We start from the raw sequence: 56,669 nt of genomic DNA on the forward strand, positions 1-56,669 counted from the left end.
GAGCGCGGCTCCATCGAGAGGAACGTGAACGTGCCCGCGTCGTAGTTCGGCGTGATCTGCGCCGGGGCGGACTCCGAGACCGACGCCAGGCGCAGCTCGTCCCCGTTCGGGTCGGTGTCGTTGCGCAGCGGCTCGACCGTCACCGGCTGCCCCGCCGGGACCACCACGTGGTCGCTCACCGCGACCGGCGGCTGCGGACCGGGCACCACGTCGACCAGCAGCTTGCCCTCGAACACGCCGCCCTGGCCGTCCGCCACGGTGACCGCGACGATCTTCCGGCCCGTCGAGCCGCCGCCGTCACGCAGCTCGACCGTGCCGTCGGGGCGCGAGCGCACGTCGTCGCCCGCGACCGTCGCGGCCGCCGACGCGAGGTACAGGTCGTCGCCGTCCGGGTCCTTGAAGTACGGCAGCACCTTGATCGACGCCGTCCCGCCCTGCTCCACCCGGACCACGGGGTCGCCCGTCTGCTCCGGCGGGGCGTTCTCTCCCCACGGCGAGACGCGCAGCGACACCGACGCCTCCGCGGTCCCGCCACGGCCGTCGGAGACGGCGTAGCGGAAGGAGCCCTCCCCGGTCGCGTCCTCGGGGACCACGGCCTGGAGCGCGGCGCCGCCCATGATGGTCTGCACGGTCGCGTTCGACGGCGAGTCCCCGACGAGCGACGCCGTCATCACGTCCCCGTCCGGGTCCACGTCGTTGCCCAGCACCGGCAGGATCGTCGTGCGCCCCGGACGTACCCCGAACGCGTCGTCCTTCGGCTGCGGCGGCCGGTTCGGCTGGGACCGGTCCGCGATGAACTGGTCCACCTGCTCGGGGTTCGTCAGCTCCGCGTCGGCCTCCTCGCCCTCGGCCTCCTCGGGCATCTGGACGTCCCAGTCGTCGACCTTCTGGTACTCGTCCGCCGCCATCCACAACGTCCCCGCCGACAGGTCGTTGAGCACGATCACCTGCCGGTTCACCCGGTACTCCAGGCGAGCCTGCGGGTCGATCCCCTCCAGGCGGGTGTCCAGGTCGCGGTCGGTGCCCTCGCAGTCGCGGATCACCTGGCCGGTCGAGGCCCACGCCCCGTACGTGCACGACCCGAGCTGCACGGGCGCCGCCGGGCGGCCCTCGGCGGCGCGGCGGACCGCGTCGCCGCCGGCGAGCGGCTGCGTGACGAGACCGCGCGACGTCGCGACCACCACGTCGTCGGACGCCGCCGAGGGCTGCTGCAACCGCGCCTCCGCGCCGTCCTCGAGCGCCACCGTGCGTCCGCCGGGCAGGACGAGTTGCGACGCGGAGCGGTCCAGCACGACCGGCTCGTCGCCGACCGCGGTCACCTCGACCTCGGCACCCGACCCCACGGGCAGCGTGGTGGACGCGGGCTCCCCCGAGACCGCGCCGCGCGCCGTCGTGCGGACCGTCCAGAGCGTCCCGGTCGACGGGACCGCGACGAACACCGTGCCGTCCTGCGCGACGACGACGTCCCCGTCGCCCTCGACCTCGACCGTCGGGTCGAGCTTCTCGGCGTCGAACGAGGTGGCGCCGTCGAACGGCAGGACCCACAGCAGGCCCTCCTCGCCGTCGAGGATCGCGGTCGTCGCGCCGCCGGAGGCGACCTGCGCCCCGGCCGGCAGGCGGATCTGCCCGTCGAGCTTGAGGTGGGCGACGTCCACGGGCGAGGCGGTCCCGGTGCCCGCGTCCTCGAGGAGCACGCGGCCCTCGTCCTGCTGCACGTCGAACGACGCGCTGCCCGCGTTGAGCGTGCCGTCCATCGCCTGGGACTCGTAGTTGAACCGCCCCACCAGGCCGGCCGACGTCTTCGTCACCCACACGCCCGAGTCGTTGAGGTCCACGTCCGCCGTGGCCTCGCCCTCGGTGAACAGCGCGAGTCCCACCAGCACCGTGGAGAACACCGAGACGGTGCTCACGGACGCGACGGTACGGCGGTGCTCACGCAGGCGCGCCAGGAAACCCACAAGTCCTCCGAGGTGCCGGATCGGGAGGCGACCGGTCCCCTTCGCCGGCCCCCTCGATCTCGCACTTGCCAGGCGGCCCCACCGATCGCGCAACCGAGGATAACGGGAGGGCGAGTGAGATCCGACACCCGTCCCATGGGGAGAACTCCCCTCTCGGTCCGCGCGCCCCGGGCCCCCGGCGCGGACCGCCGTCGGGTGTGCCGCTACCGGCCGGGCCGGACGGGTGTCCCGGGCAACCGGCCCGGGCACCGGGACGGCCTCGCGCCCACGACACCCGGGACCGGAAAGTTCACCCTCTCGGCGCGTCAGGCGGCGCGGTCCGCCAGGGCCTCCGCGAAGGAGCGCAGCGCGTCGCTCACCGGCCCGGGGGGCAGCGTGTCGAGCTCGTCGACGGCGGAGCGGGCCCACCGGACGGCGAGGGCGCGCGTCTCGGCGAGCACCTCGTGGCGGCGCAGCGCCGCGACGGCCGCCGCGAGCGCGGCGTCGTCGGTCAGGTCGGAGTCGAGCAGCTCGACGAGCGCCGCGTCGTCCTCCGTCGCGGTCCCCTGCGCGATGCGCGCGCGCAGCAGGAGGACCGGCATCGTGGGGACCTTCTCGCGCAGGTCGGTGCCGGGCGTCTTGCCCGACTCGTCGCCGGAGGACGCCAGGTCCAGGACGTCGTCGGCGAGCTGGAAGGCGACCCCCAGCCGCTCGCCGTACGCCGCGACCGTCTCGACGACGTCAGCCGGGCAGCCGGCGAACATCGCGCCGAGCCGTGCGGACGTCGACAGGAGCGACGCCGTCTTGTCCGCGAGGACCTCGAGGTAGTGCTCGACGGGGTCGTCGCCCTCGCCCGGCCCCGTGGTCTCGTGGAGCTGGCCGAGGCAGAGCCGCTCGAACGTCCGCGCCTGGATGAGCACGGCCTCCGGGCCGAGCGCCGCCACGGTCGACGCGGCGCGCGCGAAGAGCAGGTCGCCGACCATGATCGCGACGGAGTTGCCCCACACCGCGTGCGCGGACGGAGCCCCGCGCCGCACGGGCGCGGAGTCCATGACGTCGTCGTGGTAGAGCGACGCGAGGTGCGTGAGCTCGACGACGACGGCCGCCTCCGCGACCTCGGGCCGTGCCCCGTCCCCGAGCTCGGCCGCGAGCAGCGTGAGCAGGGGGCGCAGGCGCTTGCCCCCGGCGTTCACGAGGTGCCGCGACGCCGAGTCCGCGAGCGGGTCGGCGTGCGCGACGGCGGCCCGGAGCCGGGTCTCGACCTCCGCCAGGCGCTCGGTGAGGGCGGCCGCGAGCTCGGGGTCCGAGATCGGGATCGCGGTGGTCGTCACGGGAGCGGTCCGCTCGCGCGGGCCGCGGGGCCCGGCGGGCGCGGAGGGGACGGGAGGCACGGAGGTCACGGGACGAACTTAACCGCCTCGGCCGCCAGATCGAGAACCGGGGAGGGGAACACACCGAGGAGGAGCACCCCGATCGCGCACACGGCGATCGCCACGGTCGTCGGTCCGGTCGACCGCACGACGGTCACGCCGGTGCCCTCGGAGGCCTCCGCGCCGCCGTCCGCGCCGTCGCGCACGCCGCCGGACGGCGCCGTGAAGAACATGAGCACGATGAGGCGGACGTAGAAGAACACCGCCACGGCCGAGGCGAGCACACCGACCACCGCGAGCACCCACGTGGAGCCGCCGCCCTGCCCGTCGGGGCCGGCGATCGCCGCGCCGAACGCGGTGAACTTCGCCACGAACCCGGCGGTCAGCGGGATGCCCGCCATGGAGAGCAGGAAGAGCGAGAAGACGCCGGCGAGCCACGGGCTGCGGCGCCCCAGACCCGCCCACTGGGCGAGGTGGGTGGCCTCGCCGAGCACGGCGACGGGCTCCCGGGACGAGCCGTCCGTGACGTTGTCCGCCGCGTCCGAGCCGTCGGCTCCCCCGGCGCCCGCCCCGACGGTGGCGGGCACCCGCTCGCGGACGGGGGCCGTCTCGCGGACGAGCGTGACGACCGCGAAGGCGCCGACCGTCGCGAGGCCGTAGACGAGGAGGTAGAACACCGTCGCCCGCAGCGAGAGCTGGGAGAACCCCAGGACGCCGACGAGGATGAACCCCGCGTGGGCGATCGACGAGTACGCGAGGAGCCGCTTGACGTCGGTCTGGACGGCACCGACGACGGTCCCGACGACCATGGTGAGCAGCGTGACGATCCACAGGGCGACGAACAGGTCCTCGCGCGTGGCCGGCGACGACTGCGCGAGGCCGAGGCTCACGACGTACAGCACGCGCAGGAGCGCGCCGAACGCCGCGGCCTTGGTGCACGCCGCCATGAAGCCGGTGATCGGCGTCGGGGCCCCCTGGTAGACGTCGGGGGTCCACGAGTGGAACGGGGCGGCACCGATCTTGAACAGCAGTCCCGCGAGGATGAGCAGGGCACCGACGACGACCAGCCCGGGCATGCTCGCGAGCGGGCCCTCGGGCGTCGCGAGCGACCGGTACACCTCGACGAGGTCCACCGAGCCGGCGAACCCGTAGACGAGGGCGACGCCGAACACGAACAGCGCGGACGCGAACGCGCCGAGCAGGAAGTACTTGAACGACGCCTCCTGCGACAGCAGACGGCGGCGCCGGGACATCGCGGACAGCACGTACAGCGGGAGCGAGAGCACCTCGAGCGCGACGAACATCACGAGGAGGTTGCCCGTGGCGGGGAAGATCATCATGCCGCCGACGGCGAACAGCACGAGCGGGTAGACCTCGGTCTGCTCCAGCCCCTTGCGCCGCGTGAGGTCCTCGTACGGCGAGCCGGGGACGGCGGCCGCGGACGGCGCGAACGCGTCCTGGCCGGTCGACGTCCGGTCGGCGATCACGAGGATCGCCAGGAACGCGAGCAGCACGACGATCCCCTGGATCGCGAGCCCGAAGGGGTCGATGACCATCGACCCGCCGAGCACCCGCACGCCGTAGGCGGCGCCGTCGGTGCCCTGGACGGCGGGGTCGCGCCACAGCACGACGACGAGCGCGAGCGCCGCGGCGGTCGCGAGCAGGGCCAGGACGACCTGCACCGTGCGCCGGACGCGCGCCGGGACGAACGCCTCGACGAGCACGCCGACGACGCCGGCGCCGAGCACGACGAGGACCGGGGCGAGATACAGCCAGTCGACCGTGGGGGCCACGAAGGAGTCGTTCACGACTCGCTCCCTTCGTCGGAGCTACGAGTGACGGACGTGCCCTGGCTCGAGGAGGCGACCTGCTCGGTCCCCGCGGCGAACGGGTCGGAGCGCGGCGGGTCCTCGACGCCCGCGACCGCGAGGTCGGAGAGCGTCACCTCGGCGGGCTCGCGCACGAGGTCGAGCGCGGGCGCCGGGTAGAACCCGAGGACGAGGAGGGCGACGATCAGCGGCGCGACGACCCACTTCTCGCGCGCGCCCAGGTCGGGGAGCCGGTCGAGCCCCTCGCGCGTGCCGCCCGTGAAGATCCGCTGGTAGGTCAGCAGCACGTAGAGCGCGGCGAGCACGACGCCGAGCACCGCGACGAGCGCGGCCCACGGGCTGCGCGCGAACGTCCCGACGAGGACCATGATCTCGCTGACGAACGTCGACAGGCCGGGCAGCGACAGCGCGGACAGGCCCGCCACGAGGAACGTGCCCGCGAGCACCGGGACGACCTTCTGCAGGCCGCCGTAGTCCGCGATGCGCTGCGAGCGCTCGGGGTGCCGCGCGACGAGGAAGCCCGCCAGGAGGAACAGCGCCCCGGTCGAGATCCCGTGGTTGACCATGTAGAGCGACGAGCCGGACACGCTGAGCGACGTGAACGCGAAGATGCCGAGCACGATGAACCCGAAGTGCGACACCGACGTGTAGGCGATGAGCCGCATGAGGTCGCTCTGCCCGATCGCCATGAGCGCGCCGTACAGGATCGACACGACGGCGAGCACGACGACGACGGGCGCCGCCCACCTGCTCGCGTTCGGGAACAGCGGCAGGCACAGCGTGAGCATCCCGAACGTGCCCACCTTGTCCAGGACGCCGACGAGCAGCGTGGACGTGCCTGCGGGCGCGTGCTGCGCGGCGTCGGGCAGCCAGGTGTGCACAGGGAAGAGCGGCGCCTTGATGGCGAACGCGAGGAAGAAGCCGAGGAACAGCAGCCGCTCGATCGTGACCGGCATCGGGTTCTCCGCGAAGTACCCCACGAGGTTCGTCGTGAGGAACGCGTCCTCGGGCCGCGCGCCCGTGGCCGGGTCGATCGGCACCTGGACGTAGAGCGCGATGACGGCCGCGAGCATGATGAGGCCGCCCGCGAGCGAGAACAGCAGGAACTTCACCGCGGCGTAGCGCCGCCGCGCACCGACGCCGAACCCGCCGATCATGAAGTAGACCGGGATGAGCATGGCCTCGAACAGCACGTAGAAGAGGAACACGTCGCGCGCGACGAACACCGCGACCATGAACGCCTCGAGGAGCAGCACGAGCGCGAGGTAGTGGCGCAGGCGGCGGACGTCGCCGTCCTGCTCCTTCCACGCGGCGAGCACGACGAGCGGGACCAGCAGCACCGACAGCGCGACGAGCGCGAGCGCGACGCCGTCGGCGCCGACCGCGTAGCTCGCCCCGATCTGCGGGATCCAGCGGTACGTCTCGGCGAGCTGGTGGGTACCGGCCGCGGACGTGTCGAACGCGGTGAACGCGCCGACGAGCAGGCCGAGCTCGACGAGCGCCGCGCCGAGCGCGATGCCGCGCACGGCACGCAGCGCGCCCGCGCCGACGCCGCGTGTGCGGGCCGCGGCCGTGAACCACACCGCCGCGGCACCCACCAGGGGCCAGGCGATGAGCAGGGACAACCAGGGGACGGAGGTGGTCATGGGTGTCTCCCTCTCAGCTCGCGGAGCCGGTGGTCAGGGCGAGGACGACGGCGACGACGACCACGAGGCCGCCGAGCATCGTCGCGCCGTACGAGCGCACGTAGCCGTTCTGCCACCCGCGGAGCCACTCCCCCACCTTGCCGACGAGGCCCGCCAGGCCCATCCAGCCGCCGTCGACCATCTCCTTGTCGGCGTAGACGAGCGAGCGCGTGAGGTACTGGCCGGGACGCATGAACACGGTCTCGTTGACGTCGTCCTGGTACAGGTCGCGGCGGGCCGCGCGCGTGAGCACGGAGCCGCGCGGGGCGCGGACCGGGACGCTCGACATCGCGTACTGGCGCCACGCGAGGGCGGCGCCCGCGAGGACGAGCAGGAGCGTCAGGGCGATGAGCGACCAGACGGGCAGCACGGGCTCGTGGTGCTCGGCGTGCCCCGTGACGGGCTCGAGCCACGTGACGAAGCGCGAGCCCGCGGCGAGGATGCCGCCCAGGGCCACCGACCCGACGGCGAGGACGATCATCGGCCACGTCATGAGGCGCGGGGACTCGTGCGGGTGCTGGACGGGACCGTCCTGCGGGCCGAGGCCGTCCACGGAGCCGCCGCCGTCGTTCCAGCGGCGGCGACCGGAGAACGTCATGAAGAACAGGCGCGACATGTAGAACGCCGTGATCCCCGCGCCGAGCAGCGCCACGCCGCCGAAGACCCACGCCCGCCACGGCTCGCCGTCGACGGGGACGAACGCGGCCTCGATGATCTTGTCCTTGCTCCAGAAGCCGGAGAACGGCGGGATCCCGAGGATCGCGAGCCAGCCCATCATGAAGGTGATCCACGTGACCTTCATGTACCGCGCGAGGCCGCCGAACCGGCGCATGTCGACCTGGTCGTCCATGCCGTGCATGACGGACCCCGCGCCGAGGAACATCCCGGCCTTGAAGAAGCCGTGCGTCACGAGGTGGAAGATCGCGAACGCGTAGCCGATCGGGCCGAGCCCGGCGGCGAGGATCATGTAGCCGATCTGCGACATGGTCGACGCGGCGAGCGCCTTCTTGATGTCGTCCTTCGCGCAGCCGACGATCGCCCCGAAGAGCAGCGTCACCGCACCCACGATCACCACGACGAGCTGCGCCGTCGGCGCGCCCTCGAAGATCGGCGCGGACCGCACGACGAGGTAGACGCCCGCCGTGACCATGGTCGCGGCGTGGATGAGCGCGGAGACCGGCGTCGGGCCGGCCATCGCGTCCCCGAGCCACGCCTGGAGCGGGAACTGCGCCGACTTGCCGCACGCCGCGAGCAGGAGCGCGAGGCCCGTCGCCGTGAGCAGCGCGGTCGAGGCCTCCGGCACGCGGGCGAACACCGTGCTGAAGTCGAGCGCGCCGAACGTCGCGAACATGAGCATCATCGCGACGATGAGGCCGATGTCGCCCACGCGGTTCATGACGAACGCCTTCTTCGCCGCGACCGCGTACGCCCGGTTGTGGTTCCAGAACCCGATGAGCAGGTACGACGCGAGGCCCACGCCCTCCCAGCCGACGAACAGCAGGAGGAACGAGTCGGCGAGGACGAGGACGAGCATCGCCGCGATGAACAGGTTGAGGTACGCGAAGAACCGGCGCCGGTCGCGGTCGTGCGCCATGTAGGCGACCGCGTACACGTGGATGAGCGTCCCGACGAACGTCACGAGGAGCACGAACGTCAGGGACAGCGGGTCGATCCGCAGCCCGACGGCGAGGTCGAGCCCGCCGGACGCGATCCAGTCGAACAGGCGGTAGTCCACGACGCGCTCGTCGACCGGGAGGCCGAGCATCGACACGAAGAGGACCAGGCCCACGACGAACGCCGCGGCGGACATGAGCACGCCGAACCAGGCGCCCCAGCGGTCGCTACGGCGGCCCGCGAGCAGCAGGACCGCCGCCCCGACGAGCGGGAGCAGCACGAGCAGCGGTGCGGCGAGGAACGCGCCCGGGACCGTCTCGGTCGCGGGCACGACGTCGGTCGCGGTCAGCAGTCCGCCCGCCGACGGCAGGGCGGGAAGGAGCATCGTCATCGGTGCCGGCCCCTCAGCTCTTGAGCAGGTTGACGTCGTCGACCGAGGCGGACCGACGGGTGCGGAAGATGGACACGATGATCGCGAGGCCGACGACGACCTCCGCCGCCGCGACCACCATGACGAAGAACGCGAGGACCTGGCCGGTCACGTCGCCGTGGATGCGGGCGAACGTGACGAACGCGAGGTTGGTCGCGTTGAGCATGAGCTCGATGCCCATGAACACGATGATCGCGTTGCGGCGCAGCAGGACCGTCGCCGCGCCGATCGCGAAGAGGATCGCGGCCAGCACGAGGTAGTGGGTGAGCTCCATCAGTCCTCTCCTCCCGGGGTGGCGCCGGGCACGCGGGACCGGCCCGGGTCGTCGGGACCCCCGACGTCGCCGGCGGGCGGCTCGCCCTCGGGCGGCTCGCCCTCGGGCTGCTCGGCCGTCGCGGCCTGCACCACGCGCTCGTTCGCGTCCTGGGCCCGCAGCGCGGGCAGGGCACGGTGCGGCTCGTGCTCGACGAGCACGTCGCGCTCGGCCTCGAGGATCGTGCCGGCCGAGCGCTCCTGGCCACGGATCCGCAGGATGCGGGACACCGACTCCTCGATGGGCCGCCCCTGCGGGTCGAGGGCCGGCGTGTCCATCGCGTTGTTCTGCGCGTAGACGCCGGGCGCGGCGAGCGGCGTGAGCCGGCCGCCCGAGGGCAGGGCCGCGACCTTCGCGTCCGCCTGCTCGCGCTGGCCGACCTTCGGGGTGAGCCGGCGCCGGTGCGTGAGCACGAGCGCCGAGACCGCGGCGGTGATGAGCAGGACGCCCACGACCTCCATCGCGAACACGTAGTCCGCGAAGAGCACGCGCGCGAGCGCCGTCGGGTTCGTCACCGCGTTCGCGGCCTCGAGGCCGACCGCGGGCGGGAACGCCGCCTGCGACACGACGCCGACCAGCACGGCCCCGAGCCCGAGCCCGAGCAGCACGCCGATCCAGCGCTGGCCGCGGATCGTCTCGACGAGCGAGTCCGACGCGTCGACGCCGACGAGCATGAGCACGAAGAGGAACAGCATCATCACGGCGCCCGTGTAGACGACCACCTGGACGACGCCGAGGAACGGCGCCTCCTGCGCGATGTAGAGGATCGCGAGGTCGACCATGACGAACATGACCGCGATGGCGGCGTGCACCGCCTTGCGCGCGAAGAGCAGCGAGAGCGCCGCGAGCACCATGAGGGGGGCGAGGACCCAGAAGAGGACCGCCTCGCCGCCGCCCCCGATCACCGCGCGCCCTTCCGGGCCGACGGACGGGCGGACCGCCCGGACGGCTGCGTGACCCGTCGGACCTCCGGCTCGCGGCCCGCCGGCTCCGGCGGGAGCGTCGGGTCGTCCGGCCGGTGCTCGCGCACCCACTCCACCTGCTCGGCCACCGGTCCGCTCACCTCTCCGCGGTAGTACTCGGTGTCCGACGTCCCGGGCACCATCGGGTGCGGCGCGGCGAGCATGCCCTCGCGCAGCGGCGCGAGCAGGTCCTGCTTCTCCCAGATCATGCCCTCGCGCGTCGGCCCGGCGAGCTCGTACTCGTTGGTCATCGTCAGCGCGCGCGTCGGGCACGCCTCGATGCACAGGCCGCAGAAGATGCAGCGCAGGTAGTTGATCTGGTAGACGCGGCCGTACCGCTCGCCGGGCGACATGTGGCCGCCGTCGGGCAGGTCGGCGTTGTCCGCGCCCTCGACGTAGATCGCGTCCGCGGGGCACGCCCACGCGCACAGCTCGCACCCGATGCACTTCTCGAGCCCGTCGGGGTATCGGTTGAGCTGGTGCCGGCCGTGGTAGCGAGGCTTGGGCGGCACCTTCTGGCGCGGGTACTGCTCCGTCACGGTCGGCCGGAACATCGAGGAGAAGGTCACGCCGAACCCGGCGACGGGCGCGACGAGCTCGCGAAAGCCCCTCGCCTGCGGCCGGCGGACCTCGTACTCGCCCGGCCGGTCCGGCTTCTGGTCGTCAGCCACGGTCGACCTCCTTGTCGTGCGGTGTGTCGCGGGGGGCACCGGCACCCGGTGCGGACGTCCGGGCCGCGCCCGCGTCGTCGGGCACGAGGGCCCGACGGCGCGGCGAGGGCGGGAGCGACTGGCCGGGCAGCGGCGGCACGGGGAAGCCGCCGGCGAACGCGTCGAACGGCTCGGGCGCGGCTCCCGCGGCGCGCGGAGCGGCGCCGGGTGGCGCCTTCTTCTCGGGCCAGAACCAGACGACGACCACGACGACGAGGGCTATCGCGACCGCGATCCCGATGAACACGCGCAGGTCCACGTCGAGGAACTGGCGCACGGCCTGGGCGACGGCGAGCAGCACGAGCCACGCGAGGGCGAAGGGGATGAGGACCTTCCAGCCGAAGCGCATGAACTGGTCGTAGCGCAGGCGCAGCAGCGTGCCGCGCACCCACACGAAGAAGAACATGACGGCCCAGACCTTGACGAGGAACCAGAGGATGGGCCACCAGCCCTCGTTGAACATCCCGTCGTTGATCGCCGAGAGCGGCCACGGGGCCCGCCACCCGCCGAGGAACAGCGTCGTCGCGACCGCGGAGACGTTGAGCATGTTGATGTACTCCGCGAGGAAGAACCACGCGAACTTCATCGACGAGTACTCGGTCATGTACCCCGACACGAGCTCGCCCTCGGCCTCGGGGAGGTCGAACGGCAGGCGGTTCGTCTCGCCGACCATGGAGATCACGTAGATGACGAACGCCGGCAGGAGCGGGAGGAACCACCACAGCTGCGTCTGCGAGTCGACGATGCGCGAGGTCGACATCGACCCCGCCATGAGGAAGACGGAGACGAGCGACAGGCCCATCGCGAGCTCGTAGCTGATGACCTGGGCCGTCGAGCGGACCGACCCGAGCAGCGGGTACGTCGAGCCGGACGACCAGCCGCCGAGCACGATCCCGTACACGCCGAGCGACGCGCACGCGAGGATGTAGAGCGTCGCGACCGGGAAGTCGGTGAGCTGGGCGGGCGTCACGTAGTCCGTGAACGGGATCTGCACCTCGGGCCCGAACGGGATGACCGCGAACACGAGGAGCGCGCAGAACACGGAGATCATCGGCGCGAGCAGGTAGACGAACTTGTCGGCCGCCTTGACGGTGATGTCCTCCTTGAGCAGGAGCTTCATCGCGTCGGCGAGCGACTGCAGCAGGCCGAACGGGCCGTGCCAGTTCGGGCCGGGCCGCACCTGCATGCGGGCGACGACCTTGCGCTCGAACCAGATCGCGAAGAGCACGCTCGTCAGCAGGAACACGAGGATGAGGACGGCCTTGACGAGGTACGTCCAGCCGTTGTCCTGCGAGAAGTTCGCCGTGATGCCGGGCACCGCCGGCGTCTCGGTGGCCAGCGCGTGGAGCGCGTGCAGGCCGCTCATGCGCCCTCCCCTCCGTCGGTGGTCCCCGGCTCGAGCCGGACGAGGTCGCCCGGCACCGCGCCGAGCGTGGCGTGCACGGACGACCCCGGCGAGCGCAGCGGCAGCCACACCACGTGGTCGACCATGTCGGTCACCACCACGGGGAGCGTGACCGCGCCCCGGTCGGTGACGACCCGCACGAGCTCGCCGTCGAACACGTCGACCGCAGCGGCCGTGGCCGCCGACAGGCGTGCCACGGGGCGCTTGGCCGTGCCGGCGAGGTACCGCTCGCCGTCCTGGCCGCGCGCGTCGTCGAGCAGGAGGCGCCAGCTCGCGAGGACCGCGGTCCCCGGCGCGACGGCGGGCGGCTCGGTCGCGTCGACCGTGGGCGCCGCGGCGCGCGCGCCGTCCCACGCGCCGTCGCCCACGAGCTGCTCGAGCTCGGCGCGCACGGCCTCGAGCGTCGACAGGCCGAGCGGGGCGCCGGCGGCGTCCGCGAGTGCGTCGAGCACGCGGTGGTCGGGCATCGCGGTCGAGGCGAGCGCGGCCGGGAACGGGCGCACGCGCCCCTCCCAGCTGACGAACGCCCCGGCCCGCTCCACGGGCGGCGCGACCGGGAGGACGACGTCGGCGAGGTCCGTCACCGCCGAGCGCCGCACCTCGAGCGAGACGACGACGTCCGCCGCCTCGAGCGCGCGGCGCGCGTGCGCCGGGTCGGGCAGGTCGTCGAGCTCGAGCCCGCCCACGAGGACGCCCGCGAGCTGGCCGACCGAGAGCGCGTCGAGCATCTCCCCCAGGTCGCGGCCCGGCGCGGTGGGCAGCCCCGCGGGGTGGTCCTCGGTGGTCGCCGCGCCCCACACGGTCGCGACGTCCACGCGGGCCGCGGCGTCGGCGACCGGGCGTCCGCCCGGCAGGAGGTTGGGCAGCGTGCCCGCCTCGACGCCGCCGCGCTCGCCCGCTCGGCGCGGGACCCAGGCGAGGCGTGCGCCCGTCGCGGCGACCGCGCGCAGCAGCGCGCTGTACCCGCCGGGCGTCGTGGCGAGCCGCTCGCCCACGAGGACGACCGCCCCCGGCTGGCGGAGCGCGTCGCTCGCGTCGGCGAGGACGTCGTCGGTGCCGCTCGCCTCGTCGAGCGTGCGGACCCGGTCGCCCGCGGCGATGCCGTCGAGCCACTCGGCCTCGGTCCCCGGGGCGGCGGGGAGCAGCGTGCCGTGCATGCGCTGCACGCCGCGCGACGCGAACGGCGCCACGGAGAACACGCGGACCCGGTGCCGCAGCGCGCCCTTGCGCAGGCGCAGGAACGCGACGCCCGCCTCCTCCTCGGCCTCGAGGCCGACGAGCAGGACCGCGGGGGCCTTCTCGAGGTCGGGGAAGGTCACGCCGAGACCCGTGCCGGCGACCGCGTGCGCGAGGAAGTCCGCCTCCTCCGCGCTGTGCGCGCGGGCCCGGTGGTCGACGTCGTTCGTGCGCAGCCACGTGCGCGCGAGCTTGGCGTACGCGTAGGCGTCCTCGACCGTGAGCCGCCCGCCCGGCAGGACGCCGACCCCGCCCGCGTCGCGGGCCCGGGTCAGGGCGTCGGCCGCGACCTCGAGCGCCTCGGCCCACGAGGCCGGGCGCAGCTCGCCGCGCGTGACGGTCCCGTCGGGCGCGACCTCGCGGTCGCGCACGAGCGGGTGCGTGAGACGGTCCGGCGCGGACTGCCACGTGAAGGCGAAGCGGTCCCGGTCGGTGATCCACTCCTCGTTGACCAGCGGGTCCTCCCCCGCGAGGCGGCGCAGCACGACGCCCCGGCGGTGGTCGACGCGGATCGCCGACCCGGACGAGTCGTGCTCGGCGATCGACGGCGTCGAGACCAGGTCGAACGGGCGCGACCGGAAGCGGTACGCCGCCCCCGTGAGCGCGCCGACCGGGCAGATCTGCACGGTGTTGCCGGAGAAGTACGACGCGAACGGGAGGCCCGCCTCGTCCTCCAGGGCCAGGCCCACCGGGCGGTCGCCGGGCGCCTCGCCCGCGGGCGGCGTGAAGTCGAGCACGGCCTCGTCGAAGCGCCCGATCTGCTGCGCGGCGCCGCGCTTCTGCAGGTCGATGAACGCGTCGCCCGCGATCTCCTGGGAGAAGCGCGTGCACCGCTGGCACAGGACGCAGCGCTCGCGGTCGAGCAGGATCGTCGTCGAGACGGCGATCGGCTTGGGGAACGTGCGCTTGACGTCGACGAACCGGCTGGTCGCGCGCCCGTTGCTCATCGCCTGGTTCTGCAGGGGGCACTCGCCGCCCTTGTCGCACACCGGGCAGTCGAGCGGGTGGTTGATGAGCAACAGCTCCATGATCCCGTGCTGCGCCTTGTCGGCGACCGGGCTCGTGCGCTGGGTCTTCACCACCATGCCCGGCGTCGCCTCGAGCGTGCACGACGCCTGCGGCTTCGGCATGGGCCGCACGTTGCCCTCGCGGTCGGGCGCCGCGACCTCGACGAGGCACTGGCGGCACGCCCCGGCGGGCTCGAGCAGCGGGTGGTCGCAGAACCGCGGGATCTGGATCCCGATCTGCTCGGCCGCGCGGATCACGAGCGTGCCCTTGGGCACCGACATCTCGATGTCGTCGATCGTGAACGTCACCTGGTCCGCGGGGGCCGGGGGCTTGGCCGCGCCGCCCGAGGGCGCGACGGCCGAGGAGCCGGTGCCCGGGGCGGGGGTCGTGGTCGTCATCAGTGCACTCCTGCCGTCAGGACGCGGGCCGGGCGGGGCGTGTAGTCGAAGAGTGCCGAGGCCGCCGGGTCGAACGGGCAGCGGTGCTCCGTGATGTGCGCCTCGTACTCGTCGCGGAACAGCGCGATGCTGCTCGTGACGGGCGACGTGGCGCCGTCGCCGAGCGCGCAGAACGCACGGCCCAGGATGTTGTCGCACGTGTCGAGGAGCAGGTCGAGGTCGGCCTCCGTGCCCTGGCCCGCCTCGATGCGCGCCAGCACCTGCTTCATCCAGTACGTGCCCTCGCGGCACGGCGTGCACTTGCCGCACGACTCGTGCGCGTAGAAGTCGGTCCACCGGCTCACGGCCCGCACGACGCACGTCGTCTCGTCGAAGAGCTGGAGCGCGCGCGTGCCGAGCATCGAGCCCGCCGCCGCGACCGACTCGTAGTCGAGCGGGGTGTCGAGGTGCGCGTCGGTGAACAGCGGCGTCGACGAGCCGCCCGGCGTCCAGAACTTCAGCGCCTTGCCCCCGCGCATCCCGCCCGCGAGGTCGAGCAGCTCGCGCAGCGTCGTGCCGAGCGGGGCCTCGTACTGCCCCGGCCGCGTCACGTGCCCGGAGAGCGAGAACAGGCCGACGCCGGCCGAGCGCTCCGTGCCCATCGAGGTGAACCAGTCCGCGCCGCGCGCGACGATCGACGGCACGCTCGCGATCGACTCGACGTTGTTGACGACCGTCGGGCGCGCGTACAGGCCCGCGACCGCGGGGAACGGCGGCTTGAGCCGCGGCTGCCCGCGGCGGCCCTCGAGCGAGTCGAGCAGCGCCGTCTCCTCGCCGCAGATGTACGCGCCGGCCCCGGCGTGGACCGTGACGTCGAGGTCGAAGCCCGACCCGAGCACGTTCTTGCCGAGGTAGCCGGCCTCGTACGCCTCCTCGACCGCGCGCAGCAGGCGGCGGTACACGTGCAGCACCTCGCCGCGCACGTAGATGAAGGCGTGCCGGCACCCGATCGCGTACGACGTGATCGCGACGCCCTCGACGAGCGCCTGCGGGCTCGCGAGCATGAGCGGGATGTCCTTGCACGTGCCCGGCTCGGACTCGTCCGCGTTGACGACGAGGTAGCGCGGGCCGCCGTCGGGCGCGGGCAGGAAGCCCCACTTCATGCCCGTGGGGAACCCGGCGCCGCCACGGCCGCGCAGGCCGGACGCCTTGACCGTCGCGACGACGTCGCCCGGGTCCTGCCCGAGCGCGGCGCGCAGGCCCGCGTAGCCGCCGCGGTCCAGGTAGGACGCGAGCGTCCAGGACCGGTCCGCGTCCCACGTGTCCGACAGGACCGGGGTCAGCGGGTCCGGCGCCGGGCGGGTCTCGGTGCTCTGCTGCTCGCTCATGCGTCCGCTCCCTTCGACGGGTCGGGCTTCGTGCCGGGCGACTCGGCCTTGCCGCCGGGGTCGACGTCGGCGTCGGTCGTCGGCTTCCGCTCGGCGCTCGACTGCGCCTCGCCGGCGTCGGGCGCACCGCCGGCGGGAGCGCCGCCGTCCGGGGCCGCCTCCGCGTCCGTCTCGCCGGTCGGGGCTGTCCAGCCGTGCTCGCGCGCGAGCCGCAGGCCGGCGAGGGTGGGCTCGCCCGCACCGACGCCCTCGTCGGCGCGGCCGTCGGGGAAGCCGGCGAGCACGCGGCTCATCTGCTTGAACGTGCACACGCTCGCCGCGCCGCGCGTCGGGGCGACGGGCTCGCCGGCACGGAGCCGGTCCACGACGTCCGTCGCGCTGCCGGGGGTCTGGTTGTCGAAGAACTCCCAGTTGACCATCATCACGGGCGCGTAGTCGCAGGCCGCGTTGCACTCCACGCGCTCGAGCGTGATCGCGCCGTCCTCGGTGGTCTCGTCGTGCCCGACGCCGAGGTGGTCCGACAGCTCGTCGAAGATCGCGTCGCCGCCCATGATCGCGCACAGCGTGTTCGTGCAGACGCCCACGGTGTAGGTGCCGTTGGGGTGGCGCTTGTACTGGGTGTAGAACGTCGCGACGGCGGAGACCTCCGCGGCGGTGAGCCCGAGCTGCTCCGCGCAGAACAGGATGCCGTCGCGCGACACGTAGCCGTCCTCGGACTGCACGAGGTGCAGCATCGGCAGCAGCGCGGAGCGGGACTCGGGATAGCGCGCGACGATCTGCGCGGCGTCGGCGGCGAGGCGCGCCGTCGTCTCCGCGTCGTACCCGGGGCGGGCACGCCCGGCGGGCGTCCCGTCCGTCGCAGGTCCGGCGTCGATGGTCATCGGTCCACCCCTCCCAGCACCGGGTCCAGGGACGCGACCGCGACCACGACGTCGGCCACCTGGCCGCCCTCGCACATCGCCGCCACGGCCTGGAGGTTGTTGAACGACGGGTCGCGGAAGTGCGCCCGGTAGGGGCGCGTGCCGCCGTCGGACACGAGATGCACCCCGAGCTCGCCGCGCGGGTGCTCCACGGTCTGCCACGCCTGCCCCACGGGGACCCGGAAGCCCTCGGTGACGAGCTTGAAGTGGTGGATCAGGGCCTCCATCGAGGAGCCCATGATCTCCTTGATGTGCTCGAGCGAGTTGCCCTGGCCGTCGCTCCCGATCGCGAGCTGCGCGGGCCACGCGATCTTGCGGTCGCCGACCATGACGGGCTGCCCCGCCGTCGCCTCGAGGCGGTCCAGGCACTGCGCGACGATGTGCAGCGACTGGTAGCACTCCTCGAGCCGCAGCACGACGCGGTCGTAGCAGTCGGCGCCCGTCGCGGTCGGGACGTCGAAGTCGTACGTCTCGTAGCCGCAGTACGGGTCGGCCTTGCGCACGTCGTACGGGTGGCCCGTCGAGCGCAGCACCGGCCCGGTGACGCCGAGCGCCATGCAGCCCGCGAGGTTGAGGTGCCCGACCCCGACGAGGCGCCCCTTGAAGATGGGGTTGGCGAGCATGAGGTCGCCGAGCTGGCCGAGGTAGCGGCGCACGAGCGGGTCCGCCCGGCGCACCTGCTCGACGAGGTCCGGCGGCACGTCCTGCGCGACGCCGCCCGGGCGGACGTACGCGTGGTTCATACGCAGCCCCGTGACCGCCTCGAAGATCCGCAGGATCTCCTCCCGCGCGGTGAACGCGATGGTCATGACGGTCGTCGCGCCCATCTCGTTGCCGCCCGTGCCGAGGCACACGAGGTGGGACGCGATGCGGTTGAGCTCCATCATCAGCACGCGGATGACGCTGGCCCGCTCGGGCACGTCGTCCGTGATGCCGAGGAGCTTCTCGACCGCGAGGCAGTACGCCGTCTCCTGGAACAGCGGCGCGAGGTAGTCCATGCGGGTGCAGAACGTGACGCCCTGCGTCCACGTCCGGAACTCCATGTTCTTCTCGATGCCGGTGTGGAGGTAGCCGATGCCGCAGCGCGCCTCGGTGACCGTCTCGCCGTCGATCTCGAGCATGAGGCGCAGCACGCCGTGCGTCGACGGGTGCTGCGGACCCATGTTGACGACGATGCGCTCCTCGCCGAGCGCGGCGGCCGCGACGGCGCTCTCCGCGATCTCGGCCCAGTCGCCGCCGGACGCCTCGAAGCTCGGGACGCCGGGGTCGAAGTCGCCGACGGGCGGACGGGTGGCGTGCGGGGCGCCGCCGGGGGCGCCGGTGGTGTGCGTGCTCACGAGTACGACCTCCTCGTGTCGGGCGGGGGCACGGTCGCGCCCTTGTACTCGACGGGGATCCCGCCGAGCGGGTAGTCCTTGCGCTGCGGGTGGCCCGGCCAGTCGTCGGGCATCTCGATGCGCGCGAGCGACGGGTGGCCGTCGAAGACGATGCCGAAGAAGTCCCACGTCTCGCGCTCGTGCCAGTCGTTCGTCGGGTAGACGGACGTCGTGGTCGGCACGTGCGGGTCCGCGTCGGGCACCGACACCTCGAGCCGCAGCCGCCGGCCGTGGGTGATCGAGGTCAGGTGGTAGACGGCGTGCAGCTCGCGGCCGACGTCGTGCGGGAAGTGCACGCCGCTCACGCCCAGGCTCAGCTCGAAGCGCAGGTCCTGGTCGTCGCGCAGCGCCCGGCACACCTCGACGAGGTGGTCGCGGTGTACGTGCAGCGTCAGCTCTGCGTGGGCGCCGGGCGGGTCGACGACGACGCGCTCGACCGCGGCGTCGAACCCGACGCCGGACGCCTCGAGCACCTCCGCGAGGACGTCCACGACCTCGTCGAACCAGCCGCCGTAGGGGCGGGCGCTCGCGCCCGGCATCGCGACGGGCTGCACCAGGCCGCCGTAGCCGGACGTGTCGCCCGAGCCGTGGACGCCGAACATGCCCTCGCGGACCTCGACGACCTCGAGCGTGCGGGGCGCCCCGGCACCGGTCACGAGGTCGGCCGACCGGGGGCCGTTCACCTCCTCCGGCTGCGGCACCGGCGTGCCGGCGCCGCTCTTCTCGTCCGTCACCGCAGCAGCCCCTTCATCTGGAACGTGGGCGTCGCCTCGAGCGCCGCCGCCTCGGCGGCGCGCGCCGCCTCCTTGCGGTTCACGCCGAGCGGCTCGTGCTGGATCTGGTCGTGCAGCGCGAGGATCGCGTTGATGAGCATCTCCGGCCGCGGCGGGCAGCCGGGCAGGTAGATGTCCACCGGGACGACGTGGTCGACGCCCTGGACGATCGCGTAGTTGTTGAACATGCCGCCGCTCGACGCGCACACGCCCATGGACAGGACCCACTTGGGCTCGCTCATCTGGTCGTAGACCTGCCGCACGACCGGCGCCATCTTCTGGCTCACGCGCCCGGCCACGATCATGAGGTCCGCCTGGCGCGGCGACGCGCGGAAGACCTCCATGCCGAAGCGCGACAGGTCGAACCGCGACGCGCCCGCCGCCATCATCTCGATGGCGCAGCACGCGAGGCCGAAGGTCACGGGCCACAGCGACGCCTTGCGCAGGTACCCCGCGAGGTCCTCGATCGTGGTGAGCAAGAAGCCCGAGGGAGCTTCCTCGATCCCCATGGTGTCTCTCCTAGTTCTCTCGCCGGTGCCCGCCGGGGCCCCCGCTGGGTGCCACCGTCAGTCCCACTCGAGGCCGCCGCGGCGCCACTCGTAGACGAACGGGACGGTGATGAGCGCGAGGAACGCGAGCATCGCCACCAGCCCGAACGTCGCGAGCGTCGCGAAGTCGACGGCCCACGGGTAGAGGAAGACGACCTCGATGTCGAAGACGATGAACGTCATCGCGACGAGGTAGTACTTGATCGGGAAGCGCCCGCCGCCGACGGCGTGGGGCGTGGGCTCGATGCCGCACTCGTAGGCGTCGAGCTTGGCACGGTTGTACCGCTTGGGGCCGATGACCGCGCTCGCGGCGACGCCGCCGAGCGCGAGCACGGCGGCCACGCCCATGAGGACGAGCAGCGGGACGTACGGGTTGGTCATCGTCGACTCCTCGAGTGGGGGCTCGGGACGGGTCTCCCCGGACGGCGTCGTCCGGGTCCGCGGTCAGGTGGTGCGAGTGCCGGCGCTGCGTGGTGCGCGGGTGCCGGCCCACCTCGTGGGCTCATGACGATGGCACCACCCTGGTCAGCCCGGCGATGACGCGGTCGACCCAGTCGCCGCCGCGGGGCTCGTAGCAGTCCGACAGGAGCTTGAGGACGAACCGCATGACGACCGGGCGCGGGAGCCCGTAGCGCGTGCAGATCCGCATGATCTCGGGGTGCTCGATGAGCTTCACGAAGTACCGGCCGAGCGTGTAGTAGCCGCCGAGCTCGCGCCGCATGAGGCGCGGGTACGTCTGCAGCGCACGCTCGCGCCCCGCGTCGGTGAGGCGCACGCGGGACTGGGCCACGACGTCGGCCGCGGCCCGACCGGCCTGCATCGCGTAGGCGATGCCCTCGCCGTTGAACGGGCTGACCATGCCGCCCGAGTCCCCGACGAGCAGCACGCCGCGCGTGTACAGCGGCGTGCGGTTGAAGCCCATGGGCAGCGCCGCGCCGCGCACCGGGGCGAGCCGGTTCTCCTCCGTGAACTCCCACTCGGGGGGCGCGTTGCGCATCCAGGTGGCGAACAGGTCCTTGTAGTCGACGTTGGCCGCGGACTGCCGCGCGGGCGTCGAGCTGACCGAGCCGAGGCCGACGTTCGCCGTGCCGTCGCCGAGCGAGAAGATCCAGCCGTAGCCCGGCAGCAGGTTCGACTCGCGGGGCTTGCCGTCCCACAGCTCGAGGTGGGACTCCATCCACGGGTCGTCGTGGCGGGGCGTGCGGAAGTAGGTCCGGACGGCGACGCCGATCGGGCGGTCCTCGCGCCGCGCGAGGCCGAGGGCGAGCGCGAAGCGGGACGAGACGCCGTCGGCCGCGATGACGACGGGCGCCCGGTAGGTGACCTCGTCCCCGGCGCGCCGGCCCTTCTCGTCCACGGGGCGCGCCGTGACGCCGACGACGCGGCCCGTGCGCTCGTCGAGGACGGGGCCGGTGACGGCGGTGCGCTCGAGCAGCTTGGCGCCGGTGCGCTGCGCGTGCTCGGCGAGCGTGCGGTCGAACGAGTGGCGCGCGCGGGCCATGCCGTAGCTGGGGTACGACGCGAGGTCCGGCCACGCGAGCTCCCACGAGCGGCCGCTCGCGACGACGCGCAGCCCGCGGTTGCGGATCCAGCCGTCCTCGGCGCGCGTGGGGACGCCCATGCGCACGAGCTCGGCGACCGCGCGCGGCGTCAGGCCGTCGCCGCAGATCTTGTCGCGCGGGAAGGCGGACTTCTCGAGGAGGAGGACGCTCAGGCCCGCGGCGGCGCAGTAGTGGGCGGCCGCGGAACCGGCCGGGCCGGCGCCCACGACGATCACGTCGGCGTCGTCGAGCCTCGCGCCCACCGTGCCCACCTCGCCGTCCCGTCGTCGGAGTCCTCGTGCGATGCTCCACCGTGGCCCGGCTCGGGACACGGTGCACCCACTGTCCTTGTGAAGTCGGTCACAATGGACACCGCCACTCTAGTCACTCCGGACGGGAGATGTGTAGCAAGGCGACCCTTCCCTGGGAGATCCTGTGACGAAGGTCCCGGCACGCGGCGACACCCGACCCTGGGGACGAGGACTCGCGGGCAAGGGGGCCGGCGCCACGATGGCCTAGCCTCCCGCGCGTCCGCGCCCGCCCGGGGCACCGTCGTCCCAGGTCAGCGCCGCGCACGCGTGCCGACGCGGCCGCGCGCCGCCGGGGTCGCCGAGAAGGCCCCGCGCGGCGCGCGGGGCCTCGTCCTGGTGTGTGGCGTCAGGCCGGGCGCACGCCCCGGTGCAGCGCGACGATCCCGCCGGAGAGGTTGCGGTAGGCGACCTTCTCCCAGCCCGCGCGCAGCAGGAGACGACCCAGGCCCTGCTGGTCCGGCCACGCGGCGATCGACTCGGCGAGGTACTCGTACGACCCGCCCTCGCGCGTCACCGCCGAGGCGATGCGCGGCAGCGCCTGGACCAGGTACTCCTGGTACAGGACGCGGAACGGCGCCCACGTGGGGGTCGAGAACTCGCAGATCACCACGCGCCCGCCCGGCCGCACGACGCGCAGCATCTCGCGCAGCGCCCCCTCGGTGTCGACGACGTTGCGCAGCCCGAACGAGATCGTCACCGCGTCGAACGTGCCGTCCGCGAACGGGAGCCGCGTCGCGTCCCCGGCGACGAACGGGAGGTCCGGGCGGCGCTCCTTGCCGACCTGGAGCATGCCGATGGAGAAGTCGCACGGGACGACGCGCACGCCGTCGTCGGCGAACGGCTCCGAGGACGTGCCCGTCCCGGCCGCCAGGTCGAGGACCTTCTCGCCCGGCAGCGCGCCGACCGCGCGGACCGTCGCCCGGCGCCACGCGCGGTCCTGCCCGAGCGACAGGATGTCGTTGGTCAGGTCGTACCGGGAGGCGATCCCGTCGAACATCGACGCGACCTCGGAGGGCTTCTTGTCCAGGTTGGCACGGGGCATGGCGCCCATGCTTCCACGTCCCCGCGCCCGCGGTCGCACCGCCGCGGCTTACGCTGGGAGGCGATGAGCGCAGAACCGTCGGCCACGGCCGCACAGCCCCACCCGCTGGTCGTGAGGACCACCCGGATCCCCGACCTGCCCGGCGGCCTCGACGCCCTCGTCGACCTCCTGCCGGACACGCGGCCCCTCGCGTGGGTGCGCCGCGGCGACGGGATCGTCGGCTGGGGCGAGGCGCTGCGGCTCGAGACGTGGGGCCCCGGCCGGTTCGCCGACGCCGAGGCCGCGTGGCACGAGACGCTCGCGCGCGCGGTCGTGCGCGACGAGGTGGGCCTGCCCGGCACGGGCCCCGTCGCGTTCGGCTCGTTCGCGTTCGACGACTCCGCGCCGGGCGACGACGCGCACGACCCGGTGCGGGCCGGCGGGGTCCTCGTCGTGCCGCGCGTCGTCGTCGGGCGACGTGACGGGCACGCGTGGCTCACGACGGTCGACACCGCCGGCTCGCTGTCCTCCTCCCCCACGGACGCCCTGCGCCGCACGCCCCGGGAGCCCGTGCGCGCGCCGGGCGACGTGGCCTGGCACGACGGCGCACTCGGTGCCGACGACTGGGCCGCCGTCGTCGCGGAGGGCGTCGAGCGCATCCGCTCAGGCGCGCTGGAGAAGGTGGTGCTCGCGCGCGACGTCGTCGCCCACACGAGCGAGCCCGTGGACCCGCGCTGGCTGCTCGCGCGCCTCGCCTCCGCCTACGAGGCGTGCTGGACGTTCTCGGTCGACGGGCTCGTCGGCGCGACCCCCGAGCTGCTCGTCCGCAGCGAGAAGGGCCTCGTGACGTCCCGCGTGCTCGCCGGCACGATCCGGCGCGGCGGCCTGTCCGACGACGAGGCGCTCCTGCGAGCCGCGCAGCTCGCGCGGTCGTCGAAGGACCTGGAGGAGCACGAGTACGCCGTCCGGTCCGTCGCGCAGGCGCTCGCCCCCTTCTGCTCGTCCATGAACGTCCCCGACTCGCCGTTCGTGCTGCACCTGCCGAACGTCATGCACCTCGCGTCCGACGTGACGGCCGTCCTCGCCCGCGGTGCGAGCACGCCCGGGGCGTCGGGCGGCGCTGGGGCCGGGCCGACGAGCCTGGCGCTCGCGGCCGCGCTGCACCCGTCCGCGGCGGTGTGCGGCACGCCGACGGTCGTCGCGCGCGACCTCATCCGCGAGATCGAGGGCATGGACCGCGGCCGGTACGCCGGGCCCGTCGGGTGGCTGGGCGCCGACGGCGACGGCGAGTGGGGCATCGCGCTGCGCTCGGCCGAGCTGTCGGGCACCGACCCCCGCTCCGTGCGGCTCTTCGCCGGGTGCGGGATCGTCGCGGCGTCCGACCCGGCGGCCGAGGTCGCCGAGTCCGAGGCGAAGCTCGAGCCGATGCGCTACGCGCTCGGCGCCTGACGCGCCGGTCCCGCACGACCGGCACCGCACGGCAACGCCCCAGGACGACGACGAGCGGCCGGCACGGAGATCCGTGCCGGCCGCTCGGTGCGGTGGGCCGCCGGGGCGGGGACGTCCCCGACGGCCCACCGTCCCGCCACGGTCAGAGGAGGTGGCGGGACGGGGTGCGGCGCCAGCTCAGCCCTGGCCGCCGAAGAACCAGTCGAACGGGTTCGGGACGTTGCCCGGGTCGGTCGGGTCGCCCTGCTGACCCTGGTCGCCCTGCTGGCCGCCCTGGTCGCCCTGGCCGGGGAGCTGCCCCTGGCCGTCCTGGCCCGGCGTCTGCCCCTGGCCGTCCTGCGACCCCTGGCCGGTGGTCTCGTCGTCCGCCGGGCGCGTCGCGAGGGTGACGTCGAGCTCGAGCGTCTTGCCGTCGCGGACGACGGTGAGCTTCGACTCGGCGCCCGCGGCGCGCTCGCGCACGAACGCGGTGAGCGACTCCGCCCCGCCGACCGGGTGGCCGTCGATGGCGACGATCACGTCGCCCGAGCGGATGCCCGCGTCGGCGGCCGGCGAGCCGTCGGTGACCTCCTGGACCTCGGCGCCGCGGCGCGTGACGCCGTCGGCCGTCGCGGTCGCGTCGGCGAGCGTCACGCCGAGGAACGCGTGCTCCGCGGTCCCGTTGTCGACGAGCTGCTGACCGATCGTCTTGGCGAGGTTCACCGGGATGGCGAACCCGAGGCCGATCGAGCCGGACTGGCCACCGCCGCTCGACAGCGTCGCGATCGACGACGTGATGCCGATGACCCGGCCCTGCGCGTCGAACAGCGGGCCGCCGGAGTTGCCCGGGTTGATCGCGGCGTCGATCTGGATCGCGTTGGTGACGACGGACGTGCCGCCGCCCTCGCCGGACGCGGACACCGGGCGGTCGACGGCCGAGACGATGCCGGTCGTGGCCGTGTTCGCGAGGCCGAGCGGGTTGCCGACCGCGAGGACCGACTCGCCGACGGTCACGTCGTCGGAGTCGCCGAGCGTCGCGGGCTGGAGGTCGTCGGGGGCGTCGACGAGCTGCACGACGGCGAGGTCCGTCGCCGGGTCGAGCCCGACGATCTTCGCGTCGAACAGGCGGCCGTCGCTGAGCGTGACCTGGACCGTGTCGTTCTCGGCGCCGGACACCACGTGGTTGTTCGTCACCACGTGGCCCTTGTCGTCGATGATGACGCCGGAGCCCTCGGCCCCGCCCTGCGGGGTCTGGACCTGGATCGCCACGACCGACGGCGCGACGGCCTTGGTCACGGCCTCCCAGTCGGGGTTCTGCGACGACGAGTCGGCGACGGGCGCGGCCGACGTCTCGTGCTGCTGGCCGACGTCGGCGAGCGACGCGGAGTCCTGGTCGGCGCCGAACGCGCCGGTGAGGCCGGCGGTGCCGACGCTCGCGAGGAGCGCCGCGGCGGCCGCGGCGCTGACGACCGGCACCCAGGTGCGGCGGCGCTGCGGGGCGCCGCTCTCCCCGGCGGCGGCCGGGGCCGGCGGTGCGGGCGGCGGGCCGAAGCTGCCGGACGGCGTGTGCGCGCCGGGGGCGGGCGCGCCCTGCGCGGGTCGCGCGTACGGGTTCGCCGGCGCAGCGGTGGGCGTGTGCCCCGCGGGTGCGGTGGCGTGGCCCGTCGGGGCGGGCTGCGGCGTCGTGAGGTGCTGCACGGGGTGCGGCGGGAGCGGCTGCGTCGGGTGGCCGGTCGGGTGCGCCGACGGCTGGGCCGGTGCCTGCTCGCCCGCGGTCGCGGCCGGCAGCGGCTGCGTGGCGTCGGGCGTCGGGACGGGGGTGGGCTCGGTGCCCGGGGTGTTCGTCATGGTGGGCCTCCTTCTTCTGCCCACTACTTCACACCGCCGCGCTTGAACGACGCTTGAACGAACCTGGGAGTCTGCTGCGAGTTTTTCCGCGCCCCTCAGCCGCCCGAGGACAGCGACGCGCGCACCGCCGCCCGGACGTCGTCCGCCAGGACCAGGCTCTCGCGACGGCGCTCCGCGCGCCCGACACGCACCTCGAGGACCTGCACGCCGTGGCTCGGTGCCGCGAGCGCGTGCCGCAGCGAGGGGACGTCCCGGACGAGCTGGTGGTCCACCCCGTACCCGGCGCACAGCGGCGCGAGGTGCGCGCCGTGCGGCGTCGCGAAGACGCGCTCGAACGTGCGGCGCGCGCCCTCGGACGACTCCCCCAGCGCCCCGGGCTCGAGCCCCGCGAAGATCGCGCCGCCGTCGTCGTTCACGACGACGAGCTGGAGGTCCGCGTGCGGCTCGTCCGGTCCGCGCAGCAGCCCGCCGACGTCGTGGAGGAAGGTGAGGTCGCCGAGCAGCGCGCGGGTGCGCCGGTGGCCGCGGCCCGTCGCGAGGGCCGCGCCGAGCGCCGTCGACACGGTGCCGTCGATGCCCGCGAGGCCGCGGTTGGCGAGCACGCGCGGGCCGGGCCCGTCGAGGCCGAGCACGAGGCCCAGGTCGCGTACCGGGCTCGACGAGCCGATCACGAGCAGGTCGTCCGGGCCGCCCGCCGCGGCGACCGCGCGCGCGACGCTCGGCCCGTCGGTCCGGGCCCCGTCGGTCGCCGCCCCGACGACGGCCGCCGCCGCGGCCGACGCCGCCTGCCAGCGCTCGGCCCAGCCCGTGGCGGACGCCGGCTCGAGCCACCCCGCGGGCACCACGGGGAGCACCGTCGAGGCGTTGCGCGCGGCGTCGGGCCAGGGGCGCGAGCCCGGAGCCACGACGGTCACCGCGACGTCCCCGCGCCCGAGGAGCCGCTGCACCGGCCGCGAGAGCGTGGGCCGCCCCAGCACGACGACGTGCTCCACGTCGTCCACGAGCGCGTCGACCCCGAGCACGAGCGGGTGCGCGACGACGAGACGCGGACCGCCCGCCGCCCCGGACGACGGCTCGGCGAGCAGCGGCCAGCCGCGCGCCTCGGCGAGGTCGCGCGCGACGGGACCTGCGCCGTCGCCCGCGACGACGACCGTCCGCTCGCCGGGCACCGGCAGCGCGACGGGGGCGACCGGCGTGCCGAGCGGCTCCGTGACGTCACCCGGCGCGACGATGTTCGGCACGGCCGCGGGGGCGGCCGGCACGACGACGACCGGGCGGACACCGGGGAGGTCCGGGTCGGGGGCGGCGAGCGCGGTGGGCGCGGCGGGCCCACCGAGCGCAGCGTCGGGAGGAGCGCCGGGCAGGCCGACGGGCACGAGCGGCTCGCGGTACGCGAGGTCGAGGTGCACCGGGCCGGGGTGCCCCGAGCGTGCACCCACGGCCTCGGCGAGCGCGCGCGCCGCGACGGCGAGGAGGTCGCGGACCTCGCCCGGGCGGCCGTCGGGCGCCGGGACGTCCGCGGCGAACCGCGTCGCGAGGCCGAAGATCCCGGCCTGGTGGGTCGTCTGGTTCGCGCCCGTGCCGCGCAGCTCATGCGGCCGGTCGGCGGTGAGCAGCACGAGCGGGACGCCCGTGTGGTGCGCCTCGAGCACCGCGGGGTGCAGGTTCGCGACGGCCGTCCCCGACGTCGTGACGACCGCGACGGGCCGGGGCAGCGCGACGCCGCCGCGCACGAGCGGCCCCGCGCCGCGCGAGAGCCCGACGGCGAGGAACCCGGCCGCGCGCTCGTCGACGCGCACGTGCAGCGTGAGGTGGCCGAGCTCGGCCGCCGCCGCGAGCGCGTACGCGAGCGGAGCGCTGCGCGACCCGGGGGCGAGCACGACGTCCGCGACGCCCTCGAGCGCGAGGCGGTGCACGAGCGCGAACGCGCTGCGCACGGCGGGCGGCTGGGCGTCCAGGCCGTCCAGCAGCGGGTCGGGGGCGGCGCTCATCGCACGCCCCCGGCGGCCACGAGGCCGGCGACGCGGTCGAGCCGCGCGCGCCACCGCCGGTCGGTGCCCGGGTCGGGCGCGGTCGCCGCGAGCGCCTCCGCGCTCGGCGCGGGGCGGGCCACGGGCAGGGCCCCGTCGACGGGCACGAGCGGCGCGGCCACGACGTCGGCGGCGAACAGGTTCACGGTCGCGAGGCCGCACGCGTACGGCAGCGCGGGGAGCGCGGCGGCGAGCGCGACGCCCGCGGCGATGCCGACCGACGACTCGAGCGCCGACGACACGACGACGGGCAGCCGCACCTGCTCGGCGAGGTCGAGGCACGCGCGCACGCCGCCGAGCGGCTGCACCTTGAGCACCACGACGTCGGCCGCGTCCGCGCGCACGACGGCGAGCGGGTCCTCGGCGCGCCGGATCGACTCGTCCGCGGCGACGGGCACGGCGGTGTCGCCGCGCTGGCCGCGCCGCACGGCCGCGAGACCGGCCACGTCGGGGCACGGCTGCTCGACGTACTCGAGGCCGCCCGCCGCGCGGTCGAGGTGCGGGAGGCGGCGCAGCGCCTCCTCGGGGTCCCAGGCGCCGTTCGCGTCGACGCGCACCCGACCGCCCGGGCCGAGCGCGTCGCGCACGGCCTCGAGGCGCGCGACCTCGGCGTCGAGGGGTTCGAGCGTGCCGTCGGGCCCGCGCTGCGCGACCTTGACCTTGGCGGTGCGGCACCCGCCGGACGCGGCGACGAGCTCCCGGGCGCGGTCGGGCCCGACCGCGGGGACGGTGACGTTCACGGGGACCCGGTCGCGGACGGGGGCGGGCCAGCCGTCGTCGGCCGCCTCGCGCGCGGCGCGCAGCCAGGAGGCGGACTCGGCGTCGTCGTAGTCCCAGAAGGGCGAGAACTCGCCCCAGCCGGCGTCTCCGCGCAGGAGGACGCCGTCGCGCGCGTCGAGCCCGCGGAACCGGGTGGTGAGTCGGGTGCGGTAGACGACGGCGCGGGAGTCGGGCACGCGCCCAGGCTATGCCACGCGTCGTCGTCGGCCCGCGGCACCGACGCGGGCACGGCCGCGGCGCGCGGCCCTCACGCGTTGACGAGCACCACGACGACGAGCGCGACGATCACGGCGTTGAACGCGAACGCGACGACGGCGTGGGTCGTGACCATCCGGCGCGTGACGGAGTCGAGCACCGTGACGTCGGCGGTCGAGAAGGTCGTGCTCACGCCCGCTGCGAGGTACACGTAGTCGGCGTAGGCGCGCGGTCCCTCGCCGGGGAACGCGAACCCGAGGCCGTCGCCGGCCGCGACGTCGCGGCGGGCGTAGTGCACGGTGTGGGACACGAGCACCGCGACCCACGACACGACGATGACCGCGACGCCGAGCACGGTCAGCGCGGGGGCCGCGGCCCACGCGACGCCCTGGGCCAGGGCGAACCCGACGAGCAGCGCCATGACCGCGAACTGGACGGACCACGCGGTCGACCCTCCGCCGAGGAGCAGCGTGCGGACGCGGCCGCGCCCGTCGGGGTGCGCTCGCAGCAGGGCCCGCTCGAGCTCGGGGCCGCGGCGCCCGGCGAACGCGACGCACGTCAGCGTGCAGGAGAGCCCGGCGAGCACGACCCACACGAGGAGGCCCGCCGCCACGGGGACCGTCCGGTCGTCGAGGCCGAGCGGGCCCTCCGCGAGGAGCACGACGACCGGACCGGTCACGAGCGCGACGACGGTCGAGACGAGGGTCCGGGTGGTCTCGGGGACGAGGCGGTCGCGCAGGGCGGGTCGGGCGGTGGACGGGCGTCGGGTCATGGGCCGCGAGGCTACCCGGCGGCGGCGCGGACTCAGCGCGGTCCGGGTGCCACGAGCTCGCCGACGAGGCGGACCGCGAGCGCGCGCGCGTCACGGCCCTCGCTCAGCGCGCTCACGGCGGCGCCGTCGACGACCGCGACGAGGAGCGACGCCGCGACGTGGCCGAGGCCCCGCACGGCGAGGAGCTGCGCGACGGCGTCGTCCAGACCCTGCCGACCCATCCCGTAGGCCCGGGCGAGCGCCGGGTAGCGGCCGGCGCCGACGAGGTGCTCGTAGAAGCCCCGCAGCTCGCTCTCCCCGCCGGGCGGCAGGACGGCGTCCACGAGGACGCGCGCGTCCTCCCGAGCCCGGTCCCCGCCCTGTGCCGCGCGCTCGGCGGCGCCGTGCGCGTGCTCCGCCCACCCGGTGACGATGAGCTCGCCGGCCGCCCCCATGAGGTCGTCGAGGCCGGTGAAGTAGTAGGTGGTGGCGGCGAGCGGGACGTCGGCGCGCGTCGCGACGGCGCGGTGGGTCACCGCCGCGGGGCCGTCCTGGAGGATGAGGTCCGCGGCGGCGCGGACGATCGCGTCCCGGCGCGCGACACCGCGCGCCTGGCGCCGCGGTGCGGGTCGTCGGTCGGCGGTCTCGGTCGGCGTCGTCCCCACCCGCACACCGTAGGGCACCGGCCGCGCGCTCGTCAGGCCGGCGGGCGTCCCGCGCCCGCCGCCCGCAGCGCGTCGACGACCCGCGCGACGTCGGGCTCGCGCACGCGCGCCGTGCCGACGACCACGCCGTGCTCGGTCGGCTCGACGCGCTCGACGCCCGTCCCGCTCAGGGGCTCCACGGGGACGCCGGCCGCGCGCAGCCCGTCGACCGCCGCGTCCTCGGCCGCCGGGCCGGGGAGCGGGACGACGAGGTGGAGACCCGCCGCGACGCCCCCGACCGTGACGCCGGGCAGGGCCTCGCCGAGCGCGGCGAGCAGCGCGCGGCGCCGCCGCTGGTAGACGACCCGGGCCCGGCGCAGGTGCCGCTGGTACGCGCCGGAGCCGAGGAGCGCCGCGAGCGCCGCCTGCTCCGGGACGGACGTACCGAGGTCGGCGTGACGCTTGGCCTCGACGAGCGGCCCGACGACGCGCGGCGGCGCGACGACCCAGCCGAGCCGCAGCGCGGGCGACAAGAGCTTGGAGACGGAGCCGAGGAGCACGACCCGCTCGGGGTCCAGGGGCTGCACCGATGCCACGGGCCGACGGTCGTAGCGCAGCTCGGCGTCGTAGTCGTCCTCGAGCACGAGGCGGTCCCCCGCGGCGGCCCACGCGAGCAGCGCACGACGGCGCGCCGGGGCGAGCACGACGCCGAGCGGGAACTGGTGCGCGGGCGTCACGAGCGCGGCGCGCGCGTCCTCGGGGAGCAGGTCGGTCCGCAGCCCGTCGGCGTCGACGGGCACGCCCGCGGGCCGGGTCCCCGCGTCGCGCAGGAGCTCGAGCGCGCCCCGCGACGACGGGTCCTCGACGGCGACCGTGACGGGCCCTGTCCCTGTCCCTGGCCGTGGCCCCGGCCCGGGCGCCACCCGGCCCGCGGCGAGCAGCCGCGCGAGCAGCGCGAGCGCCTGGGCGACGCCGCTCACCACGACGACGTCGCGCGCGGTCACGTGCGCGCCGCGGCTGCGTCGCAGGTGCTCCGCGAGCGCCTCACGCAGCGCGGGCAGGCCCTGGGGGTCCGGGTAGCCGAGGTCGGCGTCCGCGAGCCCGCGGACGCCGTCGCGGACCGCGCGCGCCCACGCCGCCCGGGGGAACAGCGCCGGGTCCGGGGTCCCGACGCTCACGGGCCGGGGGCCCGCCGTGCCGTACCCGGTGCTCCCGGCCCCCGGGCCCCGCGCGGGCGGTGCCCCTCGGAGGGACGGCGCCGCGGGGAGCGCCGCGACGACGACGCCCGACCGCGGCCGGGACACGAGCAGCCCCTCGCCCACGAGCACGTCGACCGCCGTCGTCACCGTGCCGCGCGAGAGCCCGAGCGCGACGGCGGCGTCCCGGCCCGACGGCAGGACCGTGCCCGCCGCGACCCGCCCCTCGACGACGGCCGCGCGCAGGCCGTCCTGCAACCAGCGGCCGACGTCGCGCGCGGGGCGCGGGCCGAGCACGAGCAGGAGGGCCTCGGGCGCGAGCCGGGTCGTCATCTGGCCCAGTGAACCAGGCACGACCTGGCCCTGCACCCTGGTCCACGACGCTCCTACCGTCGAGGCATGACACCCGCACCCGAGCGTCCCGGCAGCCTGCGGACCGGCGACCTGCGCTGCGCCGCGGGCATGGCGATCGTCGGCTCGTCGTTCGTCGCGTCCGCGGCCCTCGCCGGGTTCCCGGTGCTGGGCGGCCAGGCCGCGCGCTACGCCGTCGCCGCGCTCGTCCTGCTCGCCGTCCTCGCCGTGCGCCGGGTCCCCTGGGTGCTGCCCTCGCCCCGCGCGCTCGGGCGCCTGACCGCGCTCGCGGCCACGGGGCTCGTCGGCTTCAGCGTCCTCGTCGTCGAGAGCGCGGGCCGCGCCGACCCGTCGCTCGTCGGGGCCGTCGTGGGCGCCTCGCCCGTCGTCCTCGCGGCCGCGGGGGCGCTGCGGGCCCGACGGCTCGCGGTCCGCACCCTCGCGGCCGCCGTCGTGGTGACCGCCGGGGTCGTGGTCGTCGAGGGCGGCGGCGCGGGCGACCCCGTCGGCGTCGCGCTCGCGCTCGGCGCGCTCGCGTGCGAGGTGTGCTTCTCGCTCCTCGCCGTCCCCCTCCTGCCGACGCTCGGCGCGCTGCGCGTGTCCGCCTACGCGTGCGTCCTCGCCGTGCCGCAGCTCGCCGTGCTCGGGCTCGTCCGGCAGCAGGTGTCGGGGAGCCCGTTCCTGGCGGTGCCCGACGGCGCCGAGCTCGCCGCGCTCGCGTACCTCGCCGTCGTCGTCACGGCCGTCGCGTTCCTCCTCTGGTACTCCGGGCTCGCGGCGATCGGGCCCGCGCGCGCCGGGCTGTTCGCGGGCCTGCTGCCCGTGGCGGCGCTCGTCGCGTCGGTCGTGCTCGGGTTCGAGGAGCCGACCGCGCGGTCGGTCGTCGGGACGCTCATCGTCGGGGCGGGCCTCGTGCTCGGCCTCGCCCCGGCGCGCGCACGCCGCCCGCTCGCGCACCGGCTACCGTGGCGGGCGTGAGCAGCACCGACCCCACCCCCGCCGTGCCCGACGACGCGAGCCGCGCCCCCGCGCGCCGGGAGCACGCGCTCCCCCGCCAGGTCTCCGAGACGTTCGACCCCCGCGCCTGGCGCGAGGTCGACGGCTTCGAGGCGCTCACCGACCTCACCTACCACCGCGGCGTCGAGCGCGACGCCGACGGCGCCGTCGTGCGGGACCTGCCCGTGGTCCGCGTCGCGTTCGACCGGCCCGAGGTGCGCAACGCGTTCCGGCCCCACACCGTGGACGAGCTGTACCGCGTCCTCGACCACGCGCGCATGACGTCCGACGTCGGGACCGTGCTCCTCACCGGCAACGGGCCCTCGCCCAAGGACGGCGGGTGGGCGTTCTGCTCGGGCGGCGACCAGCGCATCCGCGGGCGCTCCGGCTACCAGTACACGACCGCGCCCGACGGCGGCGGGGACGTGCACACGCGCGACGCCGTCGACCCGGGCCGCGCGGGGCGCCTGCACATCCTCGAGGTGCAGCGCCTCATCCGGACGATGCCGAAGGTCGTGGTCGCGGTCGTCAACGGCTGGGCCGCGGGCGGCGGGCACTCGCTGCACGTCGTCGCGGACCTGTCGATCGCGAGCCGCGAGCACGCGCGGTTCAAGCAGACCGACGCGAACGTCGGGTCGTTCGACGGGGGCTACGGCTCGGCGTACCTCGCACGGCAGGTGGGCCAGAAGCGCGCGCGGGAGATCTTCTTCCTCGCGCGGGAGTACTCCGCGCAGGACGCGTACGAGTGGGGCGCGGTCAACGAGGTCGCGGACCACGCGGACCTGGAGGCGCTCGCGATCGAGTACGCGCGCGTGATCGCGACGAAGTCGCCGCAGGCGATCCGGATGCTGAAGTTCGCGTTCAACCTCGCGGACGACGGGCTCATGGGGCAGCAGGTCTTCGCGGGCGAGGCGACGCGGCTGGCGTACATGACGGACGAGGCCGTCGAGGGGCGCGACGCGTTCCTCGAGCGGCGCGACCCGGACTGGGGACGCTTCGGCTACGCGTTCTGAAGGCCGCGGCTCAGGAGCCGCCGACGAGGCTCGTCAGCATCTCGAGGAGGCCGCGGCCGACGAACGCCGCCGCGACGGCGAGGCCGAACAGGAGCCCGACAGAGACGACGACCGGGACGGCCGAGCGGGCGGCGCCCGGCTCGTCGTCGCGCGACGTGCGCGGCGCGTACGACGGCGGGAGCGACGTCGGGGCCGGGCGCTGCGGGGTGCCCTCCGACGGGGTGCGGGGCTGGGACGGGTGGACGGGGTGCGGGACGACGGTTGCCATGACTCCACGGTGCCGCCCGGGACCCCTGCCGCGCGTCGGCCCCGCGGCTCGACCTGCGCGGCGGACGGTCCCCCTCGGGGCGGAGCGGTCGTACGCCGTGGGGAGGACGCCGTCCGCCCGACGGCAGAGGGTCAGCCCACCGTCCAGCTCCCGGACCCCGTCGGCACGAGCTCGATCCACGACGCGCCCGGCTCGAGCTCGACGGGTGCGCCGTCGGCGCCGCTGAGCACGAGCGGGGCCTCGACGCCCTCCTTGGACCACGTCACCGCGACCTGCTTGCCGCCGCTCGCGACGACGCCCTCGCCCGTCCCGACGAGCTGCGTCTCGGGGACGGGCACGCCTGCCGGGTCCTTGAACGGCGTGTCCACCATCGTCGCGGCGAGCAGCACGACGTTCGTCGCCGACAGCCGCACCTCGTCCGCGGAGACGGCCGGGCGGTCGCCCTCGCTGCGCACGTAGCGGCCCTCGCCGCCGTCCCACTCCCACACCGCGCGGCTCGCGTGCGTGAGGCGCACGTCGAGCCGGGTCGCCGCGGCGCCCGCGACCGTCGCGGTCGCCGTCCCGGGCTCGCGCGCGAACACGAGCTGCGCGGGCGGCGGGGACGTGCGGTCGTCGTCGGCCTGGGCCCAGAACGCGTCGGGGCTGCCGTACACGTTGTGCGGGGCGCGCCGCGCGCGCGTGGTCGTGAAGCCGTCGTCGCCCTCGTCCATGACGACCGACTGGACGCCCGCGGCACCCACGGCGTCGATGAACGGCTGCTGCCCGCCGGTGTACGCGAGGACGCCGTGCAGCGGCGCGACGATCGCCGGGTCCATGGGCCGCACCGAGCGGACGGGGCCCACGCTCTCGGGTACCTGCGAGTGGTAGACGGCGACGAAGCGCGTGATGCCGCCCTCGACCACCTCCTCCCACACGACGTCCGCCTGCTCGAGCCCGGTCTGCGGGCGCGCCTGGGGCGCGTTCTCGATCTTCACCGCGAGCGCCGGCCGGTCCGCGACCTCGTCGGCCGCGACGCCCGTGAGCGGCCACACGAGGGGGACGTCCGGTGTCGGGGGCACCCCCTTGGTGCCCGACGCGTCCGGCTCGACCGTCGTGGTGCTCGGCGCCGTCGGCTCGCCCGCGCACCCGGCGAGCGCGACCACCGCCGCCACCACGACCGCGGCGAGCGCGCTCCCCCGGACTCCTCGTCCCGTCCTCGTCACCCTCGACCTCCCGACGGCCCGGGGCCCCTGCCCGTGCCGGCACCACGACGGACCTGTGTCCTCGGCCACGGTACGACCCGACCTAGGCTGATCCGGTGAACCGCGCCGTCGTCCCCGCCGATCTGGACGCCCTCGTCGCGGCGGTCGGGGCCGCGCTCGACGGCGACGGCCCGCCCGTCGCGCCCGTCCCGCTGCTCCCCCGCCCCCCGGGCTCCGGACCGGCCGCGGGCGACGTCCCCGCGGGCACCGCGCTCGTGCTGCGCACGTCGGGCTCGACGGGCGCGCCCCGGGAGGTGCTGCTCGGCGCCGACGCCCTGCGCGCGTCGGGCGCCGCGACGCACGAGCGGCTGGGCGGCCCGGGACACTGGCTCCTCACGCTGCCCCCGACGCACGTCGCGGGGGTGCAGGTCGTCGCGCGGGCCCACGCCGCGGGGCGGGGCCTCACGGTCGCGCCCGCGGGCGAGCCCTTCACCCCCGGCGGGTTCGCGGCGCTCGTCGCGCGCGCCCCGCGCGGCGAGCGGCGGTACGTCTCGCTCGTCCCGACCCAGCTCCACCGCCTCGTCGAGGCGGCCGACGCCGGGTCCGCCGACGGCACCGCGGGACTCGACGCGCTCCGCTCGCTCGACGCCGTGCTCCTCGGCGGCGCCGCGACGCCGCCCGCGCTGCTGCGCCGCGCGCGGTCCGCGGGGGCGCGCGTCGTCACCACGTACGGCATGACGGAGACGTGCGGAGGCTGCGTGTACGACGGCGTCCCCCTCCCGGGCGCGCGCGTCCGGCTGGTCCCGGCCGGTGACACCGAGGGCGAGGAGGCGGGCGAGGGGGCGGGCGTCGTCGAGCTCTCCGGCCCGTTCCTCGCGCACGGCTACCTCGGGGAGCCGGACGCGACCGCCGCCGCGTTCCGCACCGACGACGACGGCACGCGCTGGTTCCGCACGAGCGACCTCGGGCGGCTCGACGGCCCCGCGGACGCGCCGGTGCTCGTCGTCCTCGGCCGCGCGGACGACGTGATCGTCACGGGCGGCGTGAACGTCGCCCCGGCCGCGGTCGAGGCCGTGGTCGGCGAGGTCGCGGGCGTCGGGGAGGCGTGCGTCGTGGGGGTGCCGCACCCCGAGTGGGGCCAGGAGGTCGTCGCGGTCGTCACGCTGGCGGGCGCGCAGCGCGACGACGGTGCCGCGGCGGGCACGTCGGGCACCGTGAGCACGGCGGGCACGGGGGGCACCGCGGGCACGGTGGGCACCGCGGGCACGGTGGGCGCCGGGGGCGCGACGAGCGCCCCGCCCGAGCTCGTCGCCGCCGTGCGGGGCCGCGTCGCGGATAGGCTGGAGCGGGCGGCCGCACCCCGCCGCGTGCTCGTCGTCCCGGACCTCCCCCGGCGCGGGCCCGGCAAGGTGGACCGCGCCGCGGTGGCCCGGATCGCCGTCGGGCACGGGCGCACCCCGCCCGGCTGAGCCGGCCGGACCACCCCGGGCACGACCGAGCCGCACGACCCGAGACGCACGACCGAGACGGAGCACCATGGCCAGCACCACCCAGTGGGTCGCGGGCGCACGCCCGCGCACCCTCCCTGCCGCCGCGACGCCCGTCATCGTGGGTTCCGGCGCCGCGGCCCAGGTGGACGGGTTCGCGTTCTGGCCCGCGCTGCTCGCCCTCGGGGTCGCACTCGCGCTCCAGGTCGGCGTGAACTACGCCAACGACTACTCGGACGGCGTGCGCGGCACCGACCTCGACCGCGTCGGCCCGCTGCGGCTCACCGCGTCCGGGCTCGCGCGGCCCGGGCAGGTGCGCGCCGCGGCGTTCGCCGCGTTCGGCGTCGCGGGCGTGCTGGGCCTCGTCCTGTGCGCGGTCACGGGCCACTGGTGGCTCCTGGCGGTCGGCGCCGTCGCGATCCTCGCCGCCTGGTACTACACGGGCGGGCGCAACCCCTACGGCTACCGCGGCCTCGGCGAGGTCGGGGTGTTCGTGTTCTTCGGCCTCGTCGCGACGCTCGGCACCACGTACACGCAGGCCGGGGTCGTCACGTGGCCGTCCGCGGTCGGCGCGGTCGCCGTCGGGCTGCTCGCGTGCGCGATCCTCATGGTCAACAACATCCGCGACATCCCGACCGACGTCGTCGCGGGCAAGCGCACGCTCGCGGTGCGGCTCGGCGACTTCCGGGCGCGCCGCGCCTACGTCGCGATGATCTGGGTGCCGCTCCTGCTGGCGGTGGTGTGCGCGTTCGCGTCGCCGTGGGCGCTCGGCACGCTCGTGCTCCTGCTGCCCGCCGCGCTCCTCACCGTCCCGGTGGTCGCGGGTGCGCGCGGACCGCTGCTCGTCCCGGTGCTCGCGGGCACCGGCCTCTTCGAGCTCGGCTACGGCGTCCTGCTGGGAGTCGGGCTGGCGCTCTGAGCGCCGGCCCCGCTCAGGGCCGGCGGGCTCGGGCGGGCGGGCTCGGGGCGGGCGGGATCGGCCGGACCGGCTCCGGCGTCCCCGGTCAGCGCGCCGGGGAGGCTCCCGGGCGGCCGGTCGCGTCGGCCTCGGCCTCTGCCTCTGCCTCGGGGCGGGACGTCCCGTCCGCTGCGGCGGGGTCCGCGGACCCGGCGGCAGCCGCGGCGCCGTCGACGGCCGCGTCCTCGGCCGCCGCGTCGTCCTCGATCTCCCGGGAGAACCGCTCGCCCGTGCGGGCGCGGTGCTCGGCCCGGGCGGCGAGGTAGCGCGAGGCCGCCTCGCGGGGCTTGCTCAGCGTCAGGTACGACAGCATGAGCGCGACGGCGGCCGCGACGAGCACGAGCAGCCAGCCGCGCAGGCCGGCGAACCAGAGGGCGCCGAGCGCCACCGCGAAGAGGAGCAGACGCAGGACGGAGTAGACGACGACAGGCACGACTCCAGGGTACGGCCCGTAGGCTGGAGCCATGCTCCGCGTCCTGCTCCCGCTGCTCGCCGTCGGTCTCGCCGTCTACGCGCTCGTCGACCTCGCCTCGAGCGACGAGGACGAGCGCGGCGGCATCCCCAAGGGGCTGTGGGTCGTGCTCATCATCCTCCTGCCGTTCCTCGGTCCCATCGCGTGGATCCTCGTCAAGCGCTCGGCGTCGCGGTCCGGCGCGCGCTCCCGCCCCGCCGGCCGCCCCGGCCCCGGCTCGGCCGCCGGGGGCGCGCGGCGTCGGCGCAACGCGCCCGTCGCGCCCGACGACGACCCCGAGTTCCTCTGGCGGCTCGAGCAGCAGCAGCGCCGCCAGGCGCGCGACGACTCCCCGGCGCCCGCCGACGACGCTCCGGCCACGGACGCGACGCCCGGGGACGAGCGCACCGACGACGGCGACGCGCGCCGCCCCGGCGCGAGCAACCCCTCGGAGGACGGCGACGACGCGACGCGCTGAGGCGCCTGGCGCGACCCGAGGCTCCCGCGACGACGAGGCTCGCACCGCCGTCCGCGACACCACGACGCTCGCACCGCCCAGCCCGCAGCACCACGAGTCTCGCCCCACCCAGCCCGCGGCATGACGAAGGGGGCCACCGTCCGGATCGGACGGCGGCCCCCTTCGTCGTGCTGCGCCGTCGTGCTGCGCAGCGGTCGGTCAGTCGCCCGGGTTGAGGCCCGAGTACGAGTGCTTGCCGTTGAACAGCAGGTTGACGCCGGTGAAGTTGAAGAGCACGCACGCGTAGCCGACGATCACGAAGTACGCCGCGCGGCGGCCGGACCACCCGCGGGTCGTGCGCGCGTGCAGGTACGCCGCGTAGACGATCCAGACGACGAAGCTCCAGACCTCCTTGGGGTCCCAGCCCCAGTAGCGGCCCCACGCGTGCTCGGCCCAGATCGCCCCGCCGATGATCGTGAACGTCCACAGCACGAACGCCACCGCGTTGAGCCGGAAGCTCAGGGCCTCGAGCTGGAGAGCGCCCGGCGTCGAGTCGAGCCAGCGCCACCCGCGGGCCCCGAGGAACGCGTTGCCCGAGTCGCGCGAGTCGCGCAGGAGCTGGAGCACCGAGGTGACGAACGCGACGGTGAAGATGCCCGTCGCGATGATCGCGACCCCGACGTGGATGACGAGCCAGTAGGACTGGAGCGCCGGCTGCACGCCCGTCGCGACGACGAAGAACGCGTTCTGGGCGAGCACGAGGAACAGGACCGACAGCCCCGTGACGAACGAGCCCAGGAAGCGCACGTCGCGCTTGAGGGAGACGGCGAGGAACGCCGCGAGCGCGACGAACGTGCCCACGAGCGTGAACTCGTACATGTTGGCCCAGGGGGTGCGCCCGGCCGCGACCCCGCGCGTGACGATCGCGACGAGCAGCAGCGCGGTACCGAGCCACGTCAGCGAGACGCCGATGTTCGCGGCCTTGCGCGACGGCGGCGCGGCGTCCGACGGGTCCGCGTCGGCGGCGTCCGTCGTGCCGGGCCCGTACGGAGAGGCCGACGAGGCGCCCGCAGCGGTGAGCACCTCGGCGCGGTCCCCGGAGCGCTCGCGCGCGCCGGCCCGGGCGTCGGCCCGTTCGAGGTCCGCGCGGCCCGCGAGGCGCGCGAGGTCGATCGCGAACGCGACGAGCGCGACGGTCAGCGCGGTCGCTGCGGCCCAGACGAGGTCCTGGCTCAGCTCGGCGAGGGTCATCGGTCAGCCTTTCGTGCGCGGTCGCGCGAGGTCGGGTCCTGTGCGGGACGCCCGGTGGGGCGGGTGCCGTCCGCCGGGGCACGCCCCGGCGACGAGGTGAGGTCGCCCTCGTCCGATGGTGCCACGCCCGGGAGCGCGGCGAGAAGCGAGTCGACCTCGCCCTGCAGCCCGGCGTCGTCGCCCCGGGCGAGCCCCGCGACGGCGACGACGGTCCGCTCGCGCGGGGCGTCGTCGTCGCCCGTGCCGGGCACCTCCTCGCGCCACGCGCGCACCCAGACGCGGCGGCGGGGCGTGAACAGGGAGACGGCGAGGCCCAGCAGGGCGCCGAGCGAGAAGACGAGCACCCACGTGAGCGACGGGTCGTGCCGCAGGTCGAGGGCCACGTAGCGCGGCAGGGAGTCGAACGTGATGGTGCCGAGCCCGTCGGGGAGGTCGACGGTCTCGCCGGGCGCGACGAGGATCTTCACCCGCTCGCCGTCTTCGTCGACCGACGGCGTGAGGTCGTCGGTGTCGAGGCGGTAGACGTTCTGGGGCAGGCCCTCGTCGAGGCCCAGGTCGCCCCGGTACACCTCGAGCACGAGGAGCGGGTTGATGGGCTGCGGGTAGATCGAGGCCGCCGTCTCGCCGTCCTCGCTGATCTCGGCCGTCGGCAGGAAGTACCCGACGAGGCCGATCTGGTCGAGGCCGTCCGACACGTCGGGCACCTTGATGACGCCGCGCGACGTGTACATCGTGTCCTCCGGCAGGAACGGCACGCGGCCCGAGAACGCGGTCTCGCCGTCGGCGTCGCGCACCGTCACCTCGGGCGCGAACCCGTTGCCCTGGAGGTAGATCTTCGCGCCGCCCGCGGTGAGCGGGTGGTTGACCTTGATGGTCTCCTCGTGGCGGGCGCCGTCGGGGTCGCGCACCGTGACGAACGCCGTGAAGTCGCGCGACTGGGCGAACGCGGCGGCGTCGGCCGCGAACTCCGACTCGAACGCGTCGAGCGTCATGGAGAACGGGACGAGCGACGACGGGCGGAACCAGGCGCCGTTCTCGAACGTGTCGTAGTCGACGACCGCGTTCGCGAAGCCGCGGCCCTCGGTGACGATGGCCTGGCCGCGGTAGTGCAGGAGCTGGCCGGTCGCGACCGCGACGAGCAGCCCGACGAGGGACAGGTGGAACAGCAGGTTCCCGGTCTCGCGCAGGTACCCGCGCTCCGCGGACACCGTCCGCGCGGCGGGCCGGGCGGCGGCGCGCCCGCGGGCGGGCGTCGCGTCCTCGGCGCCGGTGTCGACGCGGAAGGTCGGGAGCCAGGACAGACGGCCGCGCAGGTGCGTGCTCGCCGCCTCGACGACCTCGTCGGGCGTCGCGTCCGTGACAGCGCGGCCCTGCGCGGGGAACCGGTCGAAGCGGCGGGGCGTGCGGGGCGGGCGGGAGCGCAGCGCCTGGAGGTGCGCCTTGGTGCGCGGCAGGATGCACCCGACGAGCGACACGAACAGCAGGATGTAGATCGCCGAGAACCACACCGACGCGTAGACGTCGAAGAAGCCGAGCCGGTCGAGCCACTCCCCCGTCGTGGGGTTCTCCTGGAGGTAGCGCAGCACCGCCGCCGGGTCCTGCGGGCGCTGCGGCAGGACCGACCCGGGCACCGCCGCGACCGCGAGCAGCATGAGGAGCATGAGCGCGACGCGCATGCTCGTGAGCTGGCGCCACGTCCAGCGCAGCGCACCGCGCCACCCGAGCGACGGGAGCGCCGGGCCGCCGTCGCCCCCCGCGCCGCCCTTCCCGCCCGACGGCGTCCGCTCCCCCGGGCCGTCGCCCGCGGAGAACGCGTCGTCGATGCCCTCGGGGCGGTAGCCCGTCCGCACGGTCGTGCCGGCCTTCTCGGCCTTCTCGACCTGCTCGGCCTGCTCGCTGTTCCCGGGCTCCCCGGTCCGCCGGCTCATCTCACACCACCGTCACGTATCCGCCGATCCAGCCCTGCAGCGACGTCGTCCACGTCGTCCACAGGCCCGTGACCAGCGCCAGACCGATGAGCACCAGCAGCCCGCCGCCGATCCGCATGATCGCGAGACGGTGCCGGCGCAGGAACCCGAGCATGCGCTGCGAGCTCTGCAGCCCCAGCGCGATGAGGAGGAAGGGCACGCCCAGCCCGAGGCAGTACGCGACGCCGAGGATCGCGCCGCGCCCCGCCGACGCCTCGCTGAGCGACAGCGCCTGGACGGCGACGAGCGTCGGGCCGAGGCACGGGGTCCAGCCGAGCCCGAACACGATGCCGAGCAGCGGCGCCCCCCACAGCCCGGCCTGCGGGCTCACGTGCAGGCGCCGCTCGCGCTGGAGGAAGGGCAGCGCGCCGAGGAACGCGAAGCCCATGAGGATGACGACCACGCCGAGCACGCGCGTGATGACGTCCTCCCAGCGGACCAGGTGCACGCCGATCGCGCCCGCCGCGAACATGAGCGCCACGAACACGAGCGTGAACCCGGCGACGAACAGCCCGACCCCCGCGAGCACGCGGCCCCGGCTCGGTGCCGCGACCCGGGTGGCCGTCGTCGTGCCCCCGGACGCCTTGCCCCCGTCGCCGGTGGTGGCGGCGGCCATGCCCGAGACGTAGCCGACGTACCCCGGCACGAGCGGCAGCACGCACGGCGACGCGAACGAGACGAGGCCCGCGATGACCGCGACGGGCACCGCGAGCAGCATCGAGCCGCTCCACACGGTCGTCGCGAAGGTGTCGCCGATGCTCGACGCGGCGCCCGCGGGGACCGCGGCGGCGAGGGGCGTGAGGACGGGCACGGTCAGCTCTCGGCGAGGACGTCGTCGACCAGGGCGGTGAGCGTCGACCCCTCGACGAGCCCGATGACGCGCGCCGCGACGCGGCCCTCGCGGTCGAGCACGACGGTGGACGGCACGGCCTGGAGCGGGACGGTGCCCGAGAGCGCCGCGACGACCTCGCCGGACCGGTCGTCGATCGACGGGTAGGGGACGTCGAACCGACGCTGGAACGCCTGAGCGGCGCCCGCCTCGTCGGTCGTGTTGATCCCCAGCACCTGCACGCCGTCGTCGGCGCGGTCGTTGGCGAGCGCCACGAGGTCGGGCGCCTCGGCCCGGCAGGGTGCGCACGCCGCGTACCAGGTGTTGAGCACGACGACGTCCCCCAGCCACGCGCTCGTGTCGACCTGCTCGCCCTCGTAGTCCGTGCCCGTGAGCGCGACGACGTCGCCGCGCTCGTCGGCGTCCCACGTGCGGACCGACCCGTCGCCCGAGACGAAGCCCTGGCCCACGACGTCGGTCGTGGCGCCGGAGTCCTGGGCGCACGCCGCGAGACCGAGGGTCGCGGCGAGCACGACGGCGCCCGCCAGCGCGCGGCGCACGGGTCGCCGACGCGAGGGCAGGGCAGCGGCCCGCGCCTCGACGGAGAGGGGGCGCGCGGCACGCGCGCGCGAGTCGGCGGTCACGACGGCATCACGGGACGCACCCTGCCCGCGCTTCCTGAACGGGACCTGAGAGACGTGACCTCCGCCACGCCCGAACCGTGCAGTTCGGGCGCGACGGCCGTAGCGACAGCGCTGGACATGACCGACGTCACGCCCCGGAGACGGTCGCCGCGCCCGGGAGGAGGTCCGCGACCGGCTCGGTGTAGTGCAGGCCGACCAGGCGGTCGTCCTCGAAGTGCAGCGACGTGAGCGACGCGAGCGAGCACTCGCGCTTGCGCGGGTCGTGCCAGAGCCGGCGGTTCTCGAAGCTCAGGCGCGTGAGCCACACCGGGAGCTGGTGGCTGACGAGCAGCGCCTCGTGCCCGGCCGCCTTGTCCCGCGCGTCGGCGACGGCGGCCCGCATGCGCGCGACCTGCTCCACGTACGGCTCGCCCCACGAGGGGCGGAACGGGTTCCACAGGTAGGGCCAGTGCTGCGGGTGCCGCAGCGAGCCGTCCCCGACGCCGAAGGTCTTGCCCTCGAAGTGGTTCGCGGCCTCGATGAGCCGCTCGTCCGTGCCCAGCTCGAGCCCGAACGCCTCGGCGGCAGGCGTCGCGGTCTCCTGCGCGCGCTGCAGCGGCGAGGCCACGACGACCGTGAGGTCGGCGCGGGGGCGCGACGTGCCGTCGGGCCCGGGCTCGCCCGCGAGGTGCGCGGCGACGCGGCGGGCCATCTCGTGGCCGCGCTCGGAGAGGTGGTAGCCGGGGATCCGGCCGTAGAGGACGCCGTCGGGGTTGTGGACCTCGCCGTGGCGCAGGAGGTGGACGATGGTGGAGACCATGCCCACCAGTGTCCCGCACTCGGGGCGAGCGCACGCCACCGCGGGTCGGCGCGACGGGCCGGGAGAGGCGGTCAGGCGTCCCGGTCGGCCTTGCACGCCTCCGCGACGGCCGCCATCGCCTCGCCCAGCGCCCGGAACTGCTCCGGCGTGAGCACGTCGACCAGGTACCGGCGCACGGCCGCCACGTGGGCGGGCGCCGACGCGACGAGCACGCGGTAGCCCTCGCTCGTCATCGCGCAGTTCACGCCGCGGCGGTCGCCCGAGCTCGCGGAGCGCCGGACCAGGCCGCGCGCCTCCATGCGCGCGACGGTGTGCGTCACGCGGCTGCGCGAGCGGGCGAGCCCGTCCGCGAGCGCCGACATGCGCAGCGTGTGGTCGGGGCTCTCGGAGAGGCGCACGAGCAGCTCGTACTCGTTGAGCGAGACCTCGGACCGTTCCTCGTGGTCCCGGCCGAGCGCCTCGATGAAGCGCACGGTCCCGTCGAGGTACGCGCGCCACAGGCGCTGCTGCTCCGCGTCGAGCCAGCGCGGCTCGACGGCGGGGACTGCGGGGGTGCGGACGGTGCTCGCCGTCGGGGTGTCGACGTCGTTGCGGGTCATGGGTCCTCGGCGGTGCGGGAGGGGCTGGGGGCGTGGGGGCGTCGGAACATTGTTCCACCCCACGGGAATAGACGGACCGAGGGGTGCTGTTGATACGCTCGTTCCGAAGTTGAACGTTCAACCACTTGGTCCGCCAGGACCCCGACCACCCGCAGGAGCACCCATGGCCTCGTCGCTGCCCGCCGGCCTCACCGCCGGTACCTACGCCCTCGACGCGTCGCACTCGCAGGCGTCGTTCACCGTCCGCCACGCCGGGATCTCGAAGGTCCGCGGCACCCTCGCGATCACCGACGGCACGATCACCGTCGGCGACGACCTCGAGTCGACGTCCGTGACCGCCCAGCTCGACGCCGCGTCCGTGAGCACGGGCGACGAGAACCGCGACAACCACCTGCGCAGCGCCGACTTCTGGGACGCGGAGAACAAGCCGACGTGGACGTTCACGTCGACGCGCATCACGGGCGACGGCGACGACTACGTCGTGGCCGGCGACCTGACGATCAACGGCGTCACCAAGCCGGTCGAGCTCGAGACGGAGTTCGCGGGCACCGCGACCGACCCGTTCGGCAACCCGCGCGCCGGCTTCGAGGCGACCACCGAGATCTCGCGCAAGGAGTTCGGCCTCACCTGGAACGCCGCGCTCGAGACCGGCGGCGTGCTCGTCGGCGACAAGATCAAGATCGCGCTCGACGTCTCGGCCATCAAGCAGGCCTGACCGTCGTCCCGGGCACGTCCCGGGCGAGACCGGCGCCCTCCGGCAGGGGTGCCGCCCCGAGGGGCCGCGTGCACCGGCACGCGGCCCTTCGTCGTCCCCGGGTCCGGGCGCCGGGGCCGCTCAGCGCTCCTGCGACGCCGCGAGGGCGCGGGCCTGCGAGTGGAACGCGAGGATCTGCAGCTCGCTGCCGACGTCGACGCCGCGCACGTCGACGTCCGCCGGGACCTGGAGCGCGCGCGGCGCGAAGTTGAGGATCTCGCGCACCCCCGCCGCGACCACGCGGTCCGCGACCGCCTGGGCGTGCGCCGCAGGCGTCGCGAGGACGACGATCGACACCTTCTCGCGCTCCACGACCTCCTCGAGCGCGTCGACGTGCTCGACGACGAGCCCCGCGGCCCGCGTCCCGACGACGTCCGGCGACGCGTCGAGGAGCGCCGCCACGTGGAAGCCGCGCTGCTCGTAGCCCGAGTAGTTCGCGAGCGCGTGCCCCAGGTTGCCGATCCCGACGATCGCGATGCGGTGCTCGTCGACGAGGCCCAGGGCCTCGGTGATGTACTGCGCCAGCGAGTCGACGTCGTAGCCCACGCCGCGCGTGCCGAACGACCCGAGGAACGACAGGTCCTTGCGCAGCTGCGCCGGGCCCACGCCGGACAGCTCCGCGAGCTCGACCGACGACGTCGTCCCGACGCCCCGCGCCACGAGGTCCCGCAGCGCGCGCAGGTAGGACGGGAGCCGCGCCACCGTCGCGCTCGGGATCCCCGGCGCCGTCACCTCACCGACTACCTGCTCAGCCACCGTCACTCCGTCGTCCAGGGACCGTCCTCGTCGACGGTCACGCTCCACGGGAGGAATCATCCCAGGTCCGCGCGCGGCGCCGAAATCCGGGCCACCGCACGCGCCAGCCGGCGCGCGTCCACGCGCCAGAACCCCTGCTGCACCCCGCCGACCGTGACGACCGGCACGTACTCGCCGTACTGCTCGCGCAGCGCCGGGTCCGTGCCCGGCGCGTCCAGGTCGACCTCCGCCCACGCGACGCCCGCGTCGGCGCACACGGCCTCGACGACCGTCCGCGCGTCGTCGCACAGGTGACAGCCCGCGCGGCCGAACAGCAGGACGGGGGCGGGGGCGTCGGAGGTGCTCACGCCTCCCAGGGTACGAGGCCCCGGCAGCCCGACCGCCTAGAGTGGAGGCATGGCGACGTCTCCCGGCCCGGGCCCCGACCCGACCTCCCGGCCGACGCTCCCCGAGGAGGCGCCCGCGCGCGCTCCCGGGCCGCCGCACCGCACCGCCGCGTTCTTCGACGTCGACAACACGATCATCCGCGGCGCCTCGTCGTTCCACCTCGCGCGTGCCCTGTACCAGCGCGAGTTCTTCTCGACGCTCGACATCGTGCGCTTCGCCGTGCACCAGGCCCGGTACCTCGTGTTCGGCGAGAACAAGCAGCAGATCGACCGCATCCGGTCGCGCGCGCTCGCGCTCATCGCCGGGCGCTCCGTCGCCGAGGTCACCGCGATCGGCGAGGAGGTCTACGACACCGTCCTGTCGCTGCGCATCTACCCCGGCACGCGTCGCCTCCTCGACGAGCACCTGGCGGCCGGGCACCAGGTGTGGCTCGTCTCCGCGACCCCCGTCGAGATCGGCGAGCTCATCGCGCGCCGGCTCGGGACGACGGGCGCGCTCGGCACCGTCGCCGAGCACGAGGACGGCTTCTACACGGGACGGCTCGTCGGCGACATGATGCACGGCCGCGCGAAGGCCGCCGGGGTGCGGGCGCTCGCCGAGCGCGAGGACATCGACCTCGAGGCGTCGTACGCGTACGGCGACTCGCTCAACGACGTCACGATGATGGAGGCCGTGGGGCACCCGTGCCCCATCAACCCCGACGCCCGCCTGCGCCGCCACGCGCAGGACGTCGGCTGGCCCATCCGCGAGTTCCGCGGGCGCCGGCGCCGCGTCGCGCGCAGCAGCGTCCGCACCGCGAGCTGGGCCGGCGCCGCCTGGGCCGCCGCGCTCGTCCTGCGCTCGGTGCGCCGCGCCGTCGACCGGCGCATCGCCCGCCTCTGACCCCGCCCGGGCCGCGCCCGGAAACGCGTCGAGCCCGGTCCCTCGGGAGGGGCCGGGCTCGACGACGGGTCGGCGCGTCAGGACGCGCGCGACGTCACTTCTTGTTGCGACGCTGGTGACGCGTCTTGCGAAGCAGCTTGCGGTGCTTCTTCTTGGCCATGCGCTTGCGGCGCTTCTTGATGACGGAGCCCATACGGTCCTCGCAATGCTCGAGCGGCGTGTCGGTCGGCGACCGGTCGACCGGCCGCGGGTGGTCCACGGTTGATCGGGGCCCCGGCGACCACGAGGGCGCCGCAAGCCGACCAACACGAGAGAAATCCGCCCCCTAGCCTACCCGCTCGCGCCCGTGCCACGGTACGCGACCGGTCGCGGGGCGTCTCAGTCGAAGTGCGCGTCGAGGCCCAGCAGCGGGAAGACGGCCCGGCGCGTGGCCGCGACGGCGCGGTCGACGTCGTCGTCCGGGTCGTACCCGCTGCTCCACCGCCGGACCTCGACCTCGGGCCCGAACGCGAGCGGTGCGTCGAACCCGGCGACCTCCGCGACGCGCTCGCGCCACTCCGCGGGCAGGGGCACGCCCGCGGTGACGGGCCGGTGCACGACCTCCCCCACGACGGCCGACCACACGAGCGGCACGACGCGCGCGATCGCGTACCCGCCCCCGCCGAGCGCGAGCCACCGCCCGTCGGTCAGCTCGTGCGCGAGCCCGTGCATCCAGGTCGTGGCCGTGCGCTGCGCGTCGACGGACACGTCGAGGTCGGACAACGGGTCCTCGCCGTGCGCGTCGCACCCGTGCTGGGTGACGAGCACCTCGGGGCGGAACGCGCGCAGCACGGGCGGCACGACGGCGTCGACCGCGCGCAGCCAGCGGGCGCCGTCGGTGCGGCGCGGGAGCGCGACGTTGACCGCCGTCCCCTCGGCGCCGGGGCCCCCGAGGTCGGTCGGGTGGCCCGTCCCGGGGAAGAGCGTCGCGCCGCTCTGGTGGACGGAGACGGTGAGGACACGCGGGTCGTCCCAGAACGCCTCCTCGACGCCGTCGCCGTGGTGGGCGTCGAGGTCGACGTACGCGACGCGCTCGACGCCGTCGTCGAGCAGGCGCCGGATCGCGACGGCCGCGTCGTTGTAGACGCAGAAGCCCGACGCCGCGCCCGCCTTCGCGTGGTGCATGCCGCCCGCGACGTTCACCGCGTGCTGGGTACGGCCCGCCGCGATCTCGCCCGCCGCCTCGTACGAGCCCGCGACGATCCGCGCGGCGGCCTCGTGCATCCCGCGGAAGACCGGGTCGTCCTCGGTGCCGAGGCCGCGGGCCGGGTCGGGCGTGCCGTGCTCCGACGCCGCGCGCACCGCCGCGACGTACGCGGGCTCGTGCACGAGCTCGAGCACGTCGTCGGGCGCGGGCTCGGGCCGCACGACCCGCAGGTCCGCGTCGTCGTCGAGCAGGCCGAGGGCGCGCACGAGCCCCATCGTCAGGTCGAGCCGGGCCGGCGCCATCGGGTGGCCGGGACCGAAGTCGTAGCCGAGGAGCTCGGGGCTCCACACGACGCAGGCTCCGGGCGCCGCAGCCGCCCCGGTCGGGGCGGGCGACGACGTCGGGTCGGTCGTGGGCATGGCTCACGGTAACGCCCAGCGGCGCGCCCCCGCCCCACCGACCGCGCGCCGGACCGCGCGGGACCGCCGGTCCGGGCCTCCGCCGGGTCTCCACGAGCCCCGGTGCGGCGTCCGGGCCCGCGAGCGGGCATGATGTCCCGGCGCCGGAGCGGCGACATGACGGGCCACCGGGCCCGTGGCAGAGTGGCGCGAGTGGTGAGGGAGGCTCCATGCCGACGAGCATGACCGGGCGCCTGTTCAGGGGGCGGGAGATCGTCGACCGCCTCGCCCGGCAGTCCCCCGCCCGCCTCGCCGTCACCGTGTTCGCCGCCGTCATCGCCGTCTTCACCGCCCTGCTCATGGCGCCCTGGGCGACGGCGAGCGGCCGGTCCGCGCCGTTCGTCGACGCGTTCTTCACCGCCACGTCCGCCGTGTGCGTCACCGGTCTCGTCGTGGTCCCCACGGGGACCTACTGGTCGGGGTACGGGCAGGTCGTCATCCTGCTCGGCATCAAGATCGGCGGCCTCGGCGTCATGACGCTCGCGTCGATCCTCGGCATGGCCGTGTCCCGGCGCATCGGCCTCACGCAGAAGCTCCTCACCGCGTCGGAGACGAAGACGACGCGGCTCGGCGAGGTCGGCTCGCTCGTGCGGGTCGTCATCATCACCTCGACGTCGCTCGAGCTCCTCATCGCGCTGCTCCTGCTGCCGCGGTTCGTCGTGCTGGAGGAGACGTTCGGCGAGGCCGCGTGGCACGGCATCTTCTACGGCATCTCCGCCTTCAACAACGCGGGGTTCATCCCGACGGAGCACGGCCTCGCCCCGTACGTCGGCGACTGGATGCTGTGCCTGCCGATCATCCTCGGCGTGTTCATCGGCTCCCTCGGCTTCCCCGTCATCCTCAACGTCATGCGCAACCGCCGCCGCGCCTCCAAGTGGAGCCTGCACACCAAGCTCACCCTCACGACGAGCGCGGCGCTCGTCGTCGTGGGCACGGTGCTCTTCGCGGCCGTCGAGTGGGGGAACCAGCGGACCCTCGGGCCGCTCGACCTCGGCGAGAAGCTCCTCGCGTCGCTCTTCGCGGGCGTCATGCCGCGCTCCGGCGGCTTCTCGACCGTGGACACCGGCGGCATGCACGAGGCGAGCTGGCTCATCACCGACGCGCTGATGTTCGTCGGCGGCGGCTCCGCGTCGACCGCGGGCGGCATCAAGGTCACGACGCTCGCCGTCATGCTCATCGCCATCGTGTCCGAGGCGCGCGGCGACCGGGACATGGAGGCGTTCGGGCGGCGGATCCCGCGCGACACCCTCCGGCTCGCGGTCGCGGTGTCGTTCGTCGGCGCGACGGCGGTGCTCCTGTCGAGCCTGCTCCTGCTGGAGATCACCGGCGAGACGCTCGACGTCATCCTCTTCGAGACCATCTCGGCGTTCGCGACCGTCGGCCTGTCGACCGGCATCACGCCCGACCTGCCCGACGCCGGGAAGTACGTCCTCATCGCGCTCATGTTCGTCGGGCGCACGGGCACCATGACGTTCGCCGCCGCGCTCGCGCTGCGCGACCGCCGCCGCATCGTGCGCTACCCCGAGGAGCGCCCCATCATCGGGTGAGCAGCCCCGCCCGGCGGCGCGACCGCCGTCGGGCCGGACACCCCCGCCGCACGAGACCGCCCGACACCCGCAGACACCGCACCACCGGACCGACGAAAGGCCCCACCGTGACCGACCCGTTCACCCGCGCCGCCGACGGGAAGGACGGCGCGTCCGCGGACCCCGTCGCCCAGCGCATCGTCGAGCGCGGCCGCGCGGAGCGCGCGCGCCGGGACGAGGCGAAGGCCCCGCGCAAGGACGCGGGCGTCCTCGTCATCGGCCTCGGCCGGTTCGGCACGGCGATCGCCGCGACCCTGGACCGCCTCGGCCAGGACGTGCTCGCCGTCGAGCGCGACCCCGACCTCGTCGCCCAGTGGAGCGGGCAGCTCCCGCTCGTCGAGGCCGACGCCTCCAACCCGGTCGCGCTCGAACAGCTCGGCGCGCGCGACTTCCCCGTCGCGGTCGTGGGGGTGGGCACGTCGCTCGAGGCGAGCGTGCTCATCACCGGCAACCTCGTCGACATGGGCACGCCCCAGATCTGGGCCAAGGCGATCTCGGCGGAGCACGGGCGCATCCTCCAGCGCATCGGCGCGCACCACGTCGTGTTCCCCGAGGCCGACGCCGGCTCGCGCGTCGCGCACCTCGTCTCCGGGAAGCTGCTCGACTACATCGAGGTCGAGGACGGGTTCACGATCGTCAAGATGCGGCCGCCCCGCGAGGTGCAGGGGTTCACGCTCGCGCAGTCGAAGGTGCGCGAGCGGTACGGCGTCACCGTGATCGGCGTGAAGTCGCCCGGCGAGGAGTTCCTCTACGCGACCCCCGAGACCCGGATCAGCGCGAACGACCTGCTCATCGTGTCGGGTCACGCCGACCTCCTGGAGCGGTTCGCCGCTCGGCCGTGAGGGTCGGGTCGGGTCCGATCGGGTTTACAGCCCGCGGGTCGGGTCCGCGGTGGGGTCGGACCGTGCGCTCGGACTGGCGCACCGTCGCCCTGGTCCTCCGGGCGAAGGTCTGAGGAGTGCGCCTTGACGTCCTTCGCGCACGGTCCGACCCCACCGCTCGTCCTGGCCGTCGCCCTGGTCCTCCGGGCGGAGGTCTGAAGAGTGCGCCTTGACGTCCTTCGCGCACGGTCCGACCCCACCGCTCGTCCTGGCCGTCGCCCTTCGTCCCGTGGTCTGGGTCCGGTGTTCCTGCGCGGTCGGCCCGGCGCCGTCGTGCCACGGGAGCACAGGGCTGTCGCGCCGCGTGGGGGCACGCATCGCCGGGATCCTCGCCGCTCGGTCTGCCCGGCTCGTCCGGCCGGTCGTCAGGAGGGTGGGCGGTGCAGGACGAAGAGGCCTCGGTGCAGGGGGCGGTCGTGGCGGTCGGCGTCGGTCGCGACGTACTCGTCGAGGACGGCGAGGATGCGGCGGTCGAGCTCGGCGACGTCGTCGTCGGAGAGGTGCAGGTAGAACGCCGCGGAGGTGGTGACGGCGTCCGGACCGGCGGCGAGGGCGTCGTCGAGCGCCGCGGCGACGGGGCCGAACCGCGCGCCGGGCGCGGCGTCGCGCAGCGGGTCGTCGAGCCACCACGTCGCGCCCGTGGCGCGGTAGGGCCGCTCGAGCGCCCCGCCCGCCCCGGTGCGGACCTCCGCGGGCTCGAGCAGCCCGGCGCGCACGAGGAGCCGGACGTGGTGCAGCGCCGTGCCCGGCGGGACGCCGAGGTGGTCGGCGAGCTCCTTGTTCGTCATCTCGCGCGTGCCGCACTGCCGCACGATGCGCTGGCGCAGCGGGTGCGCGAGCGCCTTCGCCTCGAGGGCGGTGGGCGGACGACGGCCCGGGACGTCGGGGGCGCGCGGCCCGGGGGCGGGCCCGGCGGTGGGATCCGGGATCGACTCCGGGGTCGACTCCGGGGTGGGCTCGGGGGTCATGGGCTCATCGTACGGACCTCCGATCGAGAGTGCTCGATCGATTGGGGTTTCTCGATCACTGTGCCATGCTGGGCGACATGGCCTCTCGACCCGGGCGCCGTCGCCCCGCCGCCGCACCGCTCGGCGCGCCGTTCCGGCGCCTGTGGGCCGCGTCCACGGTGTCGAACCTCGCCGACGGGGTGCTCAAGGTCGCGCTCCCGCTCGTCGCGGTCCGGTACACCGAGTCGCCGGCGCTGGTCGCGGGGCTGACGTTCGCCCTCACGCTCCCGTGGCTGCTCTTCGCGCTGCCCGCGGGCGCGCTCGCCGACCGTCTGGACCGGCGGCTCGCGATGGTCGGCGCCAACGTGGCGCGCGCGGTCCTCGTGGTCGCGCTCGCGGCCGTCGCGCTCGTGCCCGACGCCGGGAGCATCGCCGTGCTGTACGTCGTCGCCTTCGCCGTCGGCGTCACCGAGACGCTGTACGACACCTCGGCGCAGTCGATCCTCCCGCAGGTCGTGCCGCGCACCGCGCTCCCCCGCGCCAACGGGCGCCTCTACGCGGCGGAGCTCACCGCGAACCAGTTCGTGGGGCCGCCCCTGGGCGGGCTGCTCGTGGCCGCGGGCGCCGCCGTCGCGTTCGGCGTCCCCGGGGCGCTCTGGGCGCTCGCCGTGGTGCTGCTGCTCGGGCTCCCGGGCACGTACCGGACCGCGCGCACGACCTGCACGACGCTGCGCGCGGACGTCGCCGAGGGCCTGCGGTTCCTGTGGCACGACCGCATCCTGCGCACGCTCGCGATGATGGTCGGCGGCATCAACTTCGCGAGCAACGCCGCGTTCGCGGTCTTCGTGCTCTACGCCGTCGGCCCCGACTCGCCCCTCGGCCTGTCCGAGCCGGCGTACGGCGTGCTCCTCACCGCGACGGCGGTCGGGGCGTTCGCGGGGTCGTTCGTCGCCGAGCGTGTCGTCGGGACGATCGGGCGCGCGCGCTCCCTCGCGCTGACGATCCTCGGCACGGTCGCCCTCGTCGGCGTCCCCGCGGTGACGACGAACGCGTGGGTGATCGGCGCCGTCTCCGCCGTCGGCGGTGCCGGGACCGCCGTGTGGAACGTCGTGACGTTGTCGCTGCGCCAGCGCATCACGCCCGACGCCCTGCTGGGCCGGCTCAACTCGTGCTACCGGCTCCTCGCCTGGGGGACGCTGCCCCTCGGCGCCGCGGTGGGCGGCCTGCTCGGTGAGCTCTTCGGGTTGCGCACGGTCTTCGTGGTCATGGCGGCGGTGTCCGGCGCGACGCTCCTGGGAATGCTCGTCGTCGACGACCGGGCGATGGACGCCGCGGAGGCGGCTGCGGACGCACGCGACGCCGACGCGCGTGCGGTCGAGGCCGCGCGGGCTGGCGCCGAGGCGGAGCCGCAGCCGGAGAGCGGACCCTGCGGGCGCGCCTGAGGGGCGCGCCGACGGGGTGCGCCCGGAGTGGTGCGCAGGCTCAGGCCGCGCCGCCCCTGCCTGCCCGACGGCGCAGCGCCGCCCCGGCGAGGACCGCCGCCCCGGCCAGCGCCGCGACGAGGCCAAGACCCGCGCCCGTCGTCGCCAGGCCCGGCCGCGAGGAGCCCGGCCCGCCGCCCGCCGCCGCACCACCCGAGCCGCCCGCTCCCCCGGGCCCCGCGGACGGCGTCGTCCCCGGCTCGTGCGGCTCGCCGGGGGCGGCGAGCACGAGGAACGGCTCGGACACCACGTCGGCGCCACCCGCCGTCGGGACGAGCCGCACGTGGTGCTCGCCCGGCGTCGTACCCGCGGGGATCGTCGCGACGAAGAGGAACGCCCCGTCGGCGTCCGTCGTCACGGTGCCCAGGAGCACGGGATCGCTCTCGAGCCAGACCTCGTGGACGGCGTGCGGCGCGAGGCCGGTCCCGCGCAGCTCGAGCCTGCCGCCGACGACGAACGGCCCGGAGCCGACGACGGCCACGCGCGGCGCCGTCGGCACCGCGCGCTCGGTGATCTCGACGCTGACGCGCACGCCGTCGGCGGGGTCCGTGACCGAGACCGCGACCGGGGTGGCGGCCGGGGCGGCGGCCGCTGCAGGGATGGTGGTCGGCGTCGTCGCGCCGGCCGTGCCCGCGGGCACGACGAGCGAGCCGGCGAGCACGAGGGCGGCGAGCAGCCGGGTGGTCGTCGTCACGCGGGGAACCTCTTCGTCCGGCCCGGGGCGGGCACCGCTGGGTCGCCCCCAGACCCGACTGGACGGGCGTCCAGTTCACGGACATCCTGCCATCCTGGACGCCCGAACTGAACACCCGTCCAGTTTGTTCACCCACGCGTCCCACCGCCGTCGACAAAGGCGGGCACGGCTCGGCCCCCGCCGCTCCGCGGAGCGACGGGGGCCGAGCCGGACCCGGGCGGTGCCGGCACACCGCCCGGGGGCCTGTGGGTCGCCCGTCCTGCCGGGACCGGGCGTGCGGGTCAGCCGCAGTCGAGCGCGTCGAACGGCGCGTCGACGGTGGCGGTCACCTCCTTGCCGTCGACCGTGGCGGACGCGGTGGCGGACGCCGTCCCGGCGGGGGCGGACGTCGCCCGGACCGCGAACGACTGGTACGCGTTCGCGCCGGGCGCCACGTCCGCGAACGCCTTCTCCCCGTACGACGTCGCGAGGGTCACCGCGACCGGGACGTCCTCGCCGTTCGTCGCACGGACGGCCACATACACCCTGCCCGCCAGGCAGCGGGGCGTCGCCTCGACCACGAGGTCGAGCTCGGGCTCGCCGCCGAGGGCGGGCAGCACGACCTGCTGCCGCACTTCCTCGTTGCCCGCGGCGTCCGTCGCGGCGAACTCGATGACCTGCGGCTCGTCGGTGAGCGCGCGCGTGAACGGCTCGGTGTAGGTGCCCCAGAACGTGCCGGGACCCTCCCACTGCACCTTGTCCACGCCCGAGCCCGCGTCCGTGGCGGCCAGCGTGATCTCGACGCTGCTGCCGACCTCGCGCAGCGTCGCGACCGTCACGGGCGCGACGCTGTCGACGCGGAGCTCGCGCGAGCCCGTCCCGACGTTGCCGGCGGCGTCCGTCGCGCGCGCCTCGACCGTGCGCACGCCGTCCTCGTCGACCGCGAACGGGCCGTCGTACGGTGCCCACGCGCCGCCGTCGACCGAGACCTCGACCGCCGGGGCGGGGTCCCGGTTGTCGGAGGCCACGACCGTGACGGTCGGGTGCTGGACGTACCAGCCCGACGTCGCCGGGCCGGGCTCGGCGGTCACGGTCACGGTGGGCGGGGTCGTGTCCTCGCCGGTGTCGGGCGCGACGACGAACACGACGGCCTCGGCCGGCACGTCCGTCCCCTCGACGTCGCCGTCGACGAAGAACAGCCGGTCGGGCTCGGCGTACTCCGCGGGGTCGACGGCGTCCCACGTCACGGGGATGCGGCTGTCCTTCGACGCGTCCTCGTACTCGGCCGTGACGGTCGCCGGGAGCGCCGGGGCGGTGCCCGCGAGCGTCACGACGCTCACGTTGTCCACCGTGATGACGTCCCCCGGCTCGCCGTCGCGCACGTGCACCGTGCCGCTCACCGGCTCGACGAGCTCGTCCGACGTCCCGCTGACCTCGAACGCCCCCGCCGCGGCGACGTCCTCGGCCGTGACGTCCTCCCAGTCGACCGCGACCGTCTCGACACGACCGTCGGTGAAGATCGCGTCGATCTCGGCCGGGAGGTCGGGCAGGACGCCGACGTCCGTGGGGATGTGGACGGGCGAGTGGTCGATCGGCCCGTTCGGGTCGACCGGCTCGGGCTCCTCGACGCCGCCCGTGCCCCAGACCTCCCACTCGGAGACCCCGACGGCCGAGTACGTCGTCGCCGTGGTGCCCCGCAGCGCGTCGAACGTCGCGCGCAGGCGCGTCGTCGTCACCGCGTCGAAGGTCGTCTCGTTGGTCTCGAGACGCTGTGTCGGGTAGCCGCTCGGGTTCGGGACGT

General features: G+C 75.3%; 51 protein-coding genes (1 of these 51 running past the window's edge). 11 read left to right on the top strand and 40 right to left on the bottom strand.

All coding sequences use genetic code 11. The features are described 5' to 3' along the window. The 18 genes from MT994_RS05695 to MT994_RS05780 form a co-directional block, all read right to left on the bottom strand. A partial coding sequence (locus tag MT994_RS05695) for an Ig-like domain-containing protein (RefSeq protein WP_354805486.1) occupies positions 1 to 1,910 on the bottom strand: 1,910 nt, incomplete at its 3' end. A 353-nt stretch (positions 1,911 to 2,263) separates the two neighbouring features. Next, on the bottom strand, positions 2,264 to 3,268 hold the full coding sequence (locus MT994_RS05700) for a polyprenyl synthetase family protein (RefSeq protein ID WP_114553204.1): 1,005 nt from the start codon (positions 3,266 to 3,268) through the stop codon (positions 2,264 to 2,266). A gap of 65 nt (positions 3,269 to 3,333) precedes the next feature. After that, a complete protein-coding gene (gene nuoN / locus MT994_RS05705; protein WP_137281592.1) occupies positions 3,334 to 5,115 on the bottom strand; it encodes an NADH-quinone oxidoreductase subunit NuoN in 1,782 nt (593 codons plus the stop codon). After that, the gene (locus MT994_RS05710) at positions 5,112 to 6,782 is read right to left on the bottom strand and encodes an NADH-quinone oxidoreductase subunit M (RefSeq protein WP_354805488.1); all 1,671 of its coding nucleotides are present in this window, start codon (positions 6,780 to 6,782) and stop codon (positions 5,112 to 5,114) included. Before MT994_RS05710 ends, nuoN begins: the two co-directional genes overlap by 4 nt. A 13-nt stretch (positions 6,783 to 6,795) precedes the next feature. Further along, positions 6,796 to 8,826, bottom strand: a complete 2,031-nt coding sequence (nuoL, locus tag MT994_RS05715; RefSeq protein ID WP_354805489.1) for an NADH-quinone oxidoreductase subunit L — start codon at positions 8,824 to 8,826, stop codon at positions 6,796 to 6,798. A 13-nt stretch (positions 8,827 to 8,839) separates the two neighbouring features. Next, positions 8,840 to 9,139 carry an NADH-quinone oxidoreductase subunit NuoK gene (nuoK, locus tag MT994_RS05720; RefSeq protein WP_021482715.1) on the bottom strand — a complete coding sequence of 100 codons (300 nt, stop codon included), beginning with the start codon at positions 9,137 to 9,139 and terminating at the stop codon, positions 8,840 to 8,842. Further along, a complete protein-coding gene (locus MT994_RS05725; RefSeq protein ID WP_354805491.1) occupies positions 9,139 to 10,083 on the bottom strand; it encodes an NADH-quinone oxidoreductase subunit J in 945 nt (314 codons plus the stop codon). The genes nuoK and MT994_RS05725 overlap by 1 nt, the downstream gene beginning before the upstream one ends. Continuing rightward, the gene (gene nuoI / locus MT994_RS05730; protein WP_354805492.1) at positions 10,080 to 10,811 is read right to left on the bottom strand and encodes an NADH-quinone oxidoreductase subunit NuoI; all 732 of its coding nucleotides are present in this window, start codon (positions 10,809 to 10,811) and stop codon (positions 10,080 to 10,082) included. Before nuoI ends, MT994_RS05725 begins: the two co-directional genes overlap by 4 nt. Next, the gene (gene nuoH, locus MT994_RS05735) at positions 10,804 to 12,216 is read right to left on the bottom strand and encodes an NADH-quinone oxidoreductase subunit NuoH (protein WP_085388429.1); all 1,413 of its coding nucleotides are present in this window, start codon (positions 12,214 to 12,216) and stop codon (positions 10,804 to 10,806) included. Before nuoH ends, nuoI begins: the two co-directional genes overlap by 8 nt. Further along, on the bottom strand, positions 12,213 to 14,897 hold the full coding sequence (locus MT994_RS05740; RefSeq protein ID WP_354805494.1) for an NADH-quinone oxidoreductase subunit G: 2,685 nt from the start codon (positions 14,895 to 14,897) through the stop codon (positions 12,213 to 12,215). The genes nuoH and MT994_RS05740 overlap by 4 nt, the downstream gene beginning before the upstream one ends. Beyond that, the gene (nuoF, locus tag MT994_RS05745) at positions 14,897 to 16,264 is read right to left on the bottom strand and encodes an NADH-quinone oxidoreductase subunit NuoF (RefSeq protein WP_354805495.1); all 1,368 of its coding nucleotides are present in this window, start codon (positions 16,262 to 16,264) and stop codon (positions 14,897 to 14,899) included. Before nuoF ends, MT994_RS05740 begins: the two co-directional genes overlap by 1 nt. Further along, positions 16,261 to 17,145 carry an NADH-quinone oxidoreductase subunit NuoE gene (gene nuoE / locus MT994_RS05750; RefSeq protein ID WP_354805496.1) on the bottom strand — a complete coding sequence of 295 codons (885 nt, stop codon included), beginning with the start codon at positions 17,143 to 17,145 and terminating at the stop codon, positions 16,261 to 16,263. Before nuoE ends, nuoF begins: the two co-directional genes overlap by 4 nt. Beyond that, on the bottom strand, positions 17,142 to 18,404 hold the full coding sequence (locus MT994_RS05755) for an NADH-quinone oxidoreductase subunit D (protein WP_232322817.1): 1,263 nt from the start codon (positions 18,402 to 18,404) through the stop codon (positions 17,142 to 17,144). Before MT994_RS05755 ends, nuoE begins: the two co-directional genes overlap by 4 nt. Before the next feature lie 113 nt (positions 18,405 to 18,517). Continuing rightward, positions 18,518 to 19,216: an NADH-quinone oxidoreductase subunit C gene (locus MT994_RS05760; protein WP_354805841.1), complete on the bottom strand. Its 699-nt coding sequence runs from the start codon at positions 19,214 to 19,216 to the stop codon at positions 18,518 to 18,520. Between the two features lie 74 nt (positions 19,217 to 19,290). Continuing rightward, the gene (locus MT994_RS05765; protein ID WP_021481794.1) at positions 19,291 to 19,842 is read right to left on the bottom strand and encodes an NADH-quinone oxidoreductase subunit B; all 552 of its coding nucleotides are present in this window, start codon (positions 19,840 to 19,842) and stop codon (positions 19,291 to 19,293) included. 57 nt (positions 19,843 to 19,899) lie between these two features. Next, positions 19,900 to 20,262 carry an NADH-quinone oxidoreductase subunit A gene (locus MT994_RS05770; protein WP_021481795.1) on the bottom strand — a complete coding sequence of 121 codons (363 nt, stop codon included), beginning with the start codon at positions 20,260 to 20,262 and terminating at the stop codon, positions 19,900 to 19,902. A gap of 121 nt (positions 20,263 to 20,383) precedes the next feature. Further along, positions 20,384 to 21,685, bottom strand: a complete 1,302-nt coding sequence (locus tag MT994_RS05775; protein ID WP_228485243.1) for a geranylgeranyl reductase family protein — start codon at positions 21,683 to 21,685, stop codon at positions 20,384 to 20,386. Between the two features lie 394 nt (positions 21,686 to 22,079). Further along, a complete protein-coding gene (locus MT994_RS05780; RefSeq protein WP_043653744.1) occupies positions 22,080 to 22,775 on the bottom strand; it encodes a demethylmenaquinone methyltransferase in 696 nt (231 codons plus the stop codon). A gap of 63 nt (positions 22,776 to 22,838) precedes the next feature. Between MT994_RS05780 and MT994_RS05785 the strand changes: the two genes are divergently transcribed. Continuing rightward, positions 22,839 to 24,203 carry an isochorismate synthase gene (locus tag MT994_RS05785; protein ID WP_354805497.1) on the top strand — a complete coding sequence of 455 codons (1,365 nt, stop codon included), beginning with the start codon at positions 22,839 to 22,841 and terminating at the stop codon, positions 24,201 to 24,203. 177 nt (positions 24,204 to 24,380) lie between these two features. Here the strand turns inward: MT994_RS05785 and MT994_RS05790 are convergent, their stop codons facing one another. The 6 genes from MT994_RS05790 to MT994_RS05815 form a co-directional block, all read right to left on the bottom strand. Beyond that, positions 24,381 to 26,030 carry a trypsin-like peptidase domain-containing protein gene (locus MT994_RS05790; RefSeq protein WP_354805498.1) on the bottom strand — a complete coding sequence of 550 codons (1,650 nt, stop codon included), beginning with the start codon at positions 26,028 to 26,030 and terminating at the stop codon, positions 24,381 to 24,383. A 95-nt stretch (positions 26,031 to 26,125) separates the two neighbouring features. Then, entirely contained in the window at positions 26,126 to 28,021 is a 1,896-nt protein-coding gene (gene menD / locus MT994_RS05795; protein WP_354805500.1) for a 2-succinyl-5-enolpyruvyl-6-hydroxy-3-cyclohexene-1-carboxylic-acid synthase, read from the bottom strand. Continuing rightward, a complete protein-coding gene (locus MT994_RS05800; protein ID WP_354805502.1) occupies positions 28,018 to 29,016 on the bottom strand; it encodes an o-succinylbenzoate synthase in 999 nt (332 codons plus the stop codon). Before MT994_RS05800 ends, menD begins: the two co-directional genes overlap by 4 nt. 71 nt (positions 29,017 to 29,087) lie before the next feature. Further along, a complete protein-coding gene (locus MT994_RS05805) occupies positions 29,088 to 29,807 on the bottom strand; it encodes a DUF1345 domain-containing protein (protein ID WP_051028631.1) in 720 nt (239 codons plus the stop codon). Positions 29,808 to 29,839: 32 nt separating this feature from the next. Then, positions 29,840 to 30,451: a hypothetical protein gene (locus MT994_RS05810; protein ID WP_354805503.1), complete on the bottom strand. Its 612-nt coding sequence runs from the start codon at positions 30,449 to 30,451 to the stop codon at positions 29,840 to 29,842. Positions 30,452 to 30,483: 32 nt separating this feature from the next. Beyond that, entirely contained in the window at positions 30,484 to 31,959 is a 1,476-nt protein-coding gene (locus MT994_RS05815) for a PLP-dependent aminotransferase family protein (RefSeq protein ID WP_354805504.1), read from the bottom strand. A gap of 66 nt (positions 31,960 to 32,025) precedes the next feature. Here MT994_RS05815 and MT994_RS05820 point away from each other — a divergent pair, with 66 nt between their 5' ends. Both MT994_RS05820 and MT994_RS05825 read left to right on the top strand, forming a co-directional pair. Beyond that, a complete protein-coding gene (locus MT994_RS05820; protein ID WP_354805505.1) occupies positions 32,026 to 32,955 on the top strand; it encodes a DMT family transporter in 930 nt (309 codons plus the stop codon). Between the two features lie 23 nt (positions 32,956 to 32,978). Continuing rightward, positions 32,979 to 33,986 (top strand): 1,4-dihydroxy-2-naphthoyl-CoA synthase, encoded by a 1,008-nt coding sequence (locus MT994_RS05825; protein ID WP_137281597.1) that lies wholly within the window; start codon positions 32,979 to 32,981, stop codon positions 33,984 to 33,986. A 10-nt stretch (positions 33,987 to 33,996) separates the two neighbouring features. Here MT994_RS05825 and MT994_RS05830 read toward each other — a convergent pair whose 3' ends face one another. Next, on the bottom strand, positions 33,997 to 34,254 hold the full coding sequence (locus MT994_RS05830; RefSeq protein ID WP_034655574.1) for a hypothetical protein: 258 nt from the start codon (positions 34,252 to 34,254) through the stop codon (positions 33,997 to 33,999). A 131-nt stretch (positions 34,255 to 34,385) separates the two neighbouring features. Further along, a complete protein-coding gene (locus MT994_RS05835) occupies positions 34,386 to 35,456 on the bottom strand; it encodes a DUF3048 domain-containing protein (RefSeq protein WP_354805507.1) in 1,071 nt (356 codons plus the stop codon). Positions 35,457 to 35,551: 95 nt separating this feature from the next. On the opposite strand from MT994_RS05835, the gene MT994_RS05840 reads away from it, so the two are divergent. Continuing rightward, positions 35,552 to 36,904, top strand: a complete 1,353-nt coding sequence (locus MT994_RS05840; RefSeq protein WP_354805509.1) for an AMP-binding protein — start codon at positions 35,552 to 35,554, stop codon at positions 36,902 to 36,904. Positions 36,905 to 36,971: 67 nt separating this feature from the next. Continuing rightward, positions 36,972 to 37,841 (top strand): 1,4-dihydroxy-2-naphthoate polyprenyltransferase, encoded by an 870-nt coding sequence (locus MT994_RS05845; protein ID WP_194229317.1) that lies wholly within the window; start codon positions 36,972 to 36,974, stop codon positions 37,839 to 37,841. Between the two features lie 85 nt (positions 37,842 to 37,926). Here MT994_RS05845 and MT994_RS05850 read toward each other — a convergent pair whose 3' ends face one another. Then, on the bottom strand, positions 37,927 to 38,313 hold the full coding sequence (locus MT994_RS05850; RefSeq protein ID WP_144721723.1) for a DUF4229 domain-containing protein: 387 nt from the start codon (positions 38,311 to 38,313) through the stop codon (positions 37,927 to 37,929). 31 nt (positions 38,314 to 38,344) lie between these two features. On the opposite strand from MT994_RS05850, the gene MT994_RS05855 reads away from it, so the two are divergent. Continuing rightward, positions 38,345 to 38,809 (top strand): PLD nuclease N-terminal domain-containing protein, encoded by a 465-nt coding sequence (locus tag MT994_RS05855; RefSeq protein WP_144721722.1) that lies wholly within the window; start codon positions 38,345 to 38,347, stop codon positions 38,807 to 38,809. Between the two features lie 198 nt (positions 38,810 to 39,007). Here the strand turns inward: MT994_RS05855 and ccsB are convergent, their stop codons facing one another. From ccsB to MT994_RS05885, 6 genes are all read right to left on the bottom strand, one after another. Continuing rightward, positions 39,008 to 40,039 (bottom strand): c-type cytochrome biogenesis protein CcsB, encoded by a 1,032-nt coding sequence (gene ccsB / locus MT994_RS05860; protein ID WP_194522129.1) that lies wholly within the window; start codon positions 40,037 to 40,039, stop codon positions 39,008 to 39,010. Then, positions 40,036 to 41,967, bottom strand: a complete 1,932-nt coding sequence (locus MT994_RS05865) for a cytochrome c biogenesis protein ResB (RefSeq protein WP_354805511.1) — start codon at positions 41,965 to 41,967, stop codon at positions 40,036 to 40,038. The genes ccsB and MT994_RS05865 overlap by 4 nt, the downstream gene beginning before the upstream one ends. A gap of 1 nt (position 41,968) precedes the next feature. After that, positions 41,969 to 42,724, bottom strand: a complete 756-nt coding sequence (locus MT994_RS05870) for a cytochrome c biogenesis protein CcdA (protein WP_163188887.1) — start codon at positions 42,722 to 42,724, stop codon at positions 41,969 to 41,971. Positions 42,725 to 42,819: 95 nt separating this feature from the next. After that, a complete protein-coding gene (locus tag MT994_RS05875) occupies positions 42,820 to 43,395 on the bottom strand; it encodes a TlpA disulfide reductase family protein (RefSeq protein WP_194522899.1) in 576 nt (191 codons plus the stop codon). 211 nt (positions 43,396 to 43,606) lie between these two features. Then, positions 43,607 to 44,278 carry a histidine phosphatase family protein gene (locus tag MT994_RS05880; RefSeq protein ID WP_043655743.1) on the bottom strand — a complete coding sequence of 224 codons (672 nt, stop codon included), beginning with the start codon at positions 44,276 to 44,278 and terminating at the stop codon, positions 43,607 to 43,609. 71 nt (positions 44,279 to 44,349) lie between these two features. Continuing rightward, complete coding sequence (locus MT994_RS05885; RefSeq protein WP_171467534.1) at positions 44,350 to 44,877, bottom strand: MarR family transcriptional regulator; 528 nt, start codon at positions 44,875 to 44,877, stop codon at positions 44,350 to 44,352. A 163-nt stretch (positions 44,878 to 45,040) separates the two neighbouring features. On the opposite strand from MT994_RS05885, the gene MT994_RS05890 reads away from it, so the two are divergent. Next, the gene (locus MT994_RS05890; protein WP_009862579.1) at positions 45,041 to 45,592 is read left to right on the top strand and encodes a YceI family protein; all 552 of its coding nucleotides are present in this window, start codon (positions 45,041 to 45,043) and stop codon (positions 45,590 to 45,592) included. A gap of 120 nt (positions 45,593 to 45,712) precedes the next feature. Here MT994_RS05890 and MT994_RS05895 read toward each other — a convergent pair whose 3' ends face one another. Continuing rightward, positions 45,713 to 46,387 carry a redox-sensing transcriptional repressor Rex gene (locus tag MT994_RS05895; protein WP_021482510.1) on the bottom strand — a complete coding sequence of 225 codons (675 nt, stop codon included), beginning with the start codon at positions 46,385 to 46,387 and terminating at the stop codon, positions 45,713 to 45,715. Between the two features lie 56 nt (positions 46,388 to 46,443). Further along, positions 46,444 to 46,734, bottom strand: coding sequence for a glutaredoxin family protein (locus tag MT994_RS05900; RefSeq protein ID WP_228485241.1), 291 nt, complete (start codon positions 46,732 to 46,734; stop codon positions 46,444 to 46,446). A gap of 49 nt (positions 46,735 to 46,783) precedes the next feature. Here MT994_RS05900 and MT994_RS05905 point away from each other — a divergent pair, with 49 nt between their 5' ends. Continuing rightward, the gene (locus MT994_RS05905; protein ID WP_076403236.1) at positions 46,784 to 47,656 is read left to right on the top strand and encodes an HAD-IB family hydrolase; all 873 of its coding nucleotides are present in this window, start codon (positions 46,784 to 46,786) and stop codon (positions 47,654 to 47,656) included. Between the two features lie 94 nt (positions 47,657 to 47,750). On the opposite strand, the gene MT994_RS05910 is transcribed toward MT994_RS05905, so the two are convergent. Both MT994_RS05910 and MT994_RS05915 read right to left on the bottom strand, forming a co-directional pair. Continuing rightward, a complete protein-coding gene (locus MT994_RS05910; RefSeq protein WP_003792170.1) occupies positions 47,751 to 47,849 on the bottom strand; it encodes an AURKAIP1/COX24 domain-containing protein in 99 nt (32 codons plus the stop codon). A gap of 185 nt (positions 47,850 to 48,034) precedes the next feature. Beyond that, positions 48,035 to 49,261 carry an acetoin utilization protein AcuC gene (locus MT994_RS05915; protein ID WP_354805512.1) on the bottom strand — a complete coding sequence of 409 codons (1,227 nt, stop codon included), beginning with the start codon at positions 49,259 to 49,261 and terminating at the stop codon, positions 48,035 to 48,037. 209 nt (positions 49,262 to 49,470) lie between these two features. Between MT994_RS05915 and MT994_RS05920 the strand changes: the two genes are divergently transcribed. Continuing rightward, positions 49,471 to 50,847, top strand: coding sequence for a potassium transporter TrkG (locus MT994_RS05920; protein WP_021483424.1), 1,377 nt, complete (start codon positions 49,471 to 49,473; stop codon positions 50,845 to 50,847). A gap of 176 nt (positions 50,848 to 51,023) precedes the next feature. Continuing rightward, entirely contained in the window at positions 51,024 to 51,728 is a 705-nt protein-coding gene (locus MT994_RS05925) for a TrkA family potassium uptake protein (protein ID WP_061269154.1), read from the top strand. A gap of 404 nt (positions 51,729 to 52,132) precedes the next feature. On the opposite strand, the gene MT994_RS05930 is transcribed toward MT994_RS05925, so the two are convergent. Next, a complete protein-coding gene (locus MT994_RS05930; protein ID WP_354805513.1) occupies positions 52,133 to 52,735 on the bottom strand; it encodes a helix-turn-helix domain-containing protein in 603 nt (200 codons plus the stop codon). 77 nt (positions 52,736 to 52,812) lie between these two features. Between MT994_RS05930 and MT994_RS05935 the strand changes: the two genes are divergently transcribed. Next, on the top strand, positions 52,813 to 54,156 hold the full coding sequence (locus MT994_RS05935; RefSeq protein WP_354805514.1) for an MFS transporter: 1,344 nt from the start codon (positions 52,813 to 52,815) through the stop codon (positions 54,154 to 54,156). 40 nt (positions 54,157 to 54,196) lie between these two features. On the opposite strand, the gene MT994_RS05940 is transcribed toward MT994_RS05935, so the two are convergent. After that, positions 54,197 to 54,889 (bottom strand): hypothetical protein, encoded by a 693-nt coding sequence (locus MT994_RS05940; RefSeq protein ID WP_354805516.1) that lies wholly within the window; start codon positions 54,887 to 54,889, stop codon positions 54,197 to 54,199. A 281-nt stretch (positions 54,890 to 55,170) separates the two neighbouring features. Continuing rightward, positions 55,171 to 56,669: the 3' portion of an Ig-like domain-containing protein gene (locus MT994_RS05945; protein ID WP_354805518.1), read on the bottom strand. Its footprint extends 511 nt past the window's final position; the window shows 1,499 of its 2,010 coding nt (coding positions 512-2,010); its start codon lies beyond the right edge, outside the window; the stop codon is at positions 55,171 to 55,173.

It is taken from the genome of Cellulosimicrobium sp. MI9406 (assembly GCF_040595865.1).
Classification (GTDB): domain Bacteria; phylum Actinomycetota; class Actinomycetes; order Actinomycetales; family Cellulomonadaceae; genus Cellulosimicrobium; species Cellulosimicrobium funkei.

Excerpts from the sequence above, each read along its gene's own strand:
- MT994_RS05790 (WP_354805498.1), bottom strand. The coding sequence starts at position 26,030 with ATGACGAACACCCCGGGCACCGAGCCCACCCCCGTCCCGACGCCCGAC.
- MT994_RS05855 (WP_144721722.1), top strand. The coding sequence starts at position 38,345 with ATGCTCCGCGTCCTGCTCCCGCTGCTCGCCGTCGGTCTCGCCGTCTAC.
- MT994_RS05845 (WP_194229317.1), top strand. The coding sequence starts at position 36,972 with ATGGCCAGCACCACCCAGTGGGTCGCGGGCGCACGCCCGCGCACCCTC.
- MT994_RS05880 (WP_043655743.1), bottom strand. The coding sequence starts at position 44,278 with ATGGTCTCCACCATCGTCCACCTCCTGCGCCACGGCGAGGTCCACAAC.
- MT994_RS05780 (WP_043653744.1), bottom strand. The coding sequence starts at position 22,775 with ATGCCCCGTGCCAACCTGGACAAGAAGCCCTCCGAGGTCGCGTCGATG.
- MT994_RS05785 (WP_354805497.1), top strand. The coding sequence starts at position 22,839 with ATGAGCGCAGAACCGTCGGCCACGGCCGCACAGCCCCACCCGCTGGTC.
- MT994_RS05935 (WP_354805514.1), top strand. The coding sequence starts at position 52,813 with ATGGCCTCTCGACCCGGGCGCCGTCGCCCCGCCGCCGCACCGCTCGGC.
- MT994_RS05805 (WP_051028631.1), bottom strand. The coding sequence starts at position 29,807 with ATGACCCGACGCCCGTCCACCGCCCGACCCGCCCTGCGCGACCGCCTC.
- MT994_RS05830 (WP_034655574.1), bottom strand. The coding sequence starts at position 34,254 with ATGGCAACCGTCGTCCCGCACCCCGTCCACCCGTCCCAGCCCCGCACC.
- MT994_RS05740 (WP_354805494.1), bottom strand. The coding sequence starts at position 14,897 with ATGACGACCACGACCCCCGCCCCGGGCACCGGCTCCTCGGCCGTCGCG.
- ccsB (WP_194522129.1), bottom strand. The coding sequence starts at position 40,039 with ATGACCCTCGCCGAGCTGAGCCAGGACCTCGTCTGGGCCGCAGCGACC.
- MT994_RS05870 (WP_163188887.1), bottom strand. The coding sequence starts at position 42,724 with ATGCTGCTCGCGGTGCCCGTCGCGGTCATCGCGGGCCTCGTCTCGTTC.
- MT994_RS05865 (WP_354805511.1), bottom strand. The coding sequence starts at position 41,967 with ATGAGCCGGCGGACCGGGGAGCCCGGGAACAGCGAGCAGGCCGAGCAG.
- MT994_RS05885 (WP_171467534.1), bottom strand. The coding sequence starts at position 44,877 with ATGACCCGCAACGACGTCGACACCCCGACGGCGAGCACCGTCCGCACC.
- MT994_RS05905 (WP_076403236.1), top strand. The coding sequence starts at position 46,784 with ATGGCGACGTCTCCCGGCCCGGGCCCCGACCCGACCTCCCGGCCGACG.
- MT994_RS05890 (WP_009862579.1), top strand. The coding sequence starts at position 45,041 with ATGGCCTCGTCGCTGCCCGCCGGCCTCACCGCCGGTACCTACGCCCTC.
- nuoH (WP_085388429.1), bottom strand. The coding sequence starts at position 12,216 with ATGAGCGGCCTGCACGCGCTCCACGCGCTGGCCACCGAGACGCCGGCG.
- nuoE (WP_354805496.1), bottom strand. The coding sequence starts at position 17,145 with ATGACCATCGACGCCGGACCTGCGACGGACGGGACGCCCGCCGGGCGT.
- nuoF (WP_354805495.1), bottom strand. The coding sequence starts at position 16,264 with ATGAGCGAGCAGCAGAGCACCGAGACCCGCCCGGCGCCGGACCCGCTG.
- MT994_RS05915 (WP_354805512.1), bottom strand. The coding sequence starts at position 49,261 with ATGCCCACGACCGACCCGACGTCGTCGCCCGCCCCGACCGGGGCGGCT.
- nuoL (WP_354805489.1), bottom strand. The coding sequence starts at position 8,826 with ATGACGATGCTCCTTCCCGCCCTGCCGTCGGCGGGCGGACTGCTGACC.
- MT994_RS05920 (WP_021483424.1), top strand. The coding sequence starts at position 49,471 with ATGCCGACGAGCATGACCGGGCGCCTGTTCAGGGGGCGGGAGATCGTC.
- MT994_RS05820 (WP_354805505.1), top strand. The coding sequence starts at position 32,026 with ATGACACCCGCACCCGAGCGTCCCGGCAGCCTGCGGACCGGCGACCTG.
- MT994_RS05815 (WP_354805504.1), bottom strand. The coding sequence starts at position 31,959 with ATGACGACCCGGCTCGCGCCCGAGGCCCTCCTGCTCGTGCTCGGCCCG.
- menD (WP_354805500.1), bottom strand. The coding sequence starts at position 28,021 with ATGAGCGCCGCCCCCGACCCGCTGCTGGACGGCCTGGACGCCCAGCCG.
- MT994_RS05710 (WP_354805488.1), bottom strand. The coding sequence starts at position 6,782 with ATGACCACCTCCGTCCCCTGGTTGTCCCTGCTCATCGCCTGGCCCCTG.
- MT994_RS05910 (WP_003792170.1), bottom strand. The coding sequence starts at position 47,849 with ATGGGCTCCGTCATCAAGAAGCGCCGCAAGCGCATGGCCAAGAAGAAG.
- MT994_RS05930 (WP_354805513.1), bottom strand. The coding sequence starts at position 52,735 with ATGACCCCCGAGCCCACCCCGGAGTCGACCCCGGAGTCGATCCCGGAT.
- MT994_RS05765 (WP_021481794.1), bottom strand. The coding sequence starts at position 19,842 with ATGGGGATCGAGGAAGCTCCCTCGGGCTTCTTGCTCACCACGATCGAG.
- MT994_RS05770 (WP_021481795.1), bottom strand. The coding sequence starts at position 20,262 with ATGACCAACCCGTACGTCCCGCTGCTCGTCCTCATGGGCGTGGCCGCC.
- nuoK (WP_021482715.1), bottom strand. The coding sequence starts at position 9,139 with ATGGAGCTCACCCACTACCTCGTGCTGGCCGCGATCCTCTTCGCGATC.